Source organism: Hydrogenophaga sp. FW305-3-2-15-A-LB1, assembly GCF_058787875.1.
Genome location: NZ_JBYTAE010000018.1, coordinates 1 through 53,204 on the forward strand (window position 1 = coordinate 1; position 53,204 = coordinate 53,204).

The window sequence follows — 53,204 nt, forward strand, 5'->3', positions numbered from 1 at the left end:
GGACTGCGGCGGCCGGTGGCAGCGGGGCGTCGGGATGGGGGTTGCGCGTCATGGAGGCGGATGATGCGCGAGCCGCGCCGCCGAAGCGATGGACGTTTCGGCCCGATTCAGGTACTTTTCCGGCATCGCCTGCCACCCGCCCCTGCCATGACCGCCTCCCCCTTGCTGCTCGTTCCCTTCCGGGAAGTCCGCCACGACCAGCCCGACGACTGCCTGCACTACGAGTCCGTGGCGGTGCGCGGCGCCGAAATGGACTGGACGATTCCGGCCCACCGGCACGAGGGTTTGCACCAGTTCCAGTTCCTCGCGCACGGCAGCGTGCGCGGCACCATCGACGGCCAGGACTTCGAGGCCCAGGCCCCGGTGATGCTGCTGCTCGCGCCGGGTTCGGTGCACGGCTTCACCTACACGCCCGACGCCGTGGGCCACCAGGTCACGCTGCCCACCACCACGCTGCGCCAGCTGCTGGGCGGCTCGAACCTGGTGGACGACGGGCTGGGCACCTCCTGCGTGTTGCCGCGCCTGCAGGACGGGGACGAGGCGGAATGCGCGAACCTCTTCGCGCAGGTGGCGCGCGAGTTCCGCGCCCAGCACCCGGGCCGCGTGCACGCGCTGCTGGCCAGCGCCACGCTGCTCGCGGTGCAGTACCTGCGCCGCCGCGGCGAGCACTTCAAGCGCGAGCGCGGGCAGGGCGAGCGCGACGCGCTGGTCAAGCGCTACCTCGCGCTGGTCGAGCAGCACTACCGCGAGCACGAGCCGCTGAGTTTCTACGCGTTGGCCCTGGGTGTCACGCCCGACCACCTCAGCCGCACCTGCCGCCACGTGGCGCGCCAGTCGGCGCTGCAGATCCTGCACGAGCGGCTGATGCTGGAGGCGCGCCGCCTGCTGGCGTATTCGTCGCTGCCGGTGGCGCAGGTGGCGCAGCAACTGGGTTACGACGACGCGGCCTACTTCAGCAAGTTCTTCGGCCGCGCGGTGGGCAACACGCCCTCGGACTACCGCGCGCTGGTGGCCAGCGGGGTGCGCGGCGCGGCCTGACGAAACGCCGTGCGGGAGGTCAGTCGAGCGCTTCGCGGCGCGCGAACCGCACCACCGTCACACCCCGACGGGCCTGCCGCGTCGAGGGCATCACGAGCACACAGTCGTCGTGCGGCGTCACCACCGGCTCGCCGTCGTTGTCCCCGATGACGGTGCCCGCGTGGGCAATCGTCTCCAAACCCAGGAAGCGCTCGGTGAAGAAGAAGCGGGGGCTTCTCGCCACCACCGCCCCGGTCACGTGCAGCGCCCACTGCCGGGGGGCGTCGGGCTGCCTCCACCCTGGCATCCATCGGAGCGCGCCCGCATGCGTGACCGTGCCGGCCTGAAGCAGGAAGCGCGCGCACTGATCGCGGGCGACATCGAGGCTGGTCGAGTCGCCGTGATAGCCACATTCGATGAGCAGGGAGCGCGTGTCGGGCGCGTCCTCGTCCGGCAGGCCGAACTGGCCATAGTCCCGCATGCGCACCCCGTCCTGATGACCCGTGTCCACGACCACGTGCGCTGGCGCGCCCAGCTGGCGCGCCAGCGCCAGGTTGCGCCGGTGCAACCCCACCAGCGAGAGCGGTTGTCCTGGCTCGTGCATGGAGTGCAGGTCCAGCAGCCATTGCGCGCGTTCGACAAAGGGCTCCAGGGCGGCAGCGCGTTGGCGTTCGCGGGTGTCGGCACCGCGCAGGCGCTCTGGCGTCCATTGCCGGTTCATGTCTTCGTCGATGAACCGAGATGCATCGCTGTCGGCCGGGTCGAAGCGGTCGAAGGCCGCCAGATTGCAGAACGCCAGCGTGAGCGAACCGGCCTCGGGCCGCAGGCCCGCCTCCAGGAGTTCCTTCACCGCCCAGGCACCACACAACTCGTTGCCATGCACCAGCGCGCTCAGCATGACGCGGCGGCCGGCCACGCCGGTGTCGAAGTGCCACACGCCTTCGACGCCGGTGTTGCCGACGCGCCAGCGGCCGAGATCGGGAGGGCTGAGGGAGAACATGGGATGGCTCATTCCTTGATGTTCGCGAAGTCGACGATCTTCTGGTACTTCGCCGACTCCGTGGCGAGAAACCCGTTCATCTCGACGTTGAGCGGCGCCACGGTCGACCCGCTGTCCTCCAGCTTCTTGCGGAACTCCGGTGTCTGCAGGGATTCGGCGAGCGCGTTGCGCAGGCGCACCGTGATCGCCTCGGGCAGATTGGGTGGCGCCATCAGGGCAAACCAGACACTGATGTCTATCTGGTTGAGCGAGGGGTGATCGGCCAGCGGCGCGATGTCCAGGGCGACGGCCGAGCGCTTCTTCTCGGTGATGCCCAGGGCCACCACCTTGCCACCGCGGATGTGCGGCAGCCCGCTGGAGAGCACGTACACACCGAAATCGACCGTGCCGGCGTACAGGTCTGTCGTCAGCGGGCCGACACCGCGGTAAGGAATATGCGACATGAAAAGGCCGGCCTGCTGCTTGGCCATTTCCGCCGACAGGTGCAGCGCGGTGCCCACCCCGGAGCTGCCGTAGATGTACTTGCCAGGCCTGGACTTGACCGTCTTGATGAACTGGTCCACCGTCTTGACGCCGCTCTGCGTGGAGGCCACCAGCACCATGGGCTGCGACGCCACCAGCCCGATGGGCGTGAAATCCTTGTAGCTGTATTTGACCGAAGACGAAATGAGGCGGTTGATCGCGATCTCGTTGTTGGCCCCCAGGAGAAGCGTGTAGCCGTCCGGTGCCGCCCGCGAAACCTTGTGCGCGCCAATGGCACCGCCCGCGCCGCCCACGTTTTCCACGATGACGGCGACGCCCAGCTTCTTCGCCAGCTGGTCGGCCACGGCCCGGCCGGTGAGGTCGGTGCTCCCGCCGGGTGGGTAGGCCACCACGACCGTGATCGGACGCTCTGGATAGGCGCCGGTCTGGGCCAGCGCGGCAGGCGCCAGGCCCACGGACAGCACCATCGGCAGGACGGTGGAAAGGACGCGGTGAAGGTTTCTCATGTGGGTCTCCTCTTTGAACAACCGCGATTCTTGGTGTCGGGGCCTTTCGCCAAGGTGCTGAAACGGCACCTTTCAGTGCCTTTTTGACATCAGCCCACGCAGGAGACCTCCCAGAGCCTTTCCGCCAGCGATGAGAGGCGCCGTTTGGTGCGGACCATCCGGATCTCGAAAACGACCTCCAGCGCCTTGCCGGCCAGCGGGGTGACCTTTCCTGCCTTGTGGGCCCCCACCACCAGCGACCAGGGCAGCCATGCAACGCCCAGTCCCTTGAGCACGTACTCCAGCAGGGCGTCGGCCGAATCGCATTGCAGAGTGGGCGTCAGACGCGGGGCTTGGGCATGGTTCGAGAGGTGATCGGAGACCAGCTGTCCCAGCGCCAGCGTGTTGGCGTAGGCCAGATAGGGCACGGGTTTGCTGGACGAGAAGTTGTAGAGCGGCTTTCCGCCGGCGCTGGCGCGCGACACCGGCACCAGCCGGTCGTGTGCCATGGTGTGCTGCAGGTACCGGGAGGGTTGCAGGCGCACGCTGATGGCGGGGTGGTAGTAGGTCAGCAGGAAGTCGGCATCGCCGCGCTCGAAGCGCTGCAGCGACTCGCCCATCGACCCGGTGCGCACATGGACCAGCGCCCCGGCAGTGTGGGCCCTGATTCGCCACAGCCAGTCGGCGGCCAGCGTCCGGGCCAGGGTACGGCCGGTGGCCAGCGTGAGAACGTTCTGCCCGGGGAAAGCGTGGTCCTGGATCTCGCTGCGGGCGGATGCCAGTGCATCCACCGCTTGCCGCGCATGCTGGAGCAGGGTTTCTCCGGCGGGGGTGAAGCTCACCGGCGCGCCATCCCGCGACACCAGCTCCGCGCCGGCCCATTGTTCCAGGCTGCGGATCCGCCGGCCGAACGCGGGGTGGGTGACATGGCGCCGAGCCGCGGCCCGCACGAAGCTCTGGGTCTCGGCCAGGGCAATCAGGTCTTCCAGCCATTTGATCTGCATGGGGTGGTCCTCGTTGAAGGGATGGCACATGATGCGTGGAAGTGGTCATGTGGGTTTTGAGTAGATTCCTGTGCCTTCAGACCATGGTTGAGGGGGCCCCCGTCTCCTAGCATTGGCCCGACTCGAACACCCTTGTTCGGGGCCATCACCAAAACAGGAGACAAGCAGCATGGATCTGAAACTGTGGGCCGCCGCGTCCGTTGTCGCCGCCGCCAGCGTGGGCGTGGCCCAGGCTCAAACCGCCCAGCAGGGCAAACTGTCGAACGACGTGCTGCGCATCGGCGTGTTGACCGACATCTCCGGCGTCTACGCCGACATCTCGGGCAAGGGCGCGGTCGAGGCCGTGAAGATGGCCGTGGAGGACTTCGGCGGCAAGATGTTCGGCAAGCCGATCGAGGTGGTTTTCGCCGATCACCAGAACAAGGCCGACGTGGGCGCCGCGAAGGCGCGCGAGTGGTACGACTCGGGCAACGTGGACATGATCAACGACCTCGCCAACTCCGGCGTGGCGCTGGCCGTGGCCGGCGTGGCGAAGGAGAAGAAGCGCCACGCCATCGTGAACAACGCGTCCAACGTGGGCGTGACCAACGCGCAGTGCTCGCCCTACGCGGTGCACTACACCTACGACGCGTACGCCCTGGCCAACGGCACGGGCAAGGCCATCGTGGAAGGCGGCGGCGACACCTGGTTCTTCCTGACGGTGGACTTCGCCTTCGGCATCGGCCTGGAGCAGCAGGTGGGCGACGTGGTGCGCAACGCCAAGGGCCGCGTGGTGGGCGCCGCGCGCCACCCGCTGGGCACGACGGACTTCTCGTCCTACGTGCTGCAGGCGCAGGCCTCCAAGGCCAAGATCATCGGCCTGGCCTCCACCGGCAACGACACGATCAACGCGATCAAGGCGGCCAACGAGTTCGGCCTGACCAAGAACCAGAAGCTCGCCGCGCTGCTGCTGTGGATCCAGGACGTGCACGCCCTGGGCCTGCCGACCGCGCAGGGCCTGCAGCTCACCAACGCCTGGTACTGGGACATGAACGACGAGACGCGCGCCTTCGCCAAGCGCTACCAGCAGCGCGTGGGCGGCCAGATGCCCAACATGGCGCACGCGGGCGACTACTCGTCCACCCTGCACTACCTCAAAGCCGTGCAGGCCGCCGGTTCCGACGACCCGGACGCCGTCTCGGCCAAGATGCGCGAGCTGCCGATCAACGACATGTTCGCCAAGGGCGGCAAGATCCGCGAAGACGGTCGCATGGTGCACGACATGTACCTGTGGCAGGTGAAGACGCCGGCCGAGTCCAAGTACCCGTGGGACTACCTGAAGCTGGTGAAGACGATCCCCGGCGAGCAAGCCTTCATGCCGCTGGCGCAGAGCACCTGCTACCTGGTCAAGAAGTAAGAAGCCCCCCGTTGCTTGCTCACTGCGTGTAGCCGCATACCCCCCACCGGGGGGCGGGCCGGCCGCTTCGGAGCGGCCGTGCGCAGCGGCCCCTTGATTGCCTCTCTCCACCATGTCTTCTATCCTCGAAACGCAGGGCCTCTCGCGCAGCTTCAACGGGTTTCACGCCGTCTCGAACGTGAACCTGTCGGTGCGCGAAGGCAGCATCCACGCCCTCATCGGCCCCAACGGCGCGGGCAAGACGACCTGCTTCAACCTGCTCACCCGCTTCATCGACGCGAGCGCCGGTCGCATCCGCTTCCAGGGCCAGGACATCACGCGCACACCGGCCGACGCGGTGGCGCGCCTGGGCCTGGTGCGCTCGTTCCAGATCTCGGCCGTGTTCGGCCAGCTCAGCGTGTTCGAGAACGTGCGCCTGGCGGTGCAGCGCCGCCGCGGCCATTCGCTGGACTGGTGGCGCAGCGACCGCGCGCTGGCCCAGTACGACGGCCGCACCCGCGAGCTGCTGGACGAGGCCGGGCTCTCGGCCTGGGCCGAGCACAGCGCCGGTGAACTGCCCTACGGCCGCAAGCGCGCGCTGGAGCTGGCGACCACGCTGGCGCTGGAGCCGCGCGTGCTGCTGCTCGACGAGCCCATGGCCGGCATGGGCGCCGAGGACATCGCCCACGCGGCGGCGATGATCCGCCAGGCCGCGCGCGGGCGCACCGTGCTCATGGTGGAACACAACCTCTCGGTGGTGGCCGACCTGTGCGACCGCATCACCGTGCTGGCGCGCGGCGAGGTGCTGGCCGAGGGCGACTACGCCAGCGTTTCGCGCGACCCGCGCGTGGTCGAGGCCTACCTGGGCCATGGCCATGGCGGCCAGCGCAAGCACCACAAGGCGGAGGCCCCGCATGGCTGAACCGCTGCTGACCCTGCGCGACGTGAGGGCCTGGTACGGGCCGAGCCAGGCCCTGCACGGCGCGAGCCTGGACGTGCGCGAAGGCGAGCTGGTCACGCTGCTCGGCCGCAATGGCGCCGGCAAGTCCACCCTGCTCAAGACCGTGATGGGCATGATGGGCCGGCGCCAGGGCTCGATCCGCTTCCAGGGCCGGGAACTCATCGGGATGGCGCCGCACCACATCGGCCGCTTGGGGCTGGCCTTCTGCCCGGACGACCGGGGCATCTACGCCTCGCTCACGGTGCGCGAGAACCTGCGCCTGCCGCCCGTGGTGGCCGAGGGCGGCATGAGCGAGCAGGCGCTGTACGAGCTGTTCCCCAACCTCGCGCAGCGCGCCGGCTCGGCCGGCACGCACCTCTCGGGCGGCGAGCAGCAGATGCTGGCGATCGCGCGCATCCTGCGCACCGGCGCGCGCGTGCTGCTGCTGGACGAACCCACCGAGGGCCTGGCCCCGGTGATCGTGGACCGCATCGGCGAGCTCATCCGCCAGCTGAAAGGGCAGGGCTACACCATCGTGCTGGTGGAGCAGAACGTGCATTTCGCGGCCGAGCTGGCCGACCGGCACTGCCTGATGGAATCGGGCCGCATCACCGACACCTTCGACGCGGCCACGCTGCTGCGCGATTTCGACGCCATTACCGCCAGGATCGGAGTCTAGAGATGGCGCATCCTGTAATCGGAAGGGCGAAATCCCGTCAACCGTTTGAACGTGTTGGAGAACGCGAACGGGTTCACGTAGCCCACGCTGCGCGCGATCGCCTCGACCTTCTCGTCGCTGGTGGCCAGCAGGTGGGCCGCGTGCGCGATGCGCAGCGTGGCGAGCTGGCGGCCGGGGCTGCGGCCCAGGTTCTTCTGGCACAGGCGGCGCAGGTGCTCCTCGCTGGTGTTGGCCAGGCTGGCCAGGTCGGCCAGGGTCCAGTCGCGCGCCAGGTCGGCCTTCACCGCGTTCCACACCGGCACCAGGCGCGGCTCGCGCTGCAGCGGTTCGAGCAGGCGGGCCACGTAGCGCTCGATCACGTCCACCCACACCACGCAGGTGCCGGGGTCGGCCGCGCCCTGCATCTCGCCGTGCAGGCCGAGGATGGCGTGCTCCAGCACCTGGCCGTCGAACGGGCTCATGGTCGGGGCCATGGCACCGTCCACCGAGCGCACCGAGTCGGGCATGAAGCGCACCCAGGCCAGCCGCCAGCGCTGGTCCGGCACGCAATGGAAGGCGTGCAGCACGTGCGCGGGCGCGAAGCTCACGCTGCCGGGCTTGTGCGGGTACCAGCGGCCGTCGAGCAGGGTCTGGCCTTCGCCGCTCAGGCAGACCTGCATGAAGGCCCCGCTCAGGTGCGTGCGCACCACCGTGTAGGGCGCGGCCGCGTCCACCACCGCCACGTGGGCGATGTGGCGCGCGGCCAGGGCATCGCAATGTTCGGCGCGCACCACCGTCTGCACGGTGGCCTCGCCCAGCACATGGGTTTCTGTGGAGATATCGGGATGTTTCATCGACATGGCCTGCGCATCATAGAGAGGAAGGCTGTATGACGGAGGTGTTCGGTTTGCCGCTGCCGGTGCTCGCGGGCCAGGTCATGCTGGGGCTGGTCAACGGCTGCTTCTACGCCGTGCTCAGCCTGGGCCTGGCCGTGATCTTCGGCCTGCTGCGCATCGTCAACTTCGCGCACGGGGCCTTCTTCATGGCCGGTGCCTTCGGCGCCTGGATGCTGCAGCGCTACGCGGGCCTGGGCTACTGGGCCGCGCTGCTGCTGGTGCCGCTGGTGGTGGGTGGCCTGGGCGGCGTGTTCGAGCGCGGCCTGCTGCGCCGCCTCTACGGTCTGGACCCGATCTACGGCCTGCTGCTCACCTTCGGCCTGGTGCTGGTGCTCGAAGGCGGTTTTCGCGTGGCCTTCGGCACCTCGGGCCAGCCCTACCCGGTGCCGGCCAACCTGCAGGGCGTGTTCAACCTGGGCTTCATGGTGCTGCCGATCTACCGCGCCTGGGTGATCTTCGCGGCGCTCGCGGCCTGCCTGCTCACCTGGTGGCTGATCGAGCGCACCTCGCTGGGCGCGCGGCTGCGCGCCGCCACCGAGAAACCGGCGCTCACGCAGTCCTTCGGGGTGAACGTGCCGCGCCTGCTCACCTTCACCTACGCCGGCGGCATCGCGCTGGCCGCCTTCACCGGCGTGCTGGCCGCGCCCATCCTGCACGTGAACTCGGGCATGGGCTCCAACCTCGTGATCATCGTGTTCGCCATCGTCGTCATCGGCGGCATGGGCTCGGTGTTCGGCTCCATCGTCACCGCGCTGGGCATCGGCGTGATCGAGGGGCTCACCAAGGTCTTCTATTCGGAGGCATCGACCACCGTGATCTTCGTCGTCATGGCCCTGGTGCTGCTGTTCCGCCCGCGTGGCCTGTTCGGCAAGGAGGGCTCCGCATGAGCAAGACGCTCGCTCCCTGGCAGAAGGCCTTCGTCGGGGTCCTGCTGTTGCTGCTGCTCGCGGTGCCCTGGGTGCCGCAGGTGGTCTACCCGGTGTTCGTGATGAAGCTGCTGTGCATGGCGCTGTTCGCCTGCGCCTACAGCCTGCTGCTCGGCTTCGGCGGCATGATGTCCTTCGGCCACGCGGCCTTCTTCGGCAGCGCGGCCTACATCACCGGCCTGGTGGTGAAGATCTGGGGTCTGCCGCCCGAGCTGGGCCTGCTGGGCGGCACGCTGTTCGCGGCGCTGCTGGGCGCGGTGTTCGGCGCGCTGGCCATCCACCGCCAGGGCATCTACCTGGCCATGGTCACGCTGGCGCTGGCGCAGATGGTGTATTTCATCTTCCTGCAGCTGCCCTTCACTGGCGCGGAAGACGGTCTGCAGCAGATCCCGCGCGGCACGCTGTTCGGCTTCATCGACCTGCGCAACGACACCGCCATGTACCACCTGGTGCTGCTGCTCACCGTGGCCGGCCTCTGGCTCATCCACCGCGTGGTGCGCTCGCCGTTCGGCCACGTGGTGGTGGCGATCCGCGAGCACGAGCCGCGCGCGCGTTCGCTCGGCTACCCGGTGGAGCGCTACAAGCTCACGCTGTTCGTGCTCTCGGCCGCGCTCTCGGGCCTGGCCGGTTCCATGAAGGCCCTGGTGTTCCAGCTCGCCGCGCTGTCCGACGTGCACTGGCACCTCTCGGGCGACGTGGTGCTGATGGCCCTGCTCGGCGGCATGCACACCGTGTTCGGCCCGGCCATCGGCGCCACGCTGGTGGTGGGCCTGCAGTACTACCTCGACGCCTTCGGCGGCTGGGTGACCCTGGTCACCGGCCTGATCTTCATGGCGTGCGTGCTCTCGTTCCGCAGCGGCATCGCCGGTGCGATCGATGCGCTCAGAACCCGTCCGCGCCCCGGGCCCTGAGCCCGCGGCCCCCTTCACGTTTCCGTTTTCCGTTTCAAGGAGATTTTCATGCCGCGTTTCGAACGCCAAGCCCTGATGGCGAAATTCCAGGACATGGTGCGCCAGCGCCAGCCCATCATCGGCGGGGGCGCCGGCACCGGCATCTCCGCCAAGTGCGAAGAGGCCGCCGGCATCGACCTGATCGTGATCTACAACTCGGGCCGCTACCGCATGGCCGGACGCGCCTCCTCGGCCGGCCTGCTGGCTTACGGCAACGCGAACGACATCGTGCTGGAGATGGCCGGCGAGGTGCTGCCGGTGGCGAAGAAGACGCCGGTGATCGCGGGCGTGAACGGCACCGACCCCTTCATCGTCATGCCGGTGTTCCTGAAGAAACTCAAGGAACTCGGGTTTTCCGGCGTGCAGAACTTCCCGACCGTGGGCATCATCGACGGCAATTTCCGCCAGAGCCTGGAGGAGACCGGCATCAACTACGCGACCGAGGTCGAGATGATCGGCCAGGCCCACGCCATCGACCTGCTGACCACGCCCTACGTGTTCTCCGCCGAGGAGGCCGTGGCCATGACCGAGGCCGGTGCCGACTTCATCGTGCCCCACATGGGCGTGACCACCGGTGGCACCATCGGCGCCACCACGGCCAAGTCGCTCGACGAATCGGTGAAACTCATCGACGAGTGGGGCGAGGCGGCGCGCAAGGTGCGCAAGGACGTGATCGTGATCGCGCACGGCGGCCCGATTTCCAGCCCGGAAGACGTGGCCCACGTGCTCAGGCACAGCCGGCATTGCAATGGCTTCTACGGCGCCAGCAGCATGGAACGGCTGCCGACGGAGATCGCGATTAAGTCGCACGTGGAGCGCTACAAACAAGTGACTTTCTGAATTCGAACCACCACAGGAGACAGGACATGGCCAGGGTCTACGTGAGCGCGGTGATGGACGCGACGCTGGAGGAGGCGTGGGCCTACCTGCGCGACTTCGGCGCGCTCGGCAACTACCACCCGTACTTCGAGAACTCCTACATCGAAGACGGCAAACCGGCCGACCAGGTCGGCTGCGTGCGCCACTTCACCGTGCGCGACGGCGGCGGCTTCCTGCGCGAACAGCTGCTCGCGCTGTCCGACGACACGCACCGCTGCCGCTACAGGATCCTGCACATCGACGCCGACTGGAAGAACTACGTGGCCGAGATGCACCTGCTGCCCATCACCGAAGGCAACCGCTGCTTCGGTGAGTGGTGGGCCGAGTGGGACGTGCCGGCCGACCAGGAGGCCGAGGCGGTGGAGCGCGTGAAAGGCACCTTCCGCACCTTCTTCGAGTGCGTCAACGCGCACCACGGCAAGACCCGATGACCACCGCGCCAGCCGCCGCGTGGGTGGTGGGCACCTTCGACACCAAGGCCGCCGAGCTGGACTACCTCGCCGGCCTGCTGCGCGCGGCCGGCGTGCGCGTGCTGACGGTGGACATCGGCACGCGCAGCGCGAGCGGCGTGGCCGACATCGACGCCGCCGCCGTGGCGCGGCACCACCCCAAGGGCGCGGCGGCCGTGTTCGAGCCCACCGACCGGGGCGAAGCGGTGATCGCGATGAGCGAGGCGCTGAGCGCGCTGGTGCGCGAGCGCCTGGGCGCAGGCGGGATCCAGGCCATGCTGGGCGTGGGTGGTTCGGGTGGCAGCTCCATGATCGCGCCGGCCATGCGCCTGCTGCCCATCGGCATGCCGAAGCTGCTGGTCTCCACCATGGCGGCCGGCGACGTCTCGGCCTACGTGGGCGTTGTGGACCTCACCCTGATGTACCCGGTGACCGACATCGCCGGCCTGAACCGGCTCTCGCGCACCATCCTGGCCAACGCGGCGCACGCGCTGGCGGGCATGCTGCAGCACCACGCGCCGACGGGCCACGGGGCCGACAAGCCTTCCATCGGCCTGACCATGTTCGGCGTCACCACGCCCTGCGTGCAGGCTGTGCGCGGGTTGCTCGAGGCCGATTTCGACACCCAGGTGTTCCACGCCAACGGCGCGGGCGGTCGCACGCTGGAGGCCCTGGCCGCCGCCGGCATGTTGCGCGCCGTGGTCGACATCACCACCACCGAGGTGGGCCAGCACCTGGCCGGCGGCGTGTGCGACGCCGGGCCGAACCGGCTCGACGCCGCCGCGCGCCATGGCCTGCCCTGGGTGGGCTCGGTGGGCGCGCTGGACATGATCAACTGGGGCGCGCCGTCCACCATTCCCGAACGGCACCAGGGCCGCACCTTCCACGTGCACAACGCCAACGTGACGCTGATGCGCAGCAACGCCCAGGAGCTGGAGGCGGCGGCGCGGCGCATCGCCGAACAGCTCAACCGCGCCCGGGGCCCGGTGCGCCTGCTGCTGCCGCTGGGCGGCTTGTCCATGATCGACGCGCCCGGCCTGGCTTTCCACGCGCCCCAGGCCAACGCGGTGCTGTTCGACACGCTGGAGCGCCTGTTCGAGGCGAGCGACACGCACCGGCTGATCCCGCTGCCGTTTCACATCAACGACCCGGCCTTCGCGGCGGCCGTGGCCGAACAGCTGAGGGCGGTGGTGTAAGGTTGCCGCATGAGCAACGCCACCGACCCCACCGAACAGGCCAAGGCCTTTTTCTTCGAAGGCAACGCCCTCTTCGAGGCCGACCGGCTCGACGAGGCGCAGAGCCGCTACGAGGCCGCGCTGGCCCTGGTGCCGGGGCGGCCGTCCATCCTGGCCAACCTGGGCGTGACCCAGTGCCGCCTGGGCCGCTGGCCCGAGGCCGTGGCCACGCTGGCGCAGGCCACCCAGGCCGACCCCACCCACCGCGACGCCTGGGTCGCGCTCGGCCTCTCGCACGAAGCCCTGTCGAACTGGGCCGGCGCCGCGCACGCGCTGCAGCAGGGCGTGCGGCTGGGGGCGTCCACCGCGCAGATCCACCTGTCCCTGGCGATGTGCCTGCTGCGGCTGGACCGGCCCGACGACGCGCTGGCGGCGCTGGACCGGGCGCTCGCGCTCGACCCGACCCTGGCCGAGGCCTGGAGCCAGCGCGGCAGCGTGCTGCGCGACGCCGGCCGGCACGCCGAGGCCGCGCGCTGCTTCGAGCAGGCCCTGGCCCACGGCGGCGACGAAACCCTGCACCGCTTCTACCTGGCCTCGGTGAAGGCCGGCGAGGCCACGCCACCGCAGCCGCCGCGCGCCTACGTGGAAGCGCTGTTCGACGAGTACGCCGACGATTTCCAGCACCACCTGATCCACCAGCTGAAGTACCAGGCGCACGAGACCCTGCTGGCGCCGCTGCGCGTAGGCGGCCGGCGCTACCCGCTGGTGCTGGACCTGGGTTGCGGCACCGGCCTGTGCGGCCAGCTCATCCGCCCGCACGCCGACGCGGTGGACGGCGTGGACCTGGCCCAGGCCATGGTCGAGCAGGCGCGGGCCAGCGGCGCCTACCGCCAGGTGGTGCAGGGCGAGCTGCTCGAATTCCTGCGCGCGCGGAATGAACCCGCCGACCTCGTGATCGCCGCCGACGTGTTCATCTACGTGGGCGCGCTCGACGGCGTCTTCGCCGCGGTGCGCGAGCGCCTCCAGCCCTCGGGCTGTTTCGCCTTCTCGGTCGAACTCGCCACCGGCGCCGAAGAACTGCAACTGCGGCCCAGCCTGCGCTACGCGCATGCCCCGGCCTATGTGGAGCGCCTGGCCCGGTCGCACGGCTTCCAGGTGCGCCAGACCTGGCAGGCGCCGCTGCGCGAAGACCAGCAGAAACCGGTGATGGGCCTGTACGTGCTGCTGGAGCCGGCCGGCGCCCCATAACGCGGCCCTATACCCGAATCGCCATTCCGTATTGGTCAGCGCGTGGCGCGCTTCCTAGACTGTGGGCCACTCAACAGCCACCATGGAAAGCGCATGACCAAGCCACACGTCGATCTGTACTGGGACATCGGCAGCACGAACACCTATTTCGCGTTCAAGCTCCTCCAGCCCATCGTGGCGCGCCACGGCGCCGAACTCGTGCTGCACCCCTACAACCTGGGCTACGTGTTCCGCAACAACGAGTACGAGCTCATGAAAGAGTCCAAGGCCAAGCTGCGCTACCGCAAGCGCGACCTGATGCGCTGGGCCGAGAAGCACCAGCTGCCGTTCCAGATCCCGCGCCAGTTCCCGATCAAGTCCAGCCGCGTGCTGCGCGGTTCGCTGGCGATGCGCCAGAAGGGGCTGGAGCTGCCCTTCGTCGAAGCGGCGCTCGAGGCCTACTGGGAACAGGGCAACGCGGGCATCGTGGAATACGCGGGCCTGCGCCCCATCGCCGAGCGGCTCGGCGTGGACCCGGACTGGTTCGAGGCCACCAGCGCCAGCGACGAGACCGGCGCCCAGCTCGCCAAGAGCACGGACGACGCGGTGGCGCGCGGCGTGTTCGGCGTGCCCATGATGTTCGTGGGCGACGAGATGTTCTGGGGCAAGGACCGGCTCGATTTCATGGAAGACGAGCTGGCGCGCGCCACCGCCTGAGCGTTTCTCCCGCGCCCCTTCACAAAACGCCGGCTTCGAGCCGGCGCTTTTTTGGGGGGTGGGTGTCAGACGACCCGCGCCCCGCGCAAGGCCTCGATCTGCGCCGCGTCCAGGCCGGCCAGGCGCGTGAGCACCTCGTCGCTGTGCGCGCCCGGCAGCGGGGCCGGCTGGTCGTAGCCGCCCGGGGCGGCGCTGAACTTGATCGGAAAGCCCGAGCCCGCGGCCACCATGGTGGAGCGGCTCAGCGGGTTCCACAGCGGCACCGCCATCTGGCGCTGGACCATCTGGTCCCAGCGCAGCACACCGTGGATGTCGCGCACCGGGCTGCAGGCCAGCTTGGCCTGCGCCAGACGGGCCTCGACCTCCTCGGTGGTGATGGTCCGCGCCCACGACGCGACCACCTCGTCCACCTGGGCGTTGTTCGCCAGGCGCCAGGCGACCGACATCATGTCCGGGTCGTCCTGGAGGTCGCGGCGTTCCATCACTTCCAGCAGCGCGAGCCAGTCGTCGTGCGTGGCCGCGCCGAGCGTGACCCAGCCGTCGCGCGTGCGGTAGGCGTTGAAGGGCGAGAAACGCATGATGCGGTTGCCCTGCTGGGGCTGCAGGCCGAGCTGCGGGTAGCAGTCCAGCGGCTCGTCGAAGATCAGCGAGAACAGGCAGTCGGCCATGGACACGTCGATGGCCTGGCCCTCGCCGGTGCGGTCGCGGTGCAGCAGCGCGGCCACGATGCCCAGCGCCGCGAACACGCCCGAGATCGCGTCCGACACCGGCGAGCCGGCCTTGGTGGGCGCGCTGCCTGGCTGGCCGGTGATGCTCATCAGGCCCACGGCGGCCTGCACCATCAGGTCGTAGGCCTTGAGGTGGCGGTCCGGCCCGGTGGCGCCGTAGCCGGTGAGCGAGCAGTACACGATGCGCGGGTTGGCTTCCTTCAGCGCCGCGTAGCCCACGCCCAGGCGCTCGGCCACGCCGGCGCTGAAGTTGTCCACCACCACGTCCGCGTGGCGCACCATGCGCAGGAAGATCTCGCGCCCCTCGGCGCTCTTGAGGTTGAGCGTGGCCGACTTCTTGCCCCGCGCGCGCTTGAGGTAGGCAATGCCCATGTCCTCGTCGGTCTGGCGCTGGAAGCTCACGCCCTGCGGGCCCGCGAAGGGCGGCGCGAAGGCGGTCGGGTCGCCGGTTTTCGGGTCGTCGATCTTGATGACCTCCGCGCCCAGGCCGGCCAGGAACAGCGTGCCCTGGGGGCCGGAGAAAAAACGCGTGAGGTCGAGAACGACCACGCCGTCGAGGATCTTTGCAGTCATGGGCCCACCGTTGGAAATGTGCGCCGCAGTGTAGGCAGCGGGTCCGCGCGGGGGGAAATAGGTCTTTGACGTGGCGGTATCGCGCCGTCCTATGGGGGCGGCACGGGCGAGGCGCCGGGCCATTGGCCCGCCTCCACCCGCCGGTGCGTGACCTCGGTGATGAGCTCGACGATGCGGTGCGCCGCGCTGCTCAGGGGCACGATGTCGAAGGTGCACAGCGACAGGCGGCGCTGCAGCGCCGGCTCGGTGATGCGCTGCACGCGCAGGCCGGCCGTGCCGCCCGGAATGGCCGCCGAGCCGATGGTGGCGCCCACGCCGCTGGCCACCACCGCGCGGATGGTGGCCAGCGAGTCGAGCTCGGCCAGCACGCGCATCTCGTGCCCGGCGGCCTGGAAGGCCGCGTCGATGATCTGGCGCGTCACGTTGGAGCGGCCGGGCAGGGCCAGCGCGCAGGGCGCGGCCTGGGCCAGCGACACCGTGTCGCCATCGCCCACGCCCTGCGCCGACATCAGGAACAGGTCCTCGATCAGCAGCGGGCGCACGTCCAGGTGGCTGGAGACCTTCTGGCGCGCCGTGCCGGTGTCCGGCGCCAGCGGCTCGAACAGCAGGCTCATCTCGATGCGGCCGTTGACCACCAGCTCTTCCAGGTGGCCGCTCAGGCTCTCGGTGATCTGCAGCTGGATGTCGGGGTACTTCGCGGCGGCCTCGGCGATCAGCGAAGGCGCGAGCAGCGTGGCCGCGCTGCTGGGCAGGCCCACCGAGACCAGGCCCTGCGGGTAGTCGCCGGCGTGCTGCACGTCGGTGCGCATGCGCTCCATCTGGCGCAGCATGGCGCGCGCGTGGCGGTAAAACACCTCGCCCGCTTCGGTGGCCGAGACGCCGCGCACGCTGCGCGAGAGCAGCTTGACCTTGAGCTCGTCCTCCAGGTTGGCCATCTGGTGGCTGAGCGCGGGCTGGGCGATGAACAGGTCGGCGGCGGCGCGCGAGACGCTGCCCAGTTCGACGATGCGCACGAAGTACTTGAGCTGGCGGATTTCCATCGGGCCATTGTCCTATCGGCCCTTGGGGGGCTCCATATCTTTTCACGATGCCCCAAGCCCGACACGGTATTGGCGCACCTTGGCCATGCGCACCATCATCACCGCCCATGATCGATCTCTACTTCTGGAGCACGCCCAACGGCTACAAGGTCTCCATCCTGCTGGAAGAGCTGGGCCTGCCCTACCGCGTCATTCCCGTGCACATCGGCAAGGGCGAGCAGTTCCGGCCCGAGTTCCTCAGGATCAGCCCGAACAACAAGATCCCCGCGCTGGTGGACCCCGAGGGCCCGGGCGGCGCGCCGATCGCGCTGTTCGAGTCGGGGGCCATCATGATGTACCTGGCCGAGAAGCAGGGCTGGGCCTTCCTGCCGCAGGACCTGCGCGCGCGCTATGACGTGGTGCAGTGGCTCATGTTCCAGATGGGGGGGGTCGGCCCCATGCTCGGGCAGGCGCACCACTTCCGCAAGTACGCGCCCGAGAAGATCGAATACGCGATCGACCGCTACACGAAAGAGGCGCGCCGGCTCTACACCGTGATCGACCGCCGCCTGGCCGAGGCCGAGTACCTCGCGGGCGACCAGTACTCGATCGCCGACATGGCGACCTACCCCTGGCTGCGCGCCCACAAGTGGCAGGGCCAGGACCTCGCCGACTTCCCTCACCTGCAGCGCTGGTACGCGGTGGTGCGCGCGCGCCCGGCGGTGCAGCGCGGCCTGGCCGTGCTGGAAGAGAAGGTCGACCGCTCCGGCGCCAAGCCCACCGGCGAGCGCTGGGACAACCTGTTCGGCGCCGGCCAGTTCTCCCCCTCGGAAAAGACCCCATGACCCAGAAGACCCCCATGCTCACCGGCTACCGCGTGCTCGACATCACGCAGATCGTGGCCGGCCCGACCTGCACCCGCATCCTGGCCGAGATGGGCGCCGAGGTGGTCAAGCTCGAACTCGCGCCCTTCGGCGACCGCACCCGCGTGGGCGGCCTGCGCTCCAACCAGCCCGAGCACAAGCGCTGCTCGCAGAGCACCTACTTCATCCAGCACAACCACTCCAAGAAAAGCCTGGCGCTGGACTTCAAGAGCGAGCGCGCGCGCGAACTCATCAAGGCCATGGTGCCGAAGTTCGACGTGCTGGTGGAGAACTTCTCCCCGGGCGTGATGGCGCGCGCGGGCCTGAGCTACGACGAGCTGAAGGCGATCAACCCGAGGCTGGTGATGTGCTCCATCTCGCTGGCCGGCCAGGCCGGCGAGCTGGCGCAGAAGCCGGGCTACGACTACGTGGCCCAGGCCTATGCCGGCATCACCGACCTGATCGGCGAGCGCGACGGCGAGCCCGCGCTGATCACCATGGCCATCGGCGACGCCTCCACCGGCGTGGCGGCGGCCATGGCGGTGGGCTTCGCGCTGCTGCACCGCGAGCGCACCGGCGAGGGCCAGTACATCGAGACCTCGCTGCTCGACACCTACTTCAACATGCACGAGGTGGCGGTGCCGCGCGTGAGCCTGCGCAAAAACCACACCCCGGTGCGCACCGGCTCGCAGCACCCCGACGGCGGGCCGACCGGCATCTTCCGCTGCGGCGACGGCAGCTACCTCACGCTGGCCACGCTGCCGCACCAGTGGACGGCCTTCGTCGAGGCGCTGGGCCAGCCGGAGCTGCTGAAGGACGAGCGCTTCGCCACCGCCGCGCTGCGGCGCGACCACAACGAGGCGCTCAAGCACCTCCTCGAAACCTGGCTGGGCGGCTTCACCACGCGCGACGAGGCCATCGCCGCGCTGGAACGCCACCGCATTCCCTGCGCGCCCGTGCTCACCCTGCGCGAGGCCATGGCGCACCCGCACCTGCGCGAACGCGGCGTGGTGCGCGAGGTGCACGACCCCTACATCGGCCGCTTCGACATCCCGGGCCCGCCCGCGCGCTTCTCCGCGTGGCGCGTGCCGGGCGGCCTGCGCGCCGACCTGCTGGGCGAGCACAACGAGGAGATCCTCAAGTCGCTCGCCGGGCTGGACGACGACGAGATCGGGCAGCTGTACCGCGACGGCGTGCTGGTGCGCGACCCCCTGCTGAACGCGGACCGCGAATGGACCGAGAAGACGGAGGCCTGAGACCGCCGCGACCCCATCGACCGAACCACAACGAAGGAGACAAAGATGAAGAAACGGATATTCACCCTGGCCATCGCGCTGGGCCTGGGCAGCGCCGCGCTGGCCCAGGAGTTCCCCCAGCGCCCGGTGACGCTCATCGTGCCGTTCTCGGCCGGCGGGCCGACCGACGTGGTCGCGCGCCACCTGGCCCAGGCCATGGGCAAGTCGCTGGGCCAGCCGGTGGTGGTGGAGAACCGCGCCAGCTCGGGCGGCATCGTCGGCACCGAGGCCGTGGTGCGCGCCGAAGCCAATGGCTACACGCTGCTGATCCACAACATCGGCATGTCCACGCTGCCCGCGCTCTCGCGCTCGCTGCGCTTCAACCCGGCCACCGACCTGGACTTCATCGGCCAGGTGGCGGACGTGCCCATGACGCTGGTGGGCAAGCGCGACCTCGAACCGACCGGTTTCAAGGCGCTGCACCAGTACATCACGCTCAACCAGAAGAAGATCAACCTCGCCAACGCCGGCATCGGCACGGCCTCGCACCTGTGCGGCCTGATGCTGATGAGCCGGCTGAACCTGGCCATGACCACCGTGCCCTACAAGGGCGCCGCGCCCGCCATGGCCGACCTGCAGGGGGGCCAGGTGGAGCTGCTGTGCGACCAGATCACCACCACGCTGGGCCCGATCCAGGCCGCGCGCGTCAAGCCCTACGGCAGCACCACGCGCGAGCGCCTGCCCTCGCTGCCCGAGCTGCCGACGCTGAGCGAGCAGGGGGTTGACGGGCTGGAGGTCACGGTCTGGCACGGCGTGTACGCGCCGAAGAACCTGCCCAGGCCCGTCACCGAAAAGCTGGTGAAGGCGCTGCAGGACGGCCTGGCCGACCCGGCGTTCCGCGACAGCCTGCAGAAGCTGGGCGCCCTGCCCGTGAGCAAGGACAAGGCCACGCCCGAAGGGCTGGGCAAGCACCTGCGCCAGGAGATCGCGCGCTGGTCGCCCGTGATCCGGCAGGCCGAGGCCTATTTGGACTGAGCGTTTTCGGTCAGTCCTTGCGTCGCGCCACCCAATAGGTGGCGCCCTCGGCGCCATAGCGCTCGGCGTGCGGCACCTCGCCGTCGATCTGGAAGGTGTCGCCCGCGCGCAGCTGGCGCGTGAGGTCGCCCACCGTCAGCCACATCTCGCCGCGCGTGACCACCGCCTTGGCGGCAAAGGGGTGGGTGTGCATGTCCAGCACCGTGAAGGGCGCCCACTCGCGCTCGATCACCTCGTCGTAGCCTTCGATCAGGGCCTGAAGGCGAAAGGCCTCGAAGTTGGCAGGGTTCATGGAAAGGCATTGTGGGCCATCGGGTGGCGGGGTGAGGCGTTAGCATGGAGGGCTTGTGCACAGTGAAACGAGGCGCTCCATGTCCCACATGCTCCTGATCCTTGAACCGGCCGGCCAGCGCGGCACCCGCACCGAGGCCCAGGGCCGCGAGGCGTACGCCAGCATGCAGCGTTTTGGCGAGTCGCTGCGCTCGCGCGGCAAGCTGCTGGCGGCGGAATCGCTGGCCTCCCAGTCCCAGGGGGTGCGGGTGCACACCGGCGGCGGCAAGGCCCAGGTGGTGGACGGGCCGTTCGCCGAAGCCAAGGAAATGATCGGCGGCTTTTTCCTGCTGGACTGCGCCAGCATGGACGAGGCCGTGGCCATCGCCCAGGAGTGCCCGGCCGCCGAATGGGCCACCGTCGAGGTGCGCGCCCTCGGGCCGTGTTACGACGACAGCCGGGCCTGAATCCCGGCCTCAGGGTTTTTCCTGGGGTGTTTCTGTCGGCGCTTGTCGAAAACCGCGGGGCTGGTTCGTCGTGCCTGTTGAAGATCCCCATTTCAACAGGAGTTCTTGATGAACGCACCCGCCCGCATCCAGCCTTGCCTGTGGTTTGACACACAGGCCGAGGAGGCCGCACGGTTCTACGTGTCGGTGTTCCCGAACTCGCGCATCGGCGCGATCACCCGCTATGGCCCTGGCGCCCAGCTGCCCGAGGGCACGGTGCTCACGATCGATTTCGAACTCGACGGGCAGCCGCACACCGCGCTCAACGGCGGGCCGCATTTCCGGTTCTCGCCCGCGATCTCCCTCCTGGTGCGCTGCACTTCGCAGCAGGAGGTGGACCACTACTGGCAACACCTCTCGGCCGTGCCCGAGCAGGAGCGCTGCGGCTGGCTGCAGGACCGCTACGGCCTGTCCTGGCAGGTCGTGCCCGAGCAGCTCATGGCCCAGCTGCAGCACCCCGACGCGGCGCGGCGCCAGAGCGTCACGCTGGCCATGCTCGCCATGGGCAAGCTCGACATCGCGGCCCTGCAGCACGCCTTCGACCACCCCTGAACCCCTCTCCAGGAGACCCACCATGCGATTCATGATCATCGTCAAGTCCTGCGACGAATTCGAAGCCGAGACCTCGCCCGCGCCCGACGAGGCGCTGATGGCCGAGATGGTCCGCTACCACGAGGAACTGGCCCAGGCCGGCGTGCTGCTCGACGGCTCGGGCCTGCACCCCAGCCGCAAGGGCTGGCGCATCCAGTACAGCGCCGACGGCAAGAAGCGCGTCGTCGACGGCCCGTTCGCCGAGTCCAAGGAACTCATCGCCGGCTACACCCTGATCCAGGTGCGTTCGCGCGAGGAGGCGATGGAGTGGAGCCGCCGCTTCCCCAACCCGGCGGGCGCCGGCAAGGAGGCCGTGATCGAACTGCGCCAGCTCTACGAGATGGAGGATTTCCCGCCCAGCGAGCCATTGGAAGACTTCAAGAAGCTCGACGCCATGCACAACCCCCAGCGCTGAGGAGCCGCCACCATGCTCAAGATCCTTGCTTTGCTGATCGGCGTGGCCATCGCCGCCCTGCTGCTGTACGCCGCGAGCCGGCCCGACCGCTTCCACGTCGAGCGCTCCACCACCATCCAGGCGAGCGCCGAGCGGCTGCACCCGCTCATCAACGACCTGCAGCGCTTCAACACCTGGAACCCCTACGCCCGCAAGGACCCGGCCATGCAGGGCCAGTACAGCGGGCCCACCGCCGGCCCCGGCGCGGTGTACGAGTTCCAGGGCAACAAGGACGTGGGCAAGGGCCGCATCGGCATCACCGCGTCCAGCGCGCCCTCCTGCGTGACCATGCAGCTCGACATGTTCGAGCCCTTCGAGGGCCACAACGTCGTCACCTTCAGCCTGGTGCCCGAAGGCGAGGCCACCCGCGTGACCTGGGCCATGGATGGCCCCAGCCCCTTCATCGCGCGGCTCATCGGCGTCTTCATGAACATGGACCAGATGATCGGCCGCGATTTCGAGGCCGGCCTGTCTTACCTCAAGTCCCAGGCCGAGAAGCCGGCGGCGTCCTGAACCTTCTTCAACCCCTCACCCTTCGAAAGGAAGCACCATGTTTCGCCAGATCTTCGTCAACCTGCCCATCAAGGACATGGCCCGCTCGCAGGCCTTCTTCAAGTCGCTGGGCCTGAACTTCAATCCGCAGTTCACCAACGAGCAGGGCGCCTGCCTGGAGGTGGGCGAGAACATCTTCGCCATGCTGCTGGTCGAGCCCTTCTTCCAGGGCTTCACCAAGCTGCCGATCTCGGACGCGAAGAAGGCCACCGAGGTGCTGGTGGCGCTCTCGGTCGACCACCGCGCCCAGGTGGACGAGGTGGTGGCCAAGGCGGTGGCCGCCGGCGCCACCACGCCGAACGCGCCGATGGACCACGGCTTCATGTACCAGCACGGTTTCGCCGACCTCGACGGCCACCAATGGGAGGTGTTCTGGATGGACATGAGCGCCGCCCCCGCGCAGATGTAAATTCGGCCCATGCATTCCAGTGTCCACCAGGCCATCGCCACCGTCTGGCGCCTCGAGTCCGCGCGCATCACGGCCAGCGTGGCGCGGGTGGTGCGCGACATCGGCGTGGCCGAGGAGCTCGCGCAGGACGCGCTGGTGGCCGCGCTGGAGCACTGGCCCAGGGACGGCGTGCCCGACAACCCCGCCGCCTGGCTCATGACCACCGCCAAGCGCCGCGCGCTCGACCACCTGCGCCACCGCCAGATGGCCGACGAGAAGCACGACGGCATCGCCGCCGACCTCGAAGCCCTGGGCGCCACGCACGTGCCCGATTTCGTGGACGCGCTGGACGAGGCGCGGCAGGACGACATCGGCGACGACCTGCTGCGCCTGGTCTTCACGGCCTGCCACCCGGTGCTCTCCACCGACGCGCGCGTGGCCCTCACGCTCAAGCTGCTGGGCGGGCTCAGCACGCACGAGATCGCGCGCGCCTTCCTGGTGCCCGAGGCCACCATCGCGCAGCGCATCGTGCGCGCCAAGCGCACCATCAGCGAGGCCGGCGTGCCGTTCGAGGTGCCGCGCGGCGACGCGCTGGGCGAGCGCCTGGCCTCGGTGCTCGAGGTGGTGTACCTGGTGTTCAACGAGGGCTACACGGCCACCAGCGGCGGCGACTGGATGCGCCCCGCGCTGTGCGACGAGGCGCTGCGCCTGGGCCGCATGCTGGCCGGCATCGCGCCGCAACAGCCCGAGGTGCAGGGCCTGCTGGCGCTGATGGAGATCCAGGCCTCGCGCACCGCCGCGCGCACCGACGCCAAGGGCCGCCCGGTGCTGCTGGCCGACCAGGACCGCAGCCGCTGGGACCACCTGCTGATCCGCCGCGGCCTGGCCGCGCTGGACCGCGCCGACCTGATCGGCGCCGAGCCGGGCCCTTACCACCTGCAGGCGGCCATCGCCGCCTGCCACGCGCGCGCCGTGCGTTCCGCCGACACCGACTGGGCCCGCATCGCCGCGCTGTACGGCGAGCTCGCGCGCGTGGCGCCTTCGCCGGTGGTCGAGCTCAACCGCGCGGTGGCCATCTCCATGCACGCCGGGCCGGCCGCCGGCCTGGTGCTGGTGGACGCGCTGTTGAAGAACAAGGCGCTGCGCCAGTACCACTGGCTGCCCAGCGTGCGCGGCGACCTGCTGGCCAAGCTGGGGCGCGACGGCGAGGCGCGCGCCGAGTTCGAGCGCGCGGCCGACCTCGCGGGCAACGAGCGCGAGAAGGAATTCCTGCGCGCGCGCGCGGCCGCGCTGCCGGGAGATCCGGCCGGCGACTAGGCGGGCGAGCCGAGCTGCCGCACCAGCCCCGACAGCAGCCGCGCGACCTCGCGCACCGCCGAGGACGCGGGGCGGCGCCGGGTCACGTCGATGAAGGTGGTCTGCCGGATCGCCGGGTGGGTGATGGGCATGCACTCCAGCAGGCCCCTGGCCAGCTCGTCCTGCACCGCGTGCGCGGGCAGCGTGGCATGCAGGCCGCAGCTCATCACGGCGTCCTTCATCGCGGTGGCCGAACTCACTTCCAGGGCCACGTGCATGGACAGGCGCCGCCGGCCCGCCACTTCCTCGAACAGGGCGCGCAGGCTGTTGGGCCGCATCGGCATCACCAGCGGCAGGCCGGCCAGGGCCGAGAAGCGCACCGAGGCCTTGCCGCTGTGCGGGCCCCCGGGCGCGGCGATCAGGCACAGGGGCGAGGACAGCACGGCGTCCTGGTTTTCGCGCTGCAGGGGGCGGTAGCGGTTGAAGGTGCCCACGTCGATGTGGCCCTCGGCCAGCATCACCTCGATCTGCCCGCTGTAGGCCTCGACCACGCGCAGCTGGATGTCGGGGAACGCCTCGCTCACGCGCGCATAGAGGCGGCCGGTCATGGGGCGCGACATCGACGGCAGCAGGCCCACGTTCACCACCCCGGTGGGCCGCTGCCAGTTGCCTCCGGCTTCCTCCACCAGGGCCGAGGCGTCGGCCAGCAGCGCGTGCGCGCGCGGCAGCACATGGCGACCCAGTTCGGTGAGCACCACGCCCCGGCCGGTGCGGTGCAGCAGGCGCCCACCCAGCGTGGCTTCCAGGCGCGAGAGCTGGCGGCTGAAGGCCGACTGTGCCACGCCGGCGGCCGTGGCCGCGGCCGTGAGGCTGCCGTGTTCGGCGGCCTGGACGAAGTGGCGCAGGTCTTCGATCTGCAAACCTTTGCGATCCGGAATCAGCATGTCTGAAATGCCTCCTATGCGTATTCTGTATTTTGCATCCGCTCCCTAAACTGGCATCGAAACCGACCCATCACAAGGATTTCGAGACATGAGCACCGCCGCCGCCGGGCCCCTGCAGGGGCTGCGAATCCTGGACCTCTCCACCGTGATTGCCGGCCCCTGGGCCTCGACCTTGCTGGCCGACCTGGGCGCCGATGTGCTCAAGGTCGAGATGCCCGGCGTGGGCGACCCGCTGCGCGCCCTGCCGCCCTACAAGGACGGTGTGCCGCTGTGGTGGAAGGCGGCCAACCGCAACAAGCGCGGCATCACGCTGGACCTGCGGCGCGACGAGGGGCGCGAGCTGCTGGGCCGCCTGCTGCCCGAGCACGACGTGCTCGTCGAGAACTTCCGCCCCGGCACGCTGGACAAGTGGGGCATCACCAAGGACTGGTTGCACGGCATCCACCCACGGCTGGTCATCCTGCGCCTGACCGGTTTCGGCCAGACCGGCCCGTACCGCAACCGGCCGGGCTTCGCGCGCGTGTTCGAGGCCATGACGGGTTTCACCAACCTCTGCGGCGAGGCCGACCGCCCGCCCTTGCACCTGGGCTTTCCGATCGCCGATGCGGTGGGGGGCCTGTTTGGCGCCATCGGCATCCTCGCGGCGTTGCACCACCAGCGCCAGGGCGGCGGGGACCGGCCCGGCCAGGAGATCGACTGCTCGATGATGGAGTCGATGTTCCGCGTGCTCGACTTCCTGCCGATCGAGTACGACCAGCTGGGTGTGGTGCGCGGCCGTTCGGGCAACACCAGCCAGTACGCGGCGCCGGGCAATGTGTACCAGACCGCCGACGGGCGTTGGGCCTCGATCGCCGCCTCGACGCAGCGCATCTACGAACGCCTGTGCGCGGCCCTGGGCCGGCCCGATCTGGTGAGCGATCCGAGGTACGCCACCAACCGCGACCGCGTGGCCCACCGGGCCGAGCTCGACCAGGCGCTCGCGGCGGAGATCGCGAAGCACCGCATCGACGAGCTGGGGCGCATGCTGGAGGCCAACGAGGTCGGGTTCAGCCCGATCTGCGACATCGCCGACATCTTCGAAGACGCCCACTTCGCCGCGCGCCAGGCCATCGTCAGCGTGCCCGACGACGAACTCGGCACGGTGCGCATGCAGAGCGTGGTGCCCGCGTTCTCCGAGACGCCGGGCGCGGTGCGCCACGCCGGCCCTTCGCTGGGCCAGCACAACCAGGCCGTGTTCCGTGAACTCGGCCTGACCGACGCCCAGCTGGACGGCCTGCGCGCCGCCGGCGTGATCTGAACCCCAGCAAAAGGAGTGACCATGGACGACCCCATCCGGGCGTATCTGATCGAAGGCAGCGCGGACGCGGTGCAGGCCCGCTTCACCACCTTGACGCCGTCGCAGCTCGACCCGGGCGACGTGGTCGTGCGCATCCACCACGCCAGCGTCAACTACAAGGACGCGCTGGCGGCCACCGGGCGCGGGCGCATCATCCGCCGCTTTCCCTGCGTGGGCGGCATCGATGCCGTGGGCACGGTGGAGTCGTCGCAGAGCCCGCGCTTCCAGCCGGGCGACGCCGTCATCGTGCACAGCCACGGCTTCGGGGTGTCGCAGCACGGCGGCTACGCCACCCGCACCCGCGTGCCGGCCGACTGGGTGAACCCGATCCCACCCGGGCTCAGCGCGCTGGACGCGATCACCATCGGCGTGGCGGGCTACACGGCGGCCCTGGCGGTGGACCTGATGGAGCTCAACGGCCTGGCGCCCGGGCGGGGCCGGGTGCTCGTCAACGGCGCCACCGGCGGTGTGGCCAGCATCGCCATCGACATCCTGGCCCAGCGGGGTTACGAGGTGGTGGCCGTCACCGGCAAGCCCGCGCAGGCGCCTTACCTGAAAGCACTCGGCGCCAGCGAGGTGGTCGCGGCCAGCGACCTGGCGGCCGCCACCCGCCCGCTGGAGAAGGCGCTGTGGGCCGGCGCGGTGGATTCGCTCGGCGGCGAACCCCTGGCCGCGCTCACCCGCACCACGAACAAGGACGGCGTGATCGCCAGCATCGGCAACGCGGCGGGCCAGGAACTGGTGACCACCGTCATGCCCTTCATCCTGCGCGGGGTGCGGCTCATCGGCGTCAACTCCGACAACGAGCCCGCGCTGCGCGAACACGTGTGGCGCCGCCTGGCCAGCGACCTGCGCCCGCGCCACCTGGGCCGCATCGCGCAGGTCAAGCCCTTCGACGACTTGCCCCAGGTGATCAAGGACGTGGTGGAGGGCCGCAACACCGGCCGCACCGTGATCGCCGTGGCCCCCGAGCTGTAGACCCCGACAACCGACGAGGAGACAACATGAAAACCGCGCGCTGGCTTGTTTTGCTGCTGACGCTGACCCTGTTCGCCGGCCTGTCCGGCGCGCAGGGCGGCCGTTACCCGGACCGTCCCGTGAAACTGGTGGTGGGCTTTCCCGCCGGGCAGGCCACCGACATCGTGGCCCGCCTGCTGGCGGACCGGCTGTCGCAGTCCATGGGGCAGCCCTTCGTGGTCGAGAACCGGCCAGGGCAGGGCGGCAGCCTGGGCCTGGCCCACCTGGCCAAGTCGCCGCCGGACGGCTACACCATGGTGCTGGCCGCCACGGCCTCGCTGGTGACCAACCCGCACCTGTACAAGTCGGTCGGCTACGACCCGCTCACCGACTTCGCGCCCAGCGGCGTGGCGATGGAAATCCCGCTCGCGCTGGTGGCCCACCCGTCGGCGCCGTTCAACACCCTGGCCGAACTGGTGGCCTATGCCAAGGCCAACCCCGGCAAGCTGAACTACTCGTCGGTGGGCAACGGCACGCTGTCGCACCTGGCGATGGAGCGCCTCAAGCGCGAGGCCGGCATCACCATGATGCACATCCCCTACCAGGGCAGCGTGCGCTCGATCGCGGACCTCGTGGCCGGCAACGTGATGCTCAGCTTCGACACCCTCACGGTCACGGTGCCGCACATCGAATCCAGGCGGCTCAAGCTGATCGCCGTGGCCTCCGGCAAGCGCGTGCCGCAGCTGCCCGATGCACCCACCCTGATCGAGGCCGGCATGCCGGGCTTCGTCGCGAGCCCCTGGCTGGGGGTGCTGTTCCCCAAGGGCGCGCCGGCGGAGATCGTGATGGCCATGAACGCGGAGATCCGCAAGGCGCTCGACGACCCGGGCATGCAGAAATCCATGTTGACGATCGGTGCCGTGGCGCGGCCCAACAGCCCCGAGGAGTTCGCCCGCCTGCTGCAGGAGGACCACGCGAAGTGGGGCCGCATCGTGCGCGAATCCGGAGCCCGCGTTGACTGAGCCGGCCGGCGGCCCCGGGGTGGCGCTGGGCGAGCGGTTCGGCCTGGCGCGCGAGCTCTCCGGCGACGACCTGGAACAGGCGGTGCGCCTGACCCAGGGCACGCACCCGGTGCACGTGAGCGACGGCGCGGCGACCCATGCGGGCCTGCGCGGCCGCATCTTCCACGGCGCGGTCACCGCCGCGATCATGGCCAGCGCCATCGGCGCGCGCTTCGCCCGCAGCCGCATCGCCCTGCTGGAGCAGCACAACCGCTACCGGCTGCCGGTCTATCCCGGCGACACGCTGCGCGCCACGTGGACGGTGCAGCGCCTGCGCGAAAGCCGGAAGGCGGGGCAGTGGGTGGTGGAGCTGGCGGGTGAGACGGTCAACCAGCAGGGGGCCGTGGTGCTGGAGGCCCATGCCCAGGTGCTGTGGCAAGGCCCGTTGGCGGAGGCTTGAAGCGAGGCATTGTGCGACAGGTTTGGCGCCTGCGTGTGGGTGAAAGCCCCATGGCGTGCGCAAAGGGTGCCGGCCAAACTGGCTGAAAATAACGGCACCGCCATGGAATACGACCCGCCCGATTTCCACACCGAGCCATTTCGCGGTTCCAACCACGCCCCCCTCGACCCCGAGACGGAAGCCGACGTGATCATCGTCGGTGCCGGCCCGGCCGGTCTGGCGGTGGCGGCCTGCCTGGTGCAGCGCGGGCACAGCCCGCTGGTGATCGACCGCGCGCAGGACATCGCCTCGTCCTGGCGCCACCATTACGAGCGCCTGCACCTGCACACCGTCAAGACCCATTCGGCCTTGCCCGGCCGGCCATTCCCCGACGACGCGCCGCGTTACGTGCCGCGCCAGGGGGTGGTGGACTACCTGGTCGCCTACGCGCGCCAGCATGGCATCGAGCCCACGCTGGGACAGAACGTGACGGCGATCGAACCCCGGCAGGGCCCGGGCGCGCCCTGGCAGGTGGCGCTGGCCAATGGGCGCCAGCTGTCGGCCAACCACGTGGTGGTGGCCACCGGCGCCAACCGCCAGCCGCGCGCCCCCCGCCTGCCGGGCGAAGACGTGTTCCAGGGCCGCCTGCTGCACAGCCGCGGCTACCGCAACGCCGCGCCCTTCAAGGGCCAGCGCGTGCTGGTGGTCGGCATGGGCAACACCGGTGCCGAGATCGCGCTGGACCTGGTGGAACACGGCGTGCGCACCGCGCTCTCGGTGCGCTCGCCGGTCAACATCGTGCGGCGCGACGTGCTCGGCCGGCCCGCGCAGCTCTCCAGCCTCATGCTCAGCCAACTGCCGCCGGTGCTGGGCGATGCGCTGGCCGTGCTGCTGCGCAACCTCACCGTGGGCGACCTGCGCCGCCACGGCCTGCCCAGCGCGAGCGTCTCGCCGTTGCGCCAGTTGCGCGAGGAGGGCAAGACGCCGGTGATCGACGTGGGCACGGTGCAGCGCATCAAGACCGGCGACATCCTGGTCTACCCCGGCATCCAGCGCCTCACGTCGGGCGGGGTGCGGTTCACCGACGGCAGCGAACACCCGTTCGACACCGTGCTGCTGGCCACCGGCTACGACGCGGCTCTGGGTGAACTCTTTCCCCGCACCGCCTTGCCGCTGGACGAACGCGGCATCCCCTTGCAACTGAGCGGCGAGGGCGCGCTCGAAGGCCTGCACTTCGTGGGCTTCGACGTGCGCCAGCCCGGCGGCCTGCTGCGCACCATCGCCCTGCAGGCGCCGCGGGTGGCGCAGCGCATCTCGGCGCGGCAGGCGAACGGAGGCCGGCATGCGTGAGGCGCGCACCCACATCGAGATCGGCAAGCAGGAGACCTTCATCGCGACCGAGCCCGTCGAAGGGGGCAGCCTGGAGTGGATGCTGGACATCGGCACCCGCGCGCTGGGCAACGGCCCGTTCAAGCACACGCCGCCCACCGCGCTGGAGATCGAGACCGCGATCGAACACGTGGAAAATGCCGTCATGCCGCTGCTGCGGCAGCTGCCGCGCGGCTCCCAGCTGGTGACGTCGGACGCCGCCGCGCACGAGCTGCGCCGCTTGGTGCACGAGCGCGAGGCCGGTGGCGCGCTGCTCCTGATCGACGACATCGAGCAGGTGTTCAACCAGATCGCGGCGGTCTCGCTCGGCCGGCCCGCCACCTCCTCGGGCCTGCCGCCGCAGCCCGAATTCGCGGCCTACGTGCTCATCCTGCGCGAGACCATGCACCACCTCGGCTTCGCATCGCTGATGCTGCGGGCCCCCAACGACTGAACCCACCCACCGCCATGCCCAACCCCGACACCCTCGAACGTTTCATCGCCCTGGTGGAGCAGAACGCGCACGACCAGGCCATCGAAGACTTCTACGCGCCGCACGCCAGCATGCAGGAAAACCAGGCGCCGCCGCGCGTGGGCCGCGATCAGCTGGTGGCCGGCGAGCGCCAGGTGATGGCGCGCGCGGCGTCCATCAAGTCGCGCTGCGTGCGCCCGGTGCTCGTCCACGGCGACCACGTGGTGATCCGCTGGCGGTTCCGCTTCGTCTGGCGGGACGAGTCGGTCACCGAGATGGAGGAACTGGCCTGGCAGCGCTGGGAGGGCGAACGCATCGTGTCCGAGCAGTTCTTCTACGACCCGGCGCAACGCACGCCGCAACCACCGGCCGGGGTGGCGATATGAGCTCGGACCTCGAACCCAGGGAATTCCTGGTGATCTCGCGCGGCCAGTGGGACGCCGACAAGTCGCCCGAGGAGATCCAGGCCGCGATCGACCGCTTCTACGTGTGGCACGGCGAGCTGGTGGCCCGGGGGGTGATGCGCTCGGGCCAGCGGCTGGCGCGCGACGGCAAACTGGTCACGCGCGAGCGCATCGTCGATGGCCCGTTCGCCGAGGCCAAGGAGGTGGTGGGCGGCTTCTGGTTCGTGCGCGCCACCAGCCTGGAAGAAGCCGCGCGCCTCTCGGCCGACAACCCCTGCCTGGCCTGCGGCCTGCAGTACGAGATCCGGCCGTTCGAGCCGGTGCGCGCCAGCGCGTTCGCGCTGACGAGCGAAACACCGACGCGTTAGTCGTTGGCCTTGAAACCCGTGGCCTTGACCACCTGGGCCCAGCGCGCCGTCTCGCTTGCGATGGTGGCCGCGAAGGCCTCGCCATTCTCCCGCGGCACGTCAAAGCCCTGCGCTTCCAGCCTGGCCTTGTAGTCCGCGTCGGCCTGCGCCTTCACCGTGGCGGCCTGGATCTGGTCCACCACCGCCTTGGGCGTGGCCGACGGGGCCATGAGGCCGAACCACACCGTGGCGCCCAGGTCCGGGTAACCCAGTTCGGCCAGGCTGGGCACCTGGGGCAGGAAGCGGGTGCGCTCGCGCGAGGTGACCGCGATGGCGTGGAGCTTGCCGCTTTGCACGTGCGGCAGCGCGGCCTGCAACTGAGCGAAACCCAGCCGCACCTGGCCGCCGAGCAGGTCGGTGATCTGCGGTGCGCTGCCCTTGTAGGGCACGTGCACCATGTCCAGCTTGAAGCGTTCGTTGAGCTGGAAGCCCAGGAAGTGCGACGGCGTGCCGGGGCTGAACGAGGCGTAGGTGACCTGGCCCGGGTTGGCCGCCACCCACTTCACCAGATCGGGCAGCGTCCTGGCCGGCACGGATGGGTGGGTCACCAGCACCAGCGGGTTCTCCACGCCTTTGGCGATGGGCTTGAAGTCCGACTGCTTCCAGCGCAGGGCCGGGTAGACCGAGGGGTTGATGGTGAACATGGCCTGGGTGCTGATCCACAGCGTGTGCCCGTCGGCGGCCGCGTTGCGGACCTGCTCGGCGCTGAGGTTGCCGTTGGCCCCGCCCTTGTTCTCCACCACGAAGGTGCCGCCGGTCTGTTTCGCCAGCTGGTCGGCCAGCGCCCGGCCGTACACGTCCACCGCGCCGCCGGCCGGTGTGCCCACCACCAGGGTCACCGGTTTGCTCGGCCAGGTCTGCGCGAGGGCCTGGGGCGCGGCCAGGCCGGCCGCGAGGGCGAGCAAGAGGGCGCGCACAGGGGAATGGGGGGATGGCATGGGAGTCTCCTGGATGATGTTCGGGTGCCTTTTCGAATCTATGCCCTCCTGGATTGGTTGATCAATACAACTATGCTCAGGGTATTCACTGGTGGAGTCGATGTGTGATGGGTGAACTCTTTCTCTACCGCCTGACCCGCCTTCAGGCGGCGGCCGTCGCGCCCGTGGGGCGGCTGTGCCAGGCCCGCTATGGCGTGTCGCGCCGAGAGTGGCGGCTGATCGTGGTGCTGGCCCGGCACGGCCCGGTGCTGTCGTCGGAGCTGGCGGACTTGGCGCAACTGGACCGCGCGCGCACCTCGCGCATCGTCACGACCCTGGTCGACCTCGAACTCGCCGCTCGCGAGGTCATTCCCAGCGACCGCCGGCAGGCGAAGGTGTCCCTGACGGACAAGGGCCGCGCGCTGCACGAGGAGTTTCTGCCCGTGGTGGTGGAGCTCAACCGGCAGCTGCTGCTGGCGCTGGAACCGGAGGAGGTCGCGCAACTCGACGGGCTGATGGACCGCCTGGCCGAGCGCGCCAAGGCCAACCTCGCGGCGCTGGACCTGCCCAAGCAGCGGCGCTCGCGCCCCATGCGGCGCTAGCGCTCACCTCCGCTGCGCCCTTTGGCGCGTTTCTGCGTCGGCCAGGCCTGCATGCGGAAGGCCTCGACCAGAAAGTCGATCAGCAGGCGCACCTTGGGCGAGACGAACTTGCGCGAGGGGTAGACCACGTACACGCCCAGCTCGATGGAGCGGAACTCGGGCATCAGCTCGACCAGGGTGCCGGCCTGCAGGTCCGGGCCCACGAGGAAGGAAGGCTGCAGCACGATGCCCTGGTGGCGCAGGGCCGCGAGGCGGCAGGTGTCGCCATTGTTGCAGCGCAGCCGGGGCGAGACCTTCACCGAGACCGGCCCCTGCGGCCCGGTGAAGCTCCAGTGGTCGCCCATGGAGAACAGGCTGTAGGCGGCGACCTGGTGCTGCGCCAGCTCGGCGGGGTGGCGGGGCGTGCCGTGCTGGCGCAGGTAGCCGGGCGAGGCGCACAGCACCAAGCGCGTGCTCGCGATCTGGCGGCTCACCAGGCTGGAGTCGGGCAGGCGCGCGATGCGCACCGCCATGTCGAAACCTTCCTCCACCAGATCGACCACGCGGTCCGACAGCGTCACGTCCAGCGTGAGCTTGGGGTGGCTGGCCATGAAGGCCACCCACAGCGGCGCCAGGTGCAGCAGGCCGAAGGTGAAGGGCGCGTTCACGCGCAGCAGCCCGGTGGCCTCGCCGCTGCGCGAGGTGATCTCGGCCTCGGCCTCGTCCACCGAGGCCAGCACCTCCTTGCAGCGCGTGTGGAACACCTCGCCTTCCGGCGTGAGCGAGAGCCGCCGCGTCGTGCGGTTGAGCAGGCGCACGCCCAGGTGCGACTCCAGCTCCGCCACGTGCCGCGACACCGCCGCCTTGGACATGGGCAGGGCGTCGGACGCCGCGACAAAGCTGCCGGCATCGACCACCGCGGCAAACACCCTCATCGCTTCCAATCGGTCCATTTGTCTCTGAATCAGGAACAGTTTGTCTCATTGAAGCATGTTTATCTCTGGATGTGGAACTTTTAAAGTCCCTCCATCGACCTGTTGAAGGAGCACTTCATGAACCGCCTGCCCACCCTGTTCGTATCCCACGGCGCCCCCACGTTCGCGCTGGAGCCCGGCCTTGCCGGCCCGAAACTGAGCGCACTCGGGCGCACCCTGGCCACGCCCAAGGCGGTGCTGATCGTCTCGCCGCACTGGATGACGCGCGGCGCGCGCGTGGGCCTGAGCGAGCAGCCCGCCACCATCCACGACTTCGGTGGTTTTCCGCAGCCGCTGTACGAGATCGGCTACCCGGCCGCCGGGCATGCCGCGCTGGCCCGCCGCACGCTGGACGCGTTGACGCAGGCTGGCTGGACCGCCCAGGGCGAGGAACACCGGGGCCTGGACCACGGCGCCTGGGTGCCGCTGCGCTACCTGTACCCGGAGGCCGACGTGCCCGTGTTCCAGGTCTCGCTGCCGAATGGGCTGGACGCGGCCGGTGCCTGGGCTTTCGGGCAGGCGCTGGCCCCCTTGCGCGACGAGGGCGTGCTGGTGATCGGCTCCGGCAGCCTGACCCACAACCTTTACGAGTTCCGCAGCGGGCACGGCGATGACGCGGCCTACGCCACCGAGTTCGTGGCCTGGGTGCGCGAGGCCGTGCGCCAGGGCGACAGCCCGCGCGTGCGGCGCACGCTGGACGACGCCCCGCACGCGCAGCGCGCCCACCCGACCACCGAGCATTTCCTGCCCTTGCTCGTGGCGGCGGGCGCGGCGGGCGAGGGCGTGGCCGCCGAGGTGATCGATGGCGGCATCACGCACGGCGTGTTGTCGATGGACAGTTTTGTCTTCGGCGCGCCCGGCGGCTTGCCACACAACTGACACATGGGGCCGATCCAATCGGCCCATGCGAACCGTCGACCTGATCTACTTCAATGCCGGTGGCGGCCACCGCGCTTCCGCCCTGGCGCTGGAGGCCGTGCTGCGCGAACAGCCCACGCCCTGGAACGTGCGGCTCGTCAACCTGTTCGAGGTGCTGGACCCGAAAGCCAAGTTCCAGCAGATGACCGGCAGCGCGCCGGAGGACTGGTACAACCGGCGCCTGGCGCGCGGCTGGACCATCGGCATGGCGCAGGAGCTCAAGCTGCTGCAAGGCCTGATCCGCCTGGCGCACCCCATGCTGCTGCGCCAGCTGCAGCAGCACTGGCTGCGCACCGAGCCGGACCTGGTGGTCTCGCTGGTGCCCAACTTCAACCGCGCCATGCTCGAGAGCCTGGGCGCGTCCTTGCCGGGCGTGCCCTACGCCACCGTGTTGACCGACCTGGCCGATGTGCCGCCGAATTTCTGGATCGAGCGCGACCCGCGCCAGCACATGGTCTGCGGCACGCCGCGCGCGGTGGCGCAGGCGCTCGCCCTGGGCCACGCGCCCGAGCGGGTGCACGCCACCTCCGGCATGATCATCCGGCCCGAGTTCTACCAGCCCATGCGGCTCGACCGCGAGCAGGAGCTGCGCCAGCTCGGGCTCGATCCTTCGCGGCCCACCGGCATCGTGATGTTCGGCGGCCACGGCTCCAAGGCCATGCTGGGCATTGCCGAGCGCCTGGCGGCCAGCACGCAGCTGATCCTGATCTGCGGCCACAACAAGGCCCTGGCCGCGCGCCTGCAGGCGCTGCCGCGCGGCGCGCCGCGCTGCGTGGTGGGCTTCAGCACCGAGGTGCCGCGCTACATGCGCCTGGCCGATTTCTTCATTGGCAAACCCGGGCCGGGCAGCCTGAGCGAGGCGGTGCAGCAGGGGTTGCCCGTGATCGTGGTGGACAACGCCTGGACCATGCCGCAGGAACGCTACAACGCGCACTGGGTGCGCGAGAACGGCCTGGGCCTGGTGCTGCGCAGCTTTCGCGGTATCGACGCGGCGGTGGCGCGGCTGCTGGCCGGCCTGGACGGCCACCGCGCCTGTGTGCGCCGCATGGACAACCGCGCGCTGTTCGAGATCCCGCAGATCCTCGAACGCGTGCTGGACGAGGCGCAGGCCGTGAGAGGGCCGCCGGTTCGCGTGTCCGGCGCGTGACAGGGCTTCTTATTTTTACAAAGCGCCTGCTTGCTGAAAATCAAGCCGGCTGCTATCGTGCCGCGCATGAGCCTGGCCGACACCGATGCACCCCCCGCCGACGAGGCGCCGCGCCGCCCGCGCGGCCGCCCGCGCAAGACCGCCGATGAGCGCGACGACGGCAACCGCCGCCGCGAGCTGATCGCGGGCGCGGCCCGCCTGTTCCGCCAGCAGGGCTTTGCCGCCACCAGCACGCGCGACATCGCGGCCGCCGTGGGCATGCGCTCGGGCTCGCCCTTCTACCACTTCGAAAGCAAGGATGCCCTGCTCGGCGCGGTGATGCTCGAAGGCATGCAGGGCGCGCTGCAGCGCCAGCAGGCCGCACTGGCCTTGCTGCCGCCCGGTGCACCGCCGCGCGAGCGCCTGCGCGTGTTGATGCGCAACCACTTCGAGGTGCTGCTCGGGCCCGACAGCGATTTCATTCCCGTGATGCTGTACGAATGGCGCTCGCTCAACACCGCGCAGCGCGGCGAGGTCAACCAGTTGAAGGACCGCTACGAGGGCGACTGGGTGCCCGAGCTGGAAGCCCTGCACGCGCAGGGCCAGCTCGGTGCCGACCCGGTGCTCGCGCGGCTCATGATCTTCGGCGCGCTCAACTGGTCGGCCCAGTGGTACGTGCCGCCCTCGGGCCGCAGCGCCAAGGCGCGCTCGCGCGTCTCGCTCGACGAACTCACCGAATCGGCCTTGAAACTTTTCCTGAAGGAGCCGGCATGAGCACCACCTCCCATTACCGCTCGGCCTTCGCGCCGGGCCTGCTGCACGGCCGCGTGGTCGTGGTCACCGGCGGCGGCTCGGGCATCGGCCGCTGCACCGCGCACGAGCTCGCCAGCCTGGGCGCGCACGTGGTGCTGATCGGGCGCAACCTCGCCAAGCTGCAGGACACCGCCGGCGAGATCGTGAGCGACGGCGGGCGCGCCAGCTTCCACGCCTGCGACATCCGCCAGGAAGACACGGTGCGCACCGTGGTCACGGCCATCGTGGGCGCGCACGGCCGCATCGACGGCCTGGTGAACAACGCGGGCGGCCAGTACATCACGCCACTGGAGAACATCAGCGCCAAGGGCTGGCAGGCGGTGATCGACACCAACCTCACGGGCGGTTTCCTGTTCGCGCGCGAGTGTTACGTGCAGAGCATGCAGGCGCACGGCGGCGCCATCGTCAACATCGTGGCCGACATGTGGGGCTCCATGCCCGGCATGGGCCACAGCGGCGCGGCGCGCGCGGGCATGGTGAACTTCACCGAAACCGCCGCGCTGGAATGGGCGCGCAGCGGCGTGCGCGTGAACGCCGTGGCGCCGGGCTACATCGCCTCGCACGGCATGGACCACTACCCGCCCGAGGCCGGCCCCATGTTGCGCGAGATGCGCGAGACGGTGCCGGCCGGGCGCTTCGGCAACGAGGCCGAAACCTCGGCCGCCATCGTGTTCCTGCTCAGCCCGGCGGCCAGCTTCATCAGCGGCACGGTGCTGCGCGTGGACGGCGCGCGGCCGCAGGTGCGCATGGGCTGGGGCCAGGTGGCCGCGCCGGCCGAGGCGCAGGGCCGCGACGCCGTCAAGCCCTTCGATGGTTTCCATCGTTACGTGACGCCCAAGGTGTTCCAGGATGTTTGAGTCGTCGTTCAACCCCCAGAGCCCGGTGGCGCAGCAAAGGCGCGAAGCCATGCTGGCGCGCATCGCCCAGTTGCGCGCGCTCGAAGACCGCGCCGCGCTGACCTCGGCCAGGTCCAAGCCCGTGTTCGACAAGCGCGGCCAGCTGCTGCCGCGCGAGCGCGTGGCCCTGCTGCTGGACCCGGGCGCGCCCTACGTGCCGCTGTGCGCGCTGGCCGGTTACCTGCAGGACACGAAGGACCCCGAAAAGTCCGTGCCCGGCGGCGGCATGGTGGCCGGCATGGGTTTCATCGGCGGCGTGCGCTGCATGGTGGTGGCCAGCGATTCGGGCATCGACGCGGGCGCGATCCAGGCGCGCGGGCTGGAGAAGATCCTGCGCGTGCAGGAGATCGCGCTGGAGAACAAGCTGCCCTTCGTGCACCTGGTGGAGAGCGCGGGCGCCAACCTCACCAAGTACAAGGTGGAGGGCTTCGTGCACGGCGGCTCGCTGTTCCGCAACCTCGCGCGCCTCTCGGCGGCGGGCATTCCCGTCATCACCGTGCAGCACGGCTCGGGCACGGCGGGCGGCGCCTACATGCCGGGGCTCTCTGACATCGTGATCATGGTGCGTGGCCGTTCGCGCGCCTTTCTCGCTGGGCCGCCCCTGCTGATGGCGGCCACGGGCGAGGTGGCGACGGAAGAGGAGCTCGGTGGCGCCGAGATGCACACCGGCGTGTCGGGCCTGGGCGAGTACCTGGCCGAGGACGACCGGCAGGCGCTGGGCATCGCGAGGGACCTGCTGCAGCGCATCGGCTGGCAGGGCGTTTCAAGGCCCCAGGCCGCCGAGCCGGTGTTCCACCGCGACGAGTTGCTGGGCCTCATGCCCGCCCACCACCGCGAGCCGGTGGACATGCGCGAGGTCATGGCGCGCATCGTCGACGGCTCCGAGCTGCTCGAATTCAAGCCGCTCTACGGTGCCGCCACGCTGTGCGCGCAGGCGCGCATCGGCGGCCATGCGGTCGGCCTCATCAGCAACAACGGCCCGATCGACGTGGCGGGCGCGAACAAGGCCACGCACTTCATCCAGTGGATGTGCCAGCTCGGCCACCCCCTCATCTACCTGCAGAACACCACCGGCTACATGGTGGGCAAGGACAGCGAGCAGGGCGGCATGATCAAGCACGGCAGCAAGATGATCCAGGCCGTGACCAACGCCACCGTGCCGCAGATCACCATCCAGTGCGGCGCCTCCTTCGGCGCGGGCAACTACGGCATGTGCGGGCGCGGCTATTCGCCGCGTTTTCTGTTCAGCTGGCCGCAGGCGAAAACCGCCGTGATGGGCGGCGAGCAGGCCGCGCGCACCATGCAGATCGTGGCCGAAGCCGGCATGGCCCGAAAAGGCATCACGCCCGACCCGGCGCAGATGCAGGCCCAGTTCGACCAGATCGTGAACGTGTTCGAAAGCCAGGCCGACGCCTTCCACACCAGTGGCCTGGTGCTCGACGACGGCGTGATCGACCCGCGCGACACCCGCGCCGTGCTCGCCTTCTGCCTGGACACCTGCGCCGAGGCCGCCGCGCGCGAACCCCGGCGCATGCAGTTCGGCGTGGCCCGCATGTAGCCACCCCCTTTCCCATTCGAACCACAGACGGAGACAAGACCATGCAGTTCACCCACGAACACCGCGAAGTGCAGAAGACCCTCAAGCGCTACATCGACGAGCACATCAACCCGCACGTGGACGAATGGGAAGCGGCCGAGATGATGCCCGCGCACGAGATCTTCAAGGGCCTGGGCAAGCTGGGTCTGCTGGGCCTGACCAAGCCCGAGGAATATGGTGGCGCGGGGCTGGACTACAGCTACAGCATGGCCATGGCCGAGACCCTGGGCCACATCCACTGCGGCGGCGTGCCCATGGCCATCGGCGTGCAGACCGACATGGCCACGCCCGCCCTCGCGCGTTTCGGCAGCGAGGCACTCAAGCGCGAATTCCTCGCGCCGGCGATCGCGGGCGACATGGTGGGCTGCATCGGCGTGAGCGAGCCCGGCGCGGGCAGCGATGTCTCGGCCATCAAGAGCGTGGCGCGCAAGGACGGCGACGACTACCTCATCAGCGGCCAGAAGATGTGGATCACCAACAGCCTGCAGGCCGACTGGATGTGCATGCTGGTCAACACCAGCGACGGCCCGGCGCACAAGAACAAGAGCCTGGTGATGGTGCGCATGCGCGAGAACGGCAAGCTGGTCAAGGGCATCGAGGTGGCGCAGAAGATCCGGAAGATCGGCATGAACAGCAGCGACACCGGTTTGATCTATTTCGACGAGGTGCGCGTGCCGCAGAAAAACCTGATCGGCACCGAAGGCTCGGGCTTCATCTACCAGATGCAGCAGTTCCAGGAAGAGCGACTCTGGTGCGCGGCCAGCACGCTGCAGAGCCTCTCCAACTGCATCGGCTGGACGGTGGAGTGGGCGCAGGACCGCAAGCTCTTCGGCGCCAGCCTGGCCGACCAGCAGTGGGTGCAGTTCAAGCTGGCCGAGCTCAAGACCGAGGTGGAGAGCCTGCGCGCGCTCACCTACCTGGCGGTGGAGCACTACGTGGCCGGCGAGGACGTGACCGAGTGGGCCACCATGGCCAAGCTCAAGGCCGGCCGGCTCAACCGCATCGTGCCCGACACCTGCCTGCAGTTCTGGGGCGGCATGGGCTTCACCTGGGAGAACAAGGTCTCGCGCATGTACCGCGACGGGCGCCTGGCCTCCATCGGCGGCGGCGCCGACGAGGTGATGATGGGCATCCTGAGCAAGATCATGGGCATCGCCAAGAGGCCGCAGAAGTGAGCGGCGCGGCTTTCCTGGTCGAGCGCGCGGGCGACGTGGAGCGCTGGACGCTCAACGACCCCGCCACACGCAACGCCCTGAGCGACGCCATGGTGGTGGGCCTGTACGAGGCCTGCCTGCGCGCGCAGCAGGACTCGACGTTGCGGGTTGTCATCCTCACCGGCGCGCCGGGCGCGTTCAGCGCCGGTGGCAGCCTGGGCAACTTCGCCAGCGCCATCGGCCAGCCATTGCAGCCCGGCGAGGACGACCCGCTGATCGCGCTGAACCGGGGTTTCGGCGATGTGCTGCACGCGCTCTGCGCGCTGCCGCAGCTGCTGGTGTGCGCGGTGGACGGCGCGGCCATGGGCGGCGGCTTTGGCCTGGTGTGCTGCGCGGACCACGTGATCGCCACTGAAGGCTCCAGCTTCGCCACGCCCGAGGTGACGCTGGGCCTGCCGCCCGCGCAGATCGCGCCCTTCGTGTGGCAGCGCCTGGGCGATGCGGCCGCGCGCCAGTGCCTGCTGCAAGGCCGCGCATACCGCGCGGCCGACGCGCAGGCGCTCGGCCTGGTGGACGAGGTGGTGCCCGATGGCGCGTTGGCCGCCGCGCTGCCCGAACGAGTGCAGGCGATGAAGCGCGCCGCGCCCGGCGCCGTGGCCAGCACCAAGCGCCTGTTGCAGCGCCTGCGCGGCGAGGCGCCGGATCTGCGCGACGAAGCCGCCATCGCCTTTGCCAGCGCGCTGCGCGGCCCGGAGGCGGCCGGTGGTCTGGCCGCTTTCGCGAAGAAGCAGCCCGCGCCCTGGGCGCCGAAGCCATGAAGCGCCTGCTCATCGCCAACCGCGGCGAGATCGCCCGCCGCATCATCCGCACCGCACACGCCATGGGCATCGAGACCGTGGCCGTGTTCTCCGAACCCGACGCGGGCGCCCTGCACGTGCGCGAAGCCACCAGCGCCTACGCGCTCGGCGGCGCGGCCTCGGCCGATTCCTACCTGCGTGTGGACCGCCTGCTCGACGCCGCCGTGGCCACCGGGGCCGACGCCGTGCACCCGGGCTACGGTTTCCTGAGCGAGAACGCCGACTTCGCGCAGGCCGTGATCGACGCCCGCCTCACCTGGGTCGGCCCGCCGCCGGCGGCCATCCGCGCGCTGGGCAGCAAGTCCGCCGCCAAGGCGCTGGCTGTGCAACACGGTGTGCCCTGCCTGCCCGGTTACTTCGGCGACGACCAGCGCGAAGACACCTTCGTGGCCGAGGCGCAGCGCGTCGGTTTCCCGCTGATGGTCAAGGCCGTGGCCGGCGGTGGGGGGCGCGGCATGCGCCTGGTGCACGAGGCCGCGCAGCTGCTGCCCGCGCTCAAGGGCGCGCGCTCGGAGGCGCTGGCGGGTTTTGCCAACGGCGACCTGCTGATCGAACGCGCCCTGCTGCGCCCGAGGCACGTGGAGGTGCAGGTGTTCGCCGACGCCCACGGCCACTGCGTGCACCTGGGCGAGCGGGACTGCTCGGTGCAGCGCCGGCACCAGAAGATCATCGAAGAAGCGCCGAGCCCGGCCGTCTCGCCCGAGTTGCGCGAACAGCTGGGCCGCTGCGCCGTGGCGCTGGCCCAGGCCGCTGGCTATGTGGGTGCGGGCACGGTGGAATTCCTGGTGGATGGGAACGAGTTCTTCCTGATGGAGATGAACACCCGACTGCAGGTGGAACACCCTGTCACCGAAGCGCTCACTGGCTTGGATCTTGTGGAATGGCAGCTGCGCGTCGCGCGTGGCCAGCCGCTGCCGTTGGCGCAGGACGCCATCACCTTCCACGGCCACGCCATCGAGGTGCGCCTGTGCGCCGAAGACGAGCACTACACGCCGCACACCGGCCGCGTGCGGCACTTCGCCGAGCCGCCCCTGCCGAGCGGCCTGCGCTTCGACCACGCGCTGGAAACCGGCAGCGAGATCACGCCGCACTACGACGCCATGCTCGGCAAGCTGATTGCCCATGCGCCCACCCGAAGGGAGGCAATCGACCGCTTGGCCCACGCGCTGGACCAGACCCTGGTGCTGGGCCTGCCCACCAACCGCGCCTTTCTCGCGGCCTGCCTGCGCCACCCCTTGTTCCACGAAGGCGGCGCGCTCATCCCCTTCCTGGCCGAAGAGGGCGACACCGTGCGCGCCATGCTGCTGCACCCGCCCGACGCCGTGCTGGCCGGTGTGCTCGCGGCGGTGTTCGGTGCGCAGGCGCCCGCCACCGCGTTGCCATGCCCCTTCGTCCGCCCGCTGCGCTGGTTGCACGGTGACCAGGTGCTGGACCTCGCGGTGCAGGAACAAGGGCAGGGCGCCCTGAGCGTGGCCTGGGGCGAGCGCACCGTGCCCGCCCGCGTGGCCCCGGGCCGTGTGGTCATCGGCGGTGTCACCTGGCCCGTGAGCGCCGCGCCGCTGGGCGCGGGCCGCTGGCAGGTGCAGGCCGGTGCGCACACCGTGTCGCTCACCGATCTCAGCCTCGCGCCGCGCGAGCGCGCGGGCGGTGCGTCCGCCGCGCGCGAACTGCGCGCGCCCTTCAACGGCAAACTGATCGCGGTGCACGTGCAACCGGGGGCGGTCATCGCCAAGGGCGAACCGCTGCTGGTCATCGAATCCATGAAGCTCGAACACACCCTGGCCGCGCCGCGCGACGTGACCGTGGAAGCGCTCTCGGTGGCGGCGGGCCAGCAGGTCGCGCCCGGGCAATTGCTGGTGACCTTCGCCGCATGAACACCACCGACCTCTCCGCCTTCACCGCCGAAGACCGCGCCGCGCTGGTCGACACCGTGCGGCGTTTCGCCACGCAGGCGATCGCGCCCCACGTGCCCGCCTGGGAAGACGCGGGCGAACTGCCGCGCTCGCTGCACCGCGAGGCCGCCGACATCGGCCTGCTCGGCCTGGGCTACCCCGAGCTCCTGGGTGGCACGCCCGCGCCCTGGAGCGCGCGCAACGCCATGTCGCGCACGCTTGCCCGGTACGGCGGCAGCGGCGGCGTGATGGCCAGCCTGTTCACCCACAACATCGGCCTGCCGCCCGTGCTCGCGCACGGCACGCCCGAACTGCAGCGGGAGGTGATCCCACCCGTGCTGCGCGGCGAGAAGATCGCGGCCCTGGGCATCACCGAGCCCGGCGGCGGCTCCGACGTGGCGGCCCTGCGCACCACTGCGCGGCTCGAAGGCGACGAGTACGTCATCGACGGCGAAAAGGTGTTCATCACCTCCGGCATGCGCTGCGACTGGATCACCCTCGCGGTGCGCACCGACCCGCAGAGCAAGGGGGCGAGCGGCATCTCCATGCTCGTGGTGCCCTGCGATGCCCCGGGCATCTCGCGCAGCGCGCTGCAGAAGATGGGCTGGCTGTGCTCGGACACCGCGCACCTGCGCTTCGACGGCGTGCGCGTGCCCGCGCGCCACCGCCTGGGCGCCGAAGGCGCGGGTTTTCGCATGATCATGGGCAACTTCAACGGCGAGCGCCTGGCCCTGTCCGCCATGGCGCTCGGCTTCGCCGAAGCCTGCCACGACGAAGCCCTGGCCTGGGCCCGGCAGCGCAGCACCTTCGGCGCGCCGCTCATCGAGCGCCAGGTGATCCGCCACAAGCTCATGGACATGCAGATGCGCATCCGCTCCACCGAAGCCTGGCTGGAGGCGCTGGGCGCGCGCGTGGACGCGGGCGACGACGGCGGCGACTGGGTGGCCAACGTCTGCCTGCTCAAGAACCACGCCACGCAGACCATGCAGTTCTGCGCCGATGCCGCGGTGCAGATCCTCGGCGGCATGGGCTACATGCGCGGCACCGTGAGCGAGCGCGTCTACCGCGAAGTGAAGGTGATGATGATCGGCGGCGGCGCCGAGGAAATCATGAAGGAACTGGCCGCACGACAATGGGGACTATGAGCAAACACACCGCCGCCACTTCTTCCGCGCCGACCGAGTTCGAGCCCGAGTTCATCGCCGTGCTCAAGGACCTGTTCGAGAACAAGATCGTCTTCAACAAGGTGCTGGGCCTGAAGATCGAGGACATCCGCCCCGAGCGCGTGACCGCGCGTATCGACATGAAGGCCGACCTGATCGGCCACTACCAGCACGGCCGCGTGCACGGCGGCGTGGTCAGCGCCGCGCTCGACGCCATGGGCGGCCTGGCCTGCATTGCCGCCAACGGCGCGCGCCACATGAACGAAGAGCCGATGCAGCGCCTGCAGCGCTTCGCCAAGCTCGGCACCATCGACCTGCGCATCGACTACCTGCGCCCTTGCGTGGGCGAGTACTTCAAGCTGAGCGCCGAGGTGCTGCGGCTGGGCTCGAGGGTGGCGAACACGCGCATGGCGTTCGAGGGGGCGGATGGCAAGCTGTTGTGTGTGGGGGCGGGGGCTTACATCGTTTCTTGAAGAAGGGGCGGTGCGCTCGGCCTTCTCCCAGGGTCGGCAGACTTGGCGTGATGTGAAGTGAACCTTCCACGCCGGCCGCGGTCAGACGCCGTTACAAGCAGTTGCGAATGGCTATCATCTGTCGTTCGTGCCTGCTCTCACGCAGCCAGCGTCGACGCCGCCAGAGAGGCCGGTGTTCGACCAGCCACCGGCCCGCTTTTCGCCTCTCCCTTTCGCCTTTCCACACGTTTTCATGTCCGCACCTGAGCCTTCTTCCGCCGCTGCGCACTCGCCTTCCCGTCTGTCCTGGCCGCGCCGGCTGTTGTGGCTGGGCCTGTTCCTGGGCGTCGGCTTCGCGGCCTGGTGGTTCCTGCTGCGCCCGCCGCCACAAGCCCCCGCCGCACCCAGCGCCTGGCGCGGCCCGGTGGCGGTGCGGGTGGAGCCGGCGCGCACCGAAGACTTCACGGTGCAGGCCCGCGCCGTCGGCACGGTGGCGCCGTACAACACGGTGACGGTGCGCAGCCGGGTGGACGGCCAGCTGGCGCGCGTGCTGGTGCGCGAAGGGCAGAAGGTGGCGCGCGGTCAGTTGCTGGCCGAGATCGACCCCGAGCCCTTGCGCGTGGCGCTGGCGCAGGCGCAGGGCCAGCAGCAGCAGAACCTGGCCCAGCTGCGCAACGCCGAGAGCGAACTGGCCCGCTATGAAGGTCTTTTCAAGCGCGACGCCGTGGCCCGCCAGGTGCTGGACCGCCAGGCCGCGCTGGTGCAGCAGCTGCGCGGCACGCTGAAATCCGACGAGGCGCAGGTGGACAACGCGAAGCTGCAGCTCTCCTACACGCGCATCGTGGCGCCCATCGCCGGCCGCATCGGCCTGCGCCGGGTGGACGCGGGCAACCTGCTGTCGGCCAACGACGCCAACGGCCTGTTCACGCTGACGCAGACGCAACCGGTGTCGGTGGTGTTCAGCGTGCCCGAGCCGCAGGTGGCCGAGGTGCGCGCCGCGCACGACGGCAAGAACCCGCCTCCCGCCGAGGCCTGGGACCGGGACAACCGAACCCGCCTGGCCCTGGGCCGGCTGGACACGCTGGACAACCAGATCGACGCGGCCACGGGCACGCTGCGGCTCAAGGCGCGTTTCGAGAACGCGGACGACGCGCTGTTTCCCAACCAGTTCGTGAACGTGCGCCTGGCGCTGCGCCAGCTGCCCGGCGCGGTGACGATTCCCACCGACGCGGTGCAGCACGGCTCGCGCGGCAGTTATGTGTATGTGATCGCCGAGAACAAGGCCCAGGTGCGCGACCTCACGCTCGGCCCCGCGAGCGGCGGGCGCACCGTGGTGCTCAAGGGCCTGGTCAGCGGCGAGCCGGTGGTGCTCGAAGGCCTGGACCGCCTGGAGAACGGCCGCGCGGTGAACGTGGTGCAGGCGGCGGCGCTGCCCGCCGGTTCGCCGCTGGCGCCGGAACCCGATCAGCCGGCGGCGCCCGCCACCCCGGTGCGCTGACGGGGGCGCTCGCCGATGTCCTCCGCCGCCGCCCCCCTCTCGCTCTCGCGCCCCTTCATCCTGCGGCCGGTGGCGACCTCGCTGCTGATGCTGGCCGTGCTCATCGCCGGCCTGCTGGCCTGGCGCCAGCTGCCGGTGTCGGCGCTGCCCCAGGTGGACTACCCGGTGATGCAGGTGTTCACCTTCCAGCCCGGTGCCAGCCCGGACGTGACGGCGCGCACCGTCACCGCGCCGCTGGAGCGCCGGCTCGGGCAGATCCCGGGCTTGTCGCAGATGTCGTCCACCAGCTCGGGCGGCGCTTCGGTGATCACCCTGAAGTTCGCCCTGGAGGTGGACCTGGGCGTGGCCGAGCAGGACGTGCAGGCCGCGCTGCAGAGCGCCAACAGCCTGTTGCCGTCGGACCTGCCCGCGCCGCCGATCTACCGCAAGGTGAACCCGGCGGATGTGCCCATCCTCACGCTGGCCATCGGCTCGGACACACTGCCGCTGCCGCGTGTGGTGGACATGGTGGACACGCGCATGGCGGGCCAGCTGTCGCGCCTGCCGGGCGTGGGCCTGGTGAGCCTGGCGGGTGGGCAGCGCCCGGCCATCCGGGTGCAGGCCAACAGCCGCGCGCTCGCCGCCAACGGCCTCACGCTGGAAGAGCTGCGCACCGCGATCGCCGCGGCCAACAACAACCAGCCCAAGGGCAGTTTCGACGGCCAGTTGCGCAGCACCATGCTGGACGCGAACGACCAGCTGCGCTCGGCGGCGGAGTACCAGCGGCTCATCGTGGCCTGGCGCGATGGCGCGCCGCTGCGGCTGGCCGACGTGGCCCAGGTGGAAGAGGGCGCGGAAGACCGTTTTCTCGCGGCCTGGGCCGGCATGGCCTGCGCCGAGGGGCAGAGCAGCGGCTGCGGCCTCGCGCCCGCGGTGCTGCTGAACATCCAGCGCCAGCCCGGCGCCAACGTGATCGCGGTGGCGGACCAGGTGCGCGCGCTGCTGCCACAGCTCACGGCCACGCTGCCGGCGAATGTGAAGGTGCAGATCGTGTCGGACCGCACCGAAAGCATCCGCGCCTCGGTGCGCGACGTGCAGAAGGAGCTGCTGTTCGCCATCGCGCTGGTGGTGCTGGTGACCTTCGTTTTTCTGCGCACGCTGCCGGCCACGCTGATTCCCAGCGTGGCGGTGCCGCTCTCGCTGGTCGGCACCTTCGCCGCCATGCTGTTGCTGGGCTATTCCCTCAACAACCTGAGCCTGATGGCGCTGACCATCGCCACCGGTTTCGTGGTGGACGACGCCATCGTGATGCTGGAGAACATCGCGCGCCACCGTGAAGAAGGCGCGGGCCCGATGGAAGCCGCGCTCAAGGGCGCGAGCGAGATCGGCTTCACGCTGGTCTCGCTCACGGTCTCGCTGGTGGCGGTGCTGATTCCGCTGCTGTTCATGGCCGACGTGGTGGGTCGCCTGTTCCACGAGTTCGCGGTCACGCTGGCGGTGGCCATCGCCATCTCGCTGGTGGTCTCTCTCACGCTCACGCCCATGATGGCCGCGCGCATGCTCAAGCAGGCGCCCGCGCACGCGCAAGGCCGGCGCGACTGGCTCAGCGGCACCATCGAGCGCTACGGGCGCGGGCTGGACTGGGTGCTGGCGCGCCAGCCGCTGGCGCTGCTGGCCATGGCCGCCACGCTGGTGCTCACGGCGCTGCTCTACCTGGCCGTGCCCAAGGGCTTCTTCCCGGTGCAGGACGCGGGCGCCATCCAGGTCGTGACCGAGGCGCCGCAGAGCGTGTCCTTCGGCGCCATGGCCGAGCGGCAGCAGGCATTGGCCCAGGCGCTGCTGGCCGAGGCGCCGGTGCGGAGCCTCTCGTCCTTCATCGGCGTGGACGGCAGCAACGCCACGCTCAACAGCGGGCGCATGCTGCTCACCCTGGCGCCGCACGCGCAGCGCTCGGTGTCGGCCAGCGAGCTGATCGAGCGGCTGCGTGAGCGCGCGCGCGACGTGGGCGGCATCGAGGCCTGGTTCCAGCCGGTGCAGGAACTCGGCATGGAAGACCGCATCAGCCGCACGCAGTACCAGTTCACGCTGAGCTCGCCCGACAGCGCGCTGCTGGGCGATTGGACCGGGCGTTTGCTGGCCGCCTTGAAAGAGCGGCCCGAGCTGATCGACGTGGCCAGCAACCTGCAGCGCGAAGGCCTGCAGGCCTACCTGGAAATCGACCGCGACGCGGCGGCCCGCCTGGGTCTGCGCATGGGCGACATCGCCTCGGCGCTGCAGAGCGCGTTCGGCCAGCGGCAGGTGAGCACGCTGTTCACGCACGCCAGCCAGTACCGCGTGGTGCTGGAGAGCGACGACGCGAAACAGGGCGGCCTGCAGGCGCTGGAGGGGGTGTACGTGCAGCCCGCCGGCGGCGGGGCCGACGCGAAGCCGGTGCCGCTGTCGGCCGTGGCGCGCGCGGTGCAGCGGCGCGCGCCGCTGGCCATCGAGCACCAGGGCCAGTTCCCGGCGGTCACGCTGTCGTTCAACCTCGCGTCCGGGCATTCGCTGGGCGAGGCCGTGGCCGCCATCGCAGCCGTGCAGCGGCAGGTGGAATTGCCCGTGGCCGTGGAACTGGCCTTCCAGGGCGCGGCCGAGGGTTTCCGCAATTCGCAGGCGAACACCCTGTGGCTGATCCTGGCCGCCGTGGTGGTGATGTACCTGGTGCTGGGCATGTTGTACGAGAGCGCGGTGCACCCGCTCACCATCCTGTCCACGCTGCCCTCGGCCACGGTGGGCGCGCTGGCCGCGCTGCTGTTGGCCGGCCGGCCGCTGGACCTGATCGCGGTGATCGGCATCGTGCTGCTGATCGGCCTGGTGAAGAAGAACGGGATCATGATGGTGGACTTCGCCCTGGACGCGCAGCGCCGCCTGGGACTCTCACCGCGCGAGGCCATCCACCGCGCCGCGCTGCTGCGCTTCCGCCCCATTCTCATGACCACGCTGGCCGCGCTGTTCGGCGCCATCCCGCTCATGCTGGCCAGCGGTTCGGGCGCCGAACTGCGCCAGCCGCTGGGCATCGTGATGGTGGGCGGGCTGATCGTGAGCCAGGTGCTCACGCTGTTCACCACGCCCGTGGTCTACCTGGCGTTCGACCGGCTGGCGCGCCGGCGCACCGAGATGGCATGAACGCGCTGGCCCGCTTTTTCATCCGCCGCCCCATCGGCAGCGTGATGCTGGCCGTCGGCATCGTGCTGGTGGGCCTGCTGGCGTGGCGCCTGCTGCCGGTGTCGCCGCTGCCGCGCGTGGATTTTCCGGTGATCCAGGTGCGCGCCAGCCTGCCCGGCGCCAGCCCCGAGAGCATGGCCTCCACCGTGGCCGCGCCGCTGGAGCGCGCGCTGGGCAGCATCGCGGGCGTGGCGAGCATCCGGTCCAGCAGCACCCAGGGCAGCACCAGCGTCACGCTGCAGTTCAACCTGGACCGCGACATCGACGAAGCTGCGCGCGAGGTGCAGGCCGCCATCAACGCCTCGCGCGGGCAGCTGCCCTCGGGCATGACGGGCAACCCGAGCTACGTCAAGGTCAACCCCTCGCAGGCGCCCATCATGGCGCTGGCGCTCTCATCGCCCCGGCTGCCGTCGTCGGCGCTGTACGACAACGCCTCCACCGTGCTGGCGCAGAAGCTCGCGCAGATCGTGGGCGTGGGTGAGGTCACGGTGGACGGCTCGTCGCTGCCCGCCGTGCGCGTGCAGGCGAAACCCGAGGCGCTGTCGCACCGCGGGATGTCGCTGGACGACGTGCGCCAGGCCATCGCCCAGGCCAACGCCTGGCGCCCGCTCGGCCAGACCGAGCAGGGCGGCCAGCGCTGGCAGATCGCGCTGCCCGAACCGCTGCGCTCGGCGGCGGATTTCTCCCAATTGGTGGTGCGCAACGAAGGCGGGGCGCTGGTGCGCCTGGCCGACGTGGCCGAGGTGACGGACTCGGTGGAAAACCGCTACACCGCCGGATACCACAACGACAGGCCCGCCGTGGTGCTGCTGGTGAGCCGGCGCGCGGGCGCCAACATCGTGCAGACCATCGACGCCATCCACGCCCAGATGCCGCAATTGCGCGCGCTGCTGCCGGCCGACACCGAGCTGCGCGTGGTGATGGACCGCTCACCCGGCATCCGCGCCACGCTGCGCGAGGCGCAGTTCACGCTGGTGCTGTCCTGCGTGCTGGTGATGGCGGTGGTGTGGGCCTTCCTGGGCAGCGTGCGCACGGCGCTGATTCCGGCGCTGGCCCTGCCGGTGTCGCTGATCGGCGCCTTCTCGGTGATGTGGTGGCAGGGCTTCTCGCTCAACAACCTCTCGCTCATGGCCCTGATCGTGGCCGCCGGTCTGGTGGTGGATGACGCCATCGTGGTGCTGGAGAACATCCAGCGCCACATCGAGCGGGCGCGTGCGGCGCAGGCCGCGAACGGCCAGCGTGAGGTGGGGCGGCGCACGGTCTGGCGCGCGGCCTTCACCGGCGCCGGCGAGGTGGGCTTCACCTTGCTGGCGATGAACCTGGCGCTGATCGTGGTGTTCATCTCCATCCTGTTCATGGGCGGTGTGGTCGAGCGCTTGTTCCGCGAGTTCTCGATCACGCTGGTGGCGGCCATGCTGATCTCGCTGGCGGTGTCGGTCACGCTCACGCCCGCGCTGTGCGCGCACGGCCTGCCGGCCGGCCCGCCCAAACCGCCAGGCCCGCTGGCGCGCGGCATCGCCAGCCTGCTGGCCGACGTGCAGGCGGGTTACGCGCGCAGCCTGGGATTCGCGCTGCGCCACCGCGTGTTGACCCTGTTGTTGCTGGCCGGCACTGTGGCCCTCAACGTGTGGCTCTACGTGGCGATTCCCAAGGGCATGCTGCCGCAGCAGGACACCGGCCAGCTCGGCGGCTTCGTGCGCGGCGACGACGGTTTTTCGTTCCAGGGCATGCAGCCCAAGGTGGAGGCTTTTCGCGGCCTGCTGGTGGCCGATCCCGCCGTGGCCGACGTGACGGGGGTGAGCGGCGGGCGCACCGGCACCAGCAACTCCTGGTTCCGCATCCGCCTCAAGCCCCTGGCGGAGCGCGGCGAGCCCGCCTCGGCCGTGGTGGCGCGCCTGCGCGCCAATGCCCCGCAGATCGCCGGCGGCGTGCTGTTCGTGAACGTGGACCAGGACATCCGCCTCTCCAGCGGCGGCGGCGACAACGAGTACCTGTTCGTCATGCGCTCCGATTCGCTGCAGGACCTGCGCGGCTGGACCAAGCCGGTGGGCGAAGCGCTGCGCGCACTGCCCGAGCTGACCGACGTGGACTTCGGCGCCGGCGAGGACGCGCAGCAGGTGATGCTGAACGTGGACCGCGAGGCCGCGCGCCGACTCGGTGTGCGCATGGACACCGTAACGACGGCCCTGAACAACGCGTTCTCGCAACGCCAGGTGGCCACGCTGTACGACCCGCTGAACCAGTACCGCGTGGTGATGGAGGCCGACCCACGCGGCAACAGCGAGCCTTCCGCGCTGAACCAGGTGCAGCTGCTCAACGACGCGGGGGAGCGCGTGCCGCTCAGCGCCATCGCCACCTGGCGCTACGGCCTCACGCGCGACCGCGTGCAGCACGACGCCCAGTTCGCCTCCGCCGGCATCAGCTACGCGCTGGCGCCCGGCGTGAGCCTGCAGCAGGCGCAGCAGGCGATCGACCGCGCCGTCAACGGCCTGCTGCTGCCCACCAGCATCTCTACCGGCGAGCGGGCAGGCGACCCCAACAGCCTGCAGGCCACGCTCAAGCGCCAGCCCTGGCTGATCCTGGCCGTGCTGGTCACGGTCTACCTGGTGCTGGGCATGCTGTACGAAAGCACGCTGCACCCGCTGACCATCCTGTCCACGCTGCCCTCGGCCGGCGTGGGCGCGCTGCTGGCGCTGCGCATCTCGGACACCGAGTTCAGCCTGATCGCGCTGCTCGGGCTGTTCCTGCTGATCGGTGTGGTCATGAAGAACGCCATCCTGATGATCGACTTCGCGCTCGCCGCGCAGCGCACGCGCGGGCTGGCGCCGCAGGCCGCCATTCACGAAGCCGCCTTGCGCCGCCTGCGCCCCATCCTCATGACCAACCTGGCCGCGCTGCTGGGCGCGGTGCCGCTGGTGCTGGGCCTGGGCGAGGGCTCGGAATTGCGCCGCCCGCTGGGCATCGCCATCATCGGCGGCCTGGCCGTGAGCCAGCTGCTCACGCTCTACACCACGCCCGTGGTCTACCTCGCGCTCGAGCGCCTGCGCCGCCGTGTGCAAGGCCCAAGCCCGGCGGCCCAGACCGCCTGAACCCATGTCCTTTTTCTTGTTTCCATCCCGCTTCGCGCTCGCCGCCCTGCCGTTGCTGCTGGCGGCGTGCGCCACCAGCACCGACTACCGCGCCCCCGAGATCGCGCTGCCCGCCAGCTTTCAGCACGCCGGCACCGAGCCGACGGCTGCCGTGATCCAGCCCGATTGGTGGGCCGTGTACGCCGACGCCGAACTCGACCGGCTGCTGCGCCGCGTGGGCGAGGCCAACGCCGAGCTGGCCCAGGCCGAGGCGCGCTGGCGCCAGGCGCTGGCGCAGGTGGATGCCGCGCGCGCGCTGGCGCTGCCGCAGATCGGCGCGGGCGCTTCCGTGACACGCAGCGGTGGCAACGCGGCCGCTGGCGCCAACGCCGGCACGCGCCAGCTGTACGCGACCGGTCTGGACCTGTCCTGGTCGCCCGACCTCTGGGGTCGAGTCGCGCTTTCGCGGCAGGCCGCCACGGCCAGCGCCGAGGCACAGGCCGCGCTGGTGGACGCCGCGCGCCTGGCGCTGCAGCTGGCGGCCGCGCAAGGCTATGTGCGGCTGCGCGCGCTGGACGCGCAGCTGGCGCTGCAGGCCCAGGCGGACGTGGCCTATGCGCGTTCGCTGCAGGTCACGCAGCTGCAATACGAAGCCGGCCTGGTGGCGCGTGCCGACGTGATCCAGGCCGAGACGCAGCTGCAGTCGCTGCGCACACAGGTGTTCACCCTGCAGCGCCAGCGCGCGCTGGAAGCCAACGCGCTGGCGCTGCTGGCGGGTTCCACGCCCAGCGACTACCCGATGGCCGCGCGCGACGGAGGGCTGCCGGTGGTGCCCGCGATTCCCGCGGCCTTGCCCGGTGAGTTGCTGCGCCGCCGCCCCGACCTGGCCGCCGCCGAGCGCGCGCTCGCCGCCGCGCACGCGCGCCTGGGCGTGGCGCAGCGCGCCTGGCTGCCCGACCTGACGCTCTCGGCCAGCGGCACCCTGCAGGCCAGCAGCTGGTCCCGCCTGCTGGACGCGCCAGCGCGCGTGTGGTCGCTCGGCCCGCAACTCGCGGCCACGCTGTTCGATGGCGGCACGCGCCGCGCCGATGAAGCC

Annotated in this window: 53 protein-coding genes (1 of these 53 running past the window's edge); 43 read left to right on the plus strand and 10 right to left on the minus strand. The window is 70.3% G+C overall.

The genetic code is table 11. The annotated features are described in order from the left end of the window. Positions 1-147: 147 nt before the first annotated feature. Entirely contained in the window at positions 148-1,038 is an 891-nt protein-coding gene (locus AC3WPZ_RS07445) for an AraC family transcriptional regulator (protein ID WP_382321905.1), read from the plus strand. A 19-nt stretch (positions 1,039-1,057) separates the two neighbouring features. On the opposite strand, the gene AC3WPZ_RS07450 is transcribed toward AC3WPZ_RS07445, so the two are convergent. The 3 genes from AC3WPZ_RS07450 to AC3WPZ_RS07460 form a co-directional block, all read right to left on the minus strand. Continuing rightward, positions 1,058-2,017: a M14 family metallopeptidase gene (locus tag AC3WPZ_RS07450; protein ID WP_492438940.1), complete on the minus strand. Its 960-nt coding sequence runs from the start codon at positions 2,015-2,017 to the stop codon at positions 1,058-1,060. An 8-nt stretch (positions 2,018-2,025) separates the two neighbouring features. After that, positions 2,026-3,006: a Bug family tripartite tricarboxylate transporter substrate binding protein gene (locus AC3WPZ_RS07455; protein WP_492438942.1), complete on the minus strand. Its 981-nt coding sequence runs from the start codon at positions 3,004-3,006 to the stop codon at positions 2,026-2,028. Positions 3,007-3,095: 89 nt separating this feature from the next. Then, positions 3,096-3,989, minus strand: a complete 894-nt coding sequence (locus tag AC3WPZ_RS07460) for a LysR family transcriptional regulator (RefSeq protein WP_492434131.1) — start codon at positions 3,987-3,989, stop codon at positions 3,096-3,098. A 169-nt stretch (positions 3,990-4,158) separates the two neighbouring features. Between AC3WPZ_RS07460 and AC3WPZ_RS07465 the strand changes: the two genes are divergently transcribed. The 3 genes from AC3WPZ_RS07465 (at position 4,159) to AC3WPZ_RS07475 (ending at position 6,983) form a co-directional block, all read left to right on the plus strand. Continuing rightward, the gene (locus AC3WPZ_RS07465; protein WP_444687406.1) at positions 4,159-5,385 is read left to right on the plus strand and encodes an ABC transporter substrate-binding protein; all 1,227 of its coding nucleotides are present in this window, start codon (positions 4,159-4,161) and stop codon (positions 5,383-5,385) included. A 112-nt stretch (positions 5,386-5,497) separates the two neighbouring features. After that, on the plus strand, positions 5,498-6,286 hold the full coding sequence (locus AC3WPZ_RS07470) for an ABC transporter ATP-binding protein (protein ID WP_492438945.1): 789 nt from the start codon (positions 5,498-5,500) through the stop codon (positions 6,284-6,286). Then, positions 6,279-6,983, plus strand: coding sequence for an ABC transporter ATP-binding protein (locus AC3WPZ_RS07475; RefSeq protein ID WP_382154258.1), 705 nt, complete (start codon positions 6,279-6,281; stop codon positions 6,981-6,983). Before AC3WPZ_RS07470 ends, AC3WPZ_RS07475 begins: the two co-directional genes overlap by 8 nt. Here AC3WPZ_RS07475 and AC3WPZ_RS07480 read toward each other — a convergent pair. Beyond that, complete coding sequence (locus AC3WPZ_RS07480) at positions 6,980-7,816, minus strand: helix-turn-helix transcriptional regulator (RefSeq protein ID WP_492438947.1); 837 nt, start codon at positions 7,814-7,816, stop codon at positions 6,980-6,982. The genes AC3WPZ_RS07475 and AC3WPZ_RS07480 overlap by 4 nt on opposite strands. 35 nt (positions 7,817-7,851) lie before the next feature. Here AC3WPZ_RS07480 and AC3WPZ_RS07485 point away from each other — a divergent pair, with 35 nt between their 5' ends. The 7 genes from AC3WPZ_RS07485 (at position 7,852) to AC3WPZ_RS07515 (ending at position 14,181) form a co-directional block, all read left to right on the plus strand. Continuing rightward, the gene (locus tag AC3WPZ_RS07485) at positions 7,852-8,745 is read left to right on the plus strand and encodes a branched-chain amino acid ABC transporter permease (protein WP_444687403.1); all 894 of its coding nucleotides are present in this window, start codon (positions 7,852-7,854) and stop codon (positions 8,743-8,745) included. After that, positions 8,742-9,695 (plus strand): branched-chain amino acid ABC transporter permease, encoded by a 954-nt coding sequence (locus tag AC3WPZ_RS07490; RefSeq protein WP_492438950.1) that lies wholly within the window; start codon positions 8,742-8,744, stop codon positions 9,693-9,695. The genes AC3WPZ_RS07485 and AC3WPZ_RS07490 overlap by 4 nt, the downstream gene beginning before the upstream one ends. Positions 9,696-9,743: 48 nt before the next feature. Further along, positions 9,744-10,574 carry a phosphoenolpyruvate hydrolase family protein gene (locus AC3WPZ_RS07495; RefSeq protein WP_444687401.1) on the plus strand — a complete coding sequence of 277 codons (831 nt, stop codon included), beginning with the start codon at positions 9,744-9,746 and terminating at the stop codon, positions 10,572-10,574. Positions 10,575-10,600: 26 nt separating this feature from the next. Continuing rightward, entirely contained in the window at positions 10,601-11,044 is a 444-nt protein-coding gene (locus tag AC3WPZ_RS07500; RefSeq protein ID WP_382154270.1) for an SRPBCC family protein, read from the plus strand. Next, positions 11,041-12,258 carry a Tm-1-like ATP-binding domain-containing protein gene (locus tag AC3WPZ_RS07505; protein WP_492438952.1) on the plus strand — a complete coding sequence of 406 codons (1,218 nt, stop codon included), beginning with the start codon at positions 11,041-11,043 and terminating at the stop codon, positions 12,256-12,258. Before AC3WPZ_RS07500 ends, AC3WPZ_RS07505 begins: the two co-directional genes overlap by 4 nt. A 9-nt stretch (positions 12,259-12,267) precedes the next feature. Continuing rightward, positions 12,268-13,485, plus strand: coding sequence for a tetratricopeptide repeat protein (locus AC3WPZ_RS07510; protein WP_492438954.1), 1,218 nt, complete (start codon positions 12,268-12,270; stop codon positions 13,483-13,485). A 93-nt stretch (positions 13,486-13,578) separates the two neighbouring features. Then, positions 13,579-14,181, plus strand: a complete 603-nt coding sequence (locus tag AC3WPZ_RS07515; RefSeq protein WP_382154279.1) for a 2-hydroxychromene-2-carboxylate isomerase — start codon at positions 13,579-13,581, stop codon at positions 14,179-14,181. Positions 14,182-14,246: 65 nt separating this feature from the next. Here the strand turns inward: AC3WPZ_RS07515 and AC3WPZ_RS07520 are convergent, their stop codons facing one another. After that, on the minus strand, positions 14,247-15,482 hold the full coding sequence (locus tag AC3WPZ_RS07520; protein ID WP_382154282.1) for a CaiB/BaiF CoA transferase family protein: 1,236 nt from the start codon (positions 15,480-15,482) through the stop codon (positions 14,247-14,249). An 89-nt stretch (positions 15,483-15,571) separates the two neighbouring features. Further along, the gene (locus tag AC3WPZ_RS07525) at positions 15,572-16,522 is read right to left on the minus strand and encodes a LysR substrate-binding domain-containing protein (protein WP_444687398.1); all 951 of its coding nucleotides are present in this window, start codon (positions 16,520-16,522) and stop codon (positions 15,572-15,574) included. A gap of 107 nt (positions 16,523-16,629) precedes the next feature. Between AC3WPZ_RS07525 and AC3WPZ_RS07530 the strand changes: the two genes are divergently transcribed. The 3 genes from AC3WPZ_RS07530 to AC3WPZ_RS07540 are packed head-to-tail and all read left to right on the plus strand — an operon-like array spanning position 16,630 to position 19,634. Further along, entirely contained in the window at positions 16,630-17,346 is a 717-nt protein-coding gene (locus tag AC3WPZ_RS07530) for a glutathione S-transferase N-terminal domain-containing protein (protein ID WP_382328236.1), read from the plus strand. After that, a complete protein-coding gene (locus AC3WPZ_RS07535; protein WP_492438957.1) occupies positions 17,343-18,620 on the plus strand; it encodes a CaiB/BaiF CoA transferase family protein in 1,278 nt (425 codons plus the stop codon). Before AC3WPZ_RS07530 ends, AC3WPZ_RS07535 begins: the two co-directional genes overlap by 4 nt. Positions 18,621-18,665: 45 nt before the next feature. Continuing rightward, positions 18,666-19,634: a tripartite tricarboxylate transporter substrate-binding protein gene (locus AC3WPZ_RS07540; protein WP_492438959.1), complete on the plus strand. Its 969-nt coding sequence runs from the start codon at positions 18,666-18,668 to the stop codon at positions 19,632-19,634. Positions 19,635-19,644: 10 nt separating this feature from the next. On the opposite strand, the gene AC3WPZ_RS07545 is transcribed toward AC3WPZ_RS07540, so the two are convergent. Then, on the minus strand, positions 19,645-19,926 hold the full coding sequence (locus AC3WPZ_RS07545) for a cupin domain-containing protein (RefSeq protein WP_382154296.1): 282 nt from the start codon (positions 19,924-19,926) through the stop codon (positions 19,645-19,647). 79 nt (positions 19,927-20,005) lie between these two features. Between AC3WPZ_RS07545 and AC3WPZ_RS07550 the strand changes: the two genes are divergently transcribed. From AC3WPZ_RS07550 to AC3WPZ_RS07575, 6 genes are all read left to right on the plus strand, one after another. Then, positions 20,006-20,371, plus strand: coding sequence for a YciI family protein (locus AC3WPZ_RS07550; protein ID WP_492438961.1), 366 nt, complete (start codon positions 20,006-20,008; stop codon positions 20,369-20,371). A gap of 108 nt (positions 20,372-20,479) precedes the next feature. After that, positions 20,480-20,962, plus strand: coding sequence for a VOC family protein (locus tag AC3WPZ_RS07555; RefSeq protein ID WP_382154299.1), 483 nt, complete (start codon positions 20,480-20,482; stop codon positions 20,960-20,962). A gap of 22 nt (positions 20,963-20,984) precedes the next feature. Beyond that, complete coding sequence (locus AC3WPZ_RS07560) at positions 20,985-21,416, plus strand: YciI family protein (RefSeq protein ID WP_291111214.1); 432 nt, start codon at positions 20,985-20,987, stop codon at positions 21,414-21,416. 12 nt (positions 21,417-21,428) lie between these two features. Further along, positions 21,429-21,968 carry an SRPBCC family protein gene (locus tag AC3WPZ_RS07565; protein ID WP_492438963.1) on the plus strand — a complete coding sequence of 180 codons (540 nt, stop codon included), beginning with the start codon at positions 21,429-21,431 and terminating at the stop codon, positions 21,966-21,968. 37 nt (positions 21,969-22,005) lie between these two features. Continuing rightward, positions 22,006-22,416 carry a VOC family protein gene (locus tag AC3WPZ_RS07570; protein ID WP_382154305.1) on the plus strand — a complete coding sequence of 137 codons (411 nt, stop codon included), beginning with the start codon at positions 22,006-22,008 and terminating at the stop codon, positions 22,414-22,416. Positions 22,417-22,425: 9 nt separating this feature from the next. Continuing rightward, the gene (locus tag AC3WPZ_RS07575; protein ID WP_492438965.1) at positions 22,426-23,712 is read left to right on the plus strand and encodes an RNA polymerase sigma factor; all 1,287 of its coding nucleotides are present in this window, start codon (positions 22,426-22,428) and stop codon (positions 23,710-23,712) included. Here the strand turns inward: AC3WPZ_RS07575 and AC3WPZ_RS07580 are convergent. Next, complete coding sequence (locus AC3WPZ_RS07580) at positions 23,709-24,635, minus strand: LysR substrate-binding domain-containing protein (protein WP_492438967.1); 927 nt, start codon at positions 24,633-24,635, stop codon at positions 23,709-23,711. The genes AC3WPZ_RS07575 and AC3WPZ_RS07580 overlap by 4 nt on opposite strands. A gap of 88 nt (positions 24,636-24,723) precedes the next feature. Here AC3WPZ_RS07580 and AC3WPZ_RS07585 point away from each other — a divergent pair, with 88 nt between their 5' ends. From AC3WPZ_RS07585 to AC3WPZ_RS07620, 8 genes are all read left to right on the plus strand, one after another. Continuing rightward, positions 24,724-25,932 carry a CaiB/BaiF CoA transferase family protein gene (locus tag AC3WPZ_RS07585; protein WP_444687395.1) on the plus strand — a complete coding sequence of 403 codons (1,209 nt, stop codon included), beginning with the start codon at positions 24,724-24,726 and terminating at the stop codon, positions 25,930-25,932. Positions 25,933-25,953: 21 nt separating this feature from the next. Continuing rightward, complete coding sequence (locus AC3WPZ_RS07590) at positions 25,954-26,949, plus strand: acrylyl-CoA reductase family protein (RefSeq protein ID WP_492438969.1); 996 nt, start codon at positions 25,954-25,956, stop codon at positions 26,947-26,949. Positions 26,950-26,975: 26 nt separating this feature from the next. Beyond that, positions 26,976-27,950 carry a Bug family tripartite tricarboxylate transporter substrate binding protein gene (locus AC3WPZ_RS07595; protein WP_492438971.1) on the plus strand — a complete coding sequence of 325 codons (975 nt, stop codon included), beginning with the start codon at positions 26,976-26,978 and terminating at the stop codon, positions 27,948-27,950. Beyond that, positions 27,943-28,389, plus strand: coding sequence for a MaoC family dehydratase (locus AC3WPZ_RS07600; RefSeq protein ID WP_382154323.1), 447 nt, complete (start codon positions 27,943-27,945; stop codon positions 28,387-28,389). Before AC3WPZ_RS07595 ends, AC3WPZ_RS07600 begins: the two co-directional genes overlap by 8 nt. Positions 28,390-28,491: 102 nt before the next feature. Further along, a complete protein-coding gene (locus AC3WPZ_RS07605; protein WP_382321883.1) occupies positions 28,492-29,718 on the plus strand; it encodes a flavin-containing monooxygenase in 1,227 nt (408 codons plus the stop codon). Next, positions 29,711-30,190 (plus strand): hypothetical protein, encoded by a 480-nt coding sequence (locus AC3WPZ_RS07610; protein ID WP_382321882.1) that lies wholly within the window; start codon positions 29,711-29,713, stop codon positions 30,188-30,190. Before AC3WPZ_RS07605 ends, AC3WPZ_RS07610 begins: the two co-directional genes overlap by 8 nt. A 14-nt stretch (positions 30,191-30,204) precedes the next feature. Then, positions 30,205-30,594, plus strand: a complete 390-nt coding sequence (locus AC3WPZ_RS07615; RefSeq protein WP_444687392.1) for a nuclear transport factor 2 family protein — start codon at positions 30,205-30,207, stop codon at positions 30,592-30,594. Beyond that, a complete protein-coding gene (locus AC3WPZ_RS07620; RefSeq protein ID WP_291111225.1) occupies positions 30,591-30,980 on the plus strand; it encodes a YciI family protein in 390 nt (129 codons plus the stop codon). Before AC3WPZ_RS07615 ends, AC3WPZ_RS07620 begins: the two co-directional genes overlap by 4 nt. Here AC3WPZ_RS07620 and AC3WPZ_RS07625 read toward each other — a convergent pair. Continuing rightward, complete coding sequence (locus tag AC3WPZ_RS07625; RefSeq protein WP_492438973.1) at positions 30,977-31,957, minus strand: Bug family tripartite tricarboxylate transporter substrate binding protein; 981 nt, start codon at positions 31,955-31,957, stop codon at positions 30,977-30,979. The two genes, AC3WPZ_RS07620 and AC3WPZ_RS07625, sit on opposite strands and share 4 nt — an antisense overlap. A 107-nt stretch (positions 31,958-32,064) precedes the next feature. Between AC3WPZ_RS07625 and AC3WPZ_RS07630 the strand changes: the two genes are divergently transcribed. Further along, entirely contained in the window at positions 32,065-32,538 is a 474-nt protein-coding gene (locus AC3WPZ_RS07630; protein ID WP_492438975.1) for a MarR family winged helix-turn-helix transcriptional regulator, read from the plus strand. On the opposite strand, the gene AC3WPZ_RS07635 is transcribed toward AC3WPZ_RS07630, so the two are convergent. Continuing rightward, positions 32,535-33,470 carry a LysR family transcriptional regulator gene (locus tag AC3WPZ_RS07635; RefSeq protein ID WP_492438977.1) on the minus strand — a complete coding sequence of 312 codons (936 nt, stop codon included), beginning with the start codon at positions 33,468-33,470 and terminating at the stop codon, positions 32,535-32,537. The genes AC3WPZ_RS07630 and AC3WPZ_RS07635 overlap by 4 nt on opposite strands. Positions 33,471-33,569: 99 nt before the next feature. On the opposite strand from AC3WPZ_RS07635, the gene AC3WPZ_RS07640 reads away from it, so the two are divergent. The 14 genes from AC3WPZ_RS07640 to AC3WPZ_RS07705 all read left to right on the plus strand — a co-directional run. Continuing rightward, positions 33,570-34,370 carry a dioxygenase family protein gene (locus tag AC3WPZ_RS07640; protein WP_492438979.1) on the plus strand — a complete coding sequence of 267 codons (801 nt, stop codon included), beginning with the start codon at positions 33,570-33,572 and terminating at the stop codon, positions 34,368-34,370. Positions 34,371-34,395: 25 nt separating this feature from the next. Next, a complete protein-coding gene (locus AC3WPZ_RS07645; RefSeq protein WP_492438981.1) occupies positions 34,396-35,556 on the plus strand; it encodes a glycosyltransferase in 1,161 nt (386 codons plus the stop codon). A 66-nt stretch (positions 35,557-35,622) separates the two neighbouring features. Further along, on the plus strand, positions 35,623-36,309 hold the full coding sequence (locus tag AC3WPZ_RS07650; RefSeq protein ID WP_291111238.1) for a TetR/AcrR family transcriptional regulator: 687 nt from the start codon (positions 35,623-35,625) through the stop codon (positions 36,307-36,309). Next, on the plus strand, positions 36,306-37,205 hold the full coding sequence (locus AC3WPZ_RS07655) for an SDR family oxidoreductase (RefSeq protein WP_492438983.1): 900 nt from the start codon (positions 36,306-36,308) through the stop codon (positions 37,203-37,205). Before AC3WPZ_RS07650 ends, AC3WPZ_RS07655 begins: the two co-directional genes overlap by 4 nt. Next, on the plus strand, positions 37,198-38,802 hold the full coding sequence (locus AC3WPZ_RS07660) for an acyl-CoA carboxylase subunit beta (RefSeq protein ID WP_492438985.1): 1,605 nt from the start codon (positions 37,198-37,200) through the stop codon (positions 38,800-38,802). The genes AC3WPZ_RS07655 and AC3WPZ_RS07660 overlap by 8 nt, the downstream gene beginning before the upstream one ends. A 41-nt stretch (positions 38,803-38,843) precedes the next feature. Then, entirely contained in the window at positions 38,844-40,016 is a 1,173-nt protein-coding gene (locus AC3WPZ_RS07665) for an acyl-CoA dehydrogenase family protein (RefSeq protein WP_492438987.1), read from the plus strand. After that, positions 40,013-40,813, plus strand: coding sequence for an enoyl-CoA hydratase/isomerase family protein (locus tag AC3WPZ_RS07670; RefSeq protein WP_444687385.1), 801 nt, complete (start codon positions 40,013-40,015; stop codon positions 40,811-40,813). The genes AC3WPZ_RS07665 and AC3WPZ_RS07670 overlap by 4 nt, the downstream gene beginning before the upstream one ends. After that, on the plus strand, positions 40,810-42,726 hold the full coding sequence (locus AC3WPZ_RS07675; RefSeq protein WP_492438990.1) for an acetyl/propionyl/methylcrotonyl-CoA carboxylase subunit alpha: 1,917 nt from the start codon (positions 40,810-40,812) through the stop codon (positions 42,724-42,726). Before AC3WPZ_RS07670 ends, AC3WPZ_RS07675 begins: the two co-directional genes overlap by 4 nt. Further along, complete coding sequence (locus AC3WPZ_RS07680) at positions 42,723-43,889, plus strand: acyl-CoA dehydrogenase family protein (protein ID WP_492438992.1); 1,167 nt, start codon at positions 42,723-42,725, stop codon at positions 43,887-43,889. The genes AC3WPZ_RS07675 and AC3WPZ_RS07680 overlap by 4 nt, the downstream gene beginning before the upstream one ends. Then, positions 43,886-44,380: a thioesterase family protein gene (locus AC3WPZ_RS07685; protein ID WP_382154405.1), complete on the plus strand. Its 495-nt coding sequence runs from the start codon at positions 43,886-43,888 to the stop codon at positions 44,378-44,380. Before AC3WPZ_RS07680 ends, AC3WPZ_RS07685 begins: the two co-directional genes overlap by 4 nt. A gap of 232 nt (positions 44,381-44,612) precedes the next feature. Next, positions 44,613-45,857 carry an efflux RND transporter periplasmic adaptor subunit gene (locus AC3WPZ_RS07690; protein WP_492438994.1) on the plus strand — a complete coding sequence of 415 codons (1,245 nt, stop codon included), beginning with the start codon at positions 44,613-44,615 and terminating at the stop codon, positions 45,855-45,857. Between the two features lie 15 nt (positions 45,858-45,872). Beyond that, positions 45,873-49,001 (plus strand): efflux RND transporter permease subunit, encoded by a 3,129-nt coding sequence (locus AC3WPZ_RS07695; protein ID WP_492438996.1) that lies wholly within the window; start codon positions 45,873-45,875, stop codon positions 48,999-49,001. After that, positions 48,998-52,129 carry an efflux RND transporter permease subunit gene (locus tag AC3WPZ_RS07700; protein WP_492438998.1) on the plus strand — a complete coding sequence of 1,044 codons (3,132 nt, stop codon included), beginning with the start codon at positions 48,998-49,000 and terminating at the stop codon, positions 52,127-52,129. The genes AC3WPZ_RS07695 and AC3WPZ_RS07700 overlap by 4 nt, the downstream gene beginning before the upstream one ends. 4 nt (positions 52,130-52,133) lie before the next feature. Then, positions 52,134-53,204: the 5' portion of an efflux transporter outer membrane subunit gene (locus AC3WPZ_RS07705; protein ID WP_492439000.1), read on the plus strand. Its footprint extends 333 nt past the window's final position; 1,071 of the gene's 1,404 nt are visible here — the first part of the coding sequence; it begins with the start codon at positions 52,134-52,136; its stop codon lies beyond the right edge, outside the window.

What these genes read in the sequence shown, in the direction of transcription:
- AC3WPZ_RS07490 (WP_492438950.1), top strand. Translation starts at nt 8,742, where the DNA reads ATGAGCAAGACGCTCGCTCCCTGGCAGAAGGCCTTCGTCGGGGTCCTG.
- AC3WPZ_RS07580 (WP_492438967.1), bottom strand. Translation starts at nt 24,635, where the DNA reads ATGCTGATTCCGGATCGCAAAGGTTTGCAGATCGAAGACCTGCGCCAC.
- AC3WPZ_RS07525 (WP_444687398.1), bottom strand. Translation starts at nt 16,522, where the DNA reads ATGGAAATCCGCCAGCTCAAGTACTTCGTGCGCATCGTCGAACTGGGC.
- AC3WPZ_RS07675 (WP_492438990.1), top strand. Translation starts at nt 40,810, where the DNA reads ATGAAGCGCCTGCTCATCGCCAACCGCGGCGAGATCGCCCGCCGCATC.
- AC3WPZ_RS07595 (WP_492438971.1), top strand. Translation starts at nt 26,976, where the DNA reads ATGAAAACCGCGCGCTGGCTTGTTTTGCTGCTGACGCTGACCCTGTTC.
- AC3WPZ_RS07455 (WP_492438942.1), bottom strand. Translation starts at nt 3,006, where the DNA reads ATGAGAAACCTTCACCGCGTCCTTTCCACCGTCCTGCCGATGGTGCTG.
- AC3WPZ_RS07550 (WP_492438961.1), top strand. Translation starts at nt 20,006, where the DNA reads ATGTCCCACATGCTCCTGATCCTTGAACCGGCCGGCCAGCGCGGCACC.
- AC3WPZ_RS07470 (WP_492438945.1), top strand. Translation starts at nt 5,498, where the DNA reads ATGTCTTCTATCCTCGAAACGCAGGGCCTCTCGCGCAGCTTCAACGGG.
- AC3WPZ_RS07515 (WP_382154279.1), top strand. Translation starts at nt 13,579, where the DNA reads ATGACCAAGCCACACGTCGATCTGTACTGGGACATCGGCAGCACGAAC.
- AC3WPZ_RS07585 (WP_444687395.1), top strand. Translation starts at nt 24,724, where the DNA reads ATGAGCACCGCCGCCGCCGGGCCCCTGCAGGGGCTGCGAATCCTGGAC.
- AC3WPZ_RS07555 (WP_382154299.1), top strand. Translation starts at nt 20,480, where the DNA reads ATGAACGCACCCGCCCGCATCCAGCCTTGCCTGTGGTTTGACACACAG.
- AC3WPZ_RS07640 (WP_492438979.1), top strand. Translation starts at nt 33,570, where the DNA reads ATGAACCGCCTGCCCACCCTGTTCGTATCCCACGGCGCCCCCACGTTC.
- AC3WPZ_RS07605 (WP_382321883.1), top strand. Translation starts at nt 28,492, where the DNA reads ATGGAATACGACCCGCCCGATTTCCACACCGAGCCATTTCGCGGTTCC.
- AC3WPZ_RS07680 (WP_492438992.1), top strand. Translation starts at nt 42,723, where the DNA reads ATGAACACCACCGACCTCTCCGCCTTCACCGCCGAAGACCGCGCCGCG.
- AC3WPZ_RS07510 (WP_492438954.1), top strand. Translation starts at nt 12,268, where the DNA reads ATGAGCAACGCCACCGACCCCACCGAACAGGCCAAGGCCTTTTTCTTC.
- AC3WPZ_RS07630 (WP_492438975.1), top strand. Translation starts at nt 32,065, where the DNA reads ATGGGTGAACTCTTTCTCTACCGCCTGACCCGCCTTCAGGCGGCGGCC.
- AC3WPZ_RS07485 (WP_444687403.1), top strand. Translation starts at nt 7,852, where the DNA reads ATGACGGAGGTGTTCGGTTTGCCGCTGCCGGTGCTCGCGGGCCAGGTC.
- AC3WPZ_RS07540 (WP_492438959.1), top strand. Translation starts at nt 18,666, where the DNA reads ATGAAGAAACGGATATTCACCCTGGCCATCGCGCTGGGCCTGGGCAGC.
- AC3WPZ_RS07530 (WP_382328236.1), top strand. Translation starts at nt 16,630, where the DNA reads ATGATCGATCTCTACTTCTGGAGCACGCCCAACGGCTACAAGGTCTCC.
- AC3WPZ_RS07575 (WP_492438965.1), top strand. Translation starts at nt 22,426, where the DNA reads ATGCATTCCAGTGTCCACCAGGCCATCGCCACCGTCTGGCGCCTCGAG.
- AC3WPZ_RS07535 (WP_492438957.1), top strand. Translation starts at nt 17,343, where the DNA reads ATGACCCAGAAGACCCCCATGCTCACCGGCTACCGCGTGCTCGACATC.
- AC3WPZ_RS07565 (WP_492438963.1), top strand. Translation starts at nt 21,429, where the DNA reads ATGCTCAAGATCCTTGCTTTGCTGATCGGCGTGGCCATCGCCGCCCTG.
- AC3WPZ_RS07665 (WP_492438987.1), top strand. Translation starts at nt 38,844, where the DNA reads ATGCAGTTCACCCACGAACACCGCGAAGTGCAGAAGACCCTCAAGCGC.
- AC3WPZ_RS07610 (WP_382321882.1), top strand. Translation starts at nt 29,711, where the DNA reads ATGCGTGAGGCGCGCACCCACATCGAGATCGGCAAGCAGGAGACCTTC.
- AC3WPZ_RS07520 (WP_382154282.1), bottom strand. Translation starts at nt 15,482, where the DNA reads ATGACTGCAAAGATCCTCGACGGCGTGGTCGTTCTCGACCTCACGCGT.
- AC3WPZ_RS07445 (WP_382321905.1), top strand. Translation starts at nt 148, where the DNA reads ATGACCGCCTCCCCCTTGCTGCTCGTTCCCTTCCGGGAAGTCCGCCAC.
- AC3WPZ_RS07700 (WP_492438998.1), top strand. Translation starts at nt 48,998, where the DNA reads ATGAACGCGCTGGCCCGCTTTTTCATCCGCCGCCCCATCGGCAGCGTG.
- AC3WPZ_RS07560 (WP_291111214.1), top strand. Translation starts at nt 20,985, where the DNA reads ATGCGATTCATGATCATCGTCAAGTCCTGCGACGAATTCGAAGCCGAG.
- AC3WPZ_RS07690 (WP_492438994.1), top strand. Translation starts at nt 44,613, where the DNA reads ATGTCCGCACCTGAGCCTTCTTCCGCCGCTGCGCACTCGCCTTCCCGT.
- AC3WPZ_RS07545 (WP_382154296.1), bottom strand. Translation starts at nt 19,926, where the DNA reads ATGAACCCTGCCAACTTCGAGGCCTTTCGCCTTCAGGCCCTGATCGAA.
- AC3WPZ_RS07620 (WP_291111225.1), top strand. Translation starts at nt 30,591, where the DNA reads ATGAGCTCGGACCTCGAACCCAGGGAATTCCTGGTGATCTCGCGCGGC.
- AC3WPZ_RS07635 (WP_492438977.1), bottom strand. Translation starts at nt 33,470, where the DNA reads ATGGACCGATTGGAAGCGATGAGGGTGTTTGCCGCGGTGGTCGATGCC.
- AC3WPZ_RS07660 (WP_492438985.1), top strand. Translation starts at nt 37,198, where the DNA reads ATGTTTGAGTCGTCGTTCAACCCCCAGAGCCCGGTGGCGCAGCAAAGG.
- AC3WPZ_RS07505 (WP_492438952.1), top strand. Translation starts at nt 11,041, where the DNA reads ATGACCACCGCGCCAGCCGCCGCGTGGGTGGTGGGCACCTTCGACACC.
- AC3WPZ_RS07460 (WP_492434131.1), bottom strand. Translation starts at nt 3,989, where the DNA reads ATGCAGATCAAATGGCTGGAAGACCTGATTGCCCTGGCCGAGACCCAG.
- AC3WPZ_RS07695 (WP_492438996.1), top strand. Translation starts at nt 45,873, where the DNA reads ATGTCCTCCGCCGCCGCCCCCCTCTCGCTCTCGCGCCCCTTCATCCTG.
- AC3WPZ_RS07655 (WP_492438983.1), top strand. Translation starts at nt 36,306, where the DNA reads ATGAGCACCACCTCCCATTACCGCTCGGCCTTCGCGCCGGGCCTGCTG.
- AC3WPZ_RS07570 (WP_382154305.1), top strand. Translation starts at nt 22,006, where the DNA reads ATGTTTCGCCAGATCTTCGTCAACCTGCCCATCAAGGACATGGCCCGC.
- AC3WPZ_RS07645 (WP_492438981.1), top strand. Translation starts at nt 34,396, where the DNA reads ATGCGAACCGTCGACCTGATCTACTTCAATGCCGGTGGCGGCCACCGC.
- AC3WPZ_RS07650 (WP_291111238.1), top strand. Translation starts at nt 35,623, where the DNA reads ATGAGCCTGGCCGACACCGATGCACCCCCCGCCGACGAGGCGCCGCGC.
- AC3WPZ_RS07495 (WP_444687401.1), top strand. Translation starts at nt 9,744, where the DNA reads ATGCCGCGTTTCGAACGCCAAGCCCTGATGGCGAAATTCCAGGACATG.
- AC3WPZ_RS07500 (WP_382154270.1), top strand. Translation starts at nt 10,601, where the DNA reads ATGGCCAGGGTCTACGTGAGCGCGGTGATGGACGCGACGCTGGAGGAG.
- AC3WPZ_RS07465 (WP_444687406.1), top strand. Translation starts at nt 4,159, where the DNA reads ATGGATCTGAAACTGTGGGCCGCCGCGTCCGTTGTCGCCGCCGCCAGC.
- AC3WPZ_RS07685 (WP_382154405.1), top strand. Translation starts at nt 43,886, where the DNA reads ATGAGCAAACACACCGCCGCCACTTCTTCCGCGCCGACCGAGTTCGAG.
- AC3WPZ_RS07480 (WP_492438947.1), bottom strand. Translation starts at nt 7,816, where the DNA reads ATGAAACATCCCGATATCTCCACAGAAACCCATGTGCTGGGCGAGGCC.
- AC3WPZ_RS07625 (WP_492438973.1), bottom strand. Translation starts at nt 31,957, where the DNA reads ATGCCATCCCCCCATTCCCCTGTGCGCGCCCTCTTGCTCGCCCTCGCG.
- AC3WPZ_RS07475 (WP_382154258.1), top strand. Translation starts at nt 6,279, where the DNA reads ATGGCTGAACCGCTGCTGACCCTGCGCGACGTGAGGGCCTGGTACGGG.
- AC3WPZ_RS07615 (WP_444687392.1), top strand. Translation starts at nt 30,205, where the DNA reads ATGCCCAACCCCGACACCCTCGAACGTTTCATCGCCCTGGTGGAGCAG.
- AC3WPZ_RS07450 (WP_492438940.1), bottom strand. Translation starts at nt 2,017, where the DNA reads ATGTTCTCCCTCAGCCCTCCCGATCTCGGCCGCTGGCGCGTCGGCAAC.
- AC3WPZ_RS07590 (WP_492438969.1), top strand. Translation starts at nt 25,954, where the DNA reads ATGGACGACCCCATCCGGGCGTATCTGATCGAAGGCAGCGCGGACGCG.